Source organism: Paenibacillus pasadenensis DSM 19293 (assembly GCF_000422485.1).
GTDB lineage: Bacteria > Bacillota > Bacilli > Paenibacillales > Paenibacillaceae > Paenibacillus_O > Paenibacillus_O pasadenensis.
On sequence record NZ_KE383856.1, the window covers coordinates 18,568 to 76,238 of the forward strand.

Genomic DNA, 57,671 nt, shown 5'->3' on the forward strand with positions numbered 1-57,671 from the left:
GCAGGTATGTAACCATCCTCTTTTCCTACTTCAATCAACTTAAAAAGTATGACCACATTCTTGACGGAATCAAGAAAGTATGATTTTAGGTTCGATTCGACAAATTTCGAGGTGCGAATCCCCCGGGGTTTTCATGGGAGCTTGGCATTCGCACCAAGCATCCGCTCTACTTTCAATCATACTTGATCTTCATTACGCTGCCAATGTCTTCCTTATCGGGCCGGAAGTGCCGTGCTTCCATCGCCTCCAACCTGCCTCCACGCGAAGCCGTCTGAAAGCCAAGCAGGGCTGCCCCCGCGCCGTGAGACGGCGTCGGGAACAGCCCTGCGTTCATTCCATAGATCCTACTCCATCTTCTCCTGGTTGTTGATGTCGATCTGGCCTTCGAACACGTAGGCGTTGTTCAGCATCATGACGTCGCGGAAGAACTGCAGCGGCACGTACGTCTTGCCGTCGACGAGCGCCGGAGCGGCGCCGAGCTCGATTGGAGCCATCTTGTTGTAGACGTAGTAGTCCTTGCCGATCGTCAGCGTCGTGGCGAGGCCGATGCGGCTCGACTTGGTGGACGCGTCCCATGTCAGCTTCTGGCCGAGCGCCTCGACGACGGCGCGCAGCGGCACCATGACCGTGCCGTCCTTGCTCGTATACGGCGATGGACCGGCCAGCTTCTTGCCTTCGACGACGATCGGGAAGCCCGATACGTCAGGCGTGTCGGCTATCGGCTCCTCCAGCGTACCCGGCTGCTCAGGCAGCGTGCCGATCGGCGGCACGGCTTCCTCGAACAGCACGACGATCTGCTCCGGCGACGTCTGCGGCGGCAAGCTGCGCGTCGTCACGCTGTATTTGACCGCCAGGGCGCGGCCCTTCAGGTCGCCGGTGAACGCCGTGCCGTCCTCAAGCACGAGCGGGGTCTGCTCGGAAACGTTGAGCACGAGCTGGCCGTCCTCGCTGATCAGCTGTCCGGCGTCGCCTTCCGCAGCCTTGAAGCGGTCGACTTTCCACGAAGCAGTTTCTTCGACCGGCACGAGCACCTCGGCCTCGAACTGCGGCGGGTAGATCATGAGCATCGGCTTCTTGGCGTCGTAGTAGGCGTTCCACTTCGTGCCCGCCTGCAGCTTGTCCGGGGCGGCGACGTAGGTGTCGCCGGAGACGGTCACGTTGGCGATGATCTCGCCTTTGTCATCCTGGAGGGAGACGGTCTTGGCGCCTTCCTTCGTCTTGCTGTCGGAGATTTCCTTCACCGTTCCGGTGACGCTCATATAGTTCGGCACGGCCGGCTGCTGCTGCTCGTTCTGGACGCTCGAGTCCGGCAGCGGCGCGGAGATCGGCACGATCGCTCCCGCCGGGCTGGCGGCGATGACGGAAGATGCGGCAAGGGACAGGGCTGCGACGGACAGCAGGGCTGGAATCGTCTTGGTCGGTTTTTTCATTGCTTTAGTCACTCCTGTTCGGTTATGGGGGTCTGGATACGAGTTATTACCCGTCTTCCTTCTCCCAAACGCGCCGCTGCGTCGGAAGGTTGCATGCCCAAGGCGGAAAAAAACCTGATTTTACCGCAACCTTTCGGGTTGCTGCTGCGTCAGGCGATGCTATTCTCTTCCAGTTGCGACGCGTTCGCCTGTCGACAATCAACACAAATTCGATTATAATCTAATTAGATTGTAATCGAAGGAGTGATGGCATGACGGGGCTTTCGAAGCGGCCGCCTAAGCTGATTCCCGCCTGTTGGAGCACGGAGCGCCTGACGGTTCGGGAGGTGTCGCCGGAGGACGAGACGGCGGCGAGCCGTCTGTTCGTCGAGGCGGGTCCGCTGCCGGAATGGACCGGCCGTTCGGCCGAAGAAGGCTATGTCGGTCGGGTGCTGAAAGGGAATCCCGATGTGCCCCCTGGCGGCAGCGCGGATCGGGTCCGCCTGCAGCTCGCCTGGCTGCGGGAGGAGGACGGCGCCGCGCGGCCGGCCGCCATCCTGGAGCTGTACCACGGTTATCCGGGCGAGGAGGATTTGTACATCGGTTATTTTGGCGTCGACGCTTCGTTGCGGGGGACTGGCATCGGGCGCGAGCTCGTCGAGGGCATCGCCGCGCAGGCCGAAGCTCTCGGCTTTCGCAGGATAAGGGCGGCGGTTGATTTGAAAAATTGGACCGGACTCCGCTTTTGGGTTACGCTGGGATTCGCCGAGGCGGTCAAGGTGGTCGGCGACGCCGTGCTCAGCGCTTCGACGTTCGGGCAGATCGAGCTGGCGCGCCGGCTCGGCTAGCGCAGCCGGTTTCGGGCGAAACAACGACCAAGGCCCCCGTCCCGATCAGGGACGAGGGCCTTGGCAGACCGCCGGAGGACGCTGCTCAGCCGAGCTTGGCCAGCTCGCGCCGCACGATCGGGGCGACCTTCGTACCGAGCAGCTCGATCGAGCGCAGCACGTCGCGATGCGGCACGGCGCTGACGTCGACATGATGGAAGAAGCGCGTCACGCCGAGGTTCTTGTGAAGCAGCAGGATCTTTTCCGCGACGTACTCCGGATCGCCGACGTACAGCGCGCCGCGCGGATCGCAGGCGGCGTCGAACGCCCGGCGGTCGAAGCTCGCCTGCCAGCCGCGCTCGGCGCCGATCTTGTTCATCTGCGCGCGGTACGGCTCATACAGCAGGTCGGCCGCAGCCTGCTTCGTGTCGGCGAGGAAGCCGTGGGAGTGCGTCGCGATCTGCAGCTTGGACACGTCATGTCCGGCTTGGGCGGCGGCGCGCTTGTACAGGTCGACGAGCGGCGCGAAGCTCTCCGGCATGCCGCCGATGATCGCATAGGCGACAGGCAGGCCGAGCAGGCCGGCGCGGATCGTCGACTGAGAGTTGCCGCCGGTGGCGATCCAGACCGGCAGCGGATCCTGCACCGCGCGCGGATAGACGCCGCGGTCCTCGATCGCCGGGCGCAGGCCGCCGCGCCAGCTTACCTTTTCCGACTTGGCGATGTCGAGCAGCAGCTCGAGCTTCTCGTCGAACAGCTCGTTGTAATCGTCGAGGCTATAGCCGAACAAAGGGAACGACTCGATGAACGAGCCCCGTCCCGCCATGATCTCGGCGCGTCCGTTCGAGATGCCGTCGAGCGTCGCGAACTGCTGGTACACGCGCACGGGATCGTCGGACGACAGCACCGTCACGGCGCTCGTCAGGCGGATATGCTTGGTCTGCGCGGCCGCGGCCGCCAAAATGACCGCCGGCGCGGAGCCGGCGTAGTCCGGGCGGTGATGCTCGCCGATGCCGTAGACGTCGAGCCCGACCTGATCGGCGAGCACGATCTCCTCGACCGCCTCGCGCAGCCGCTCGGCGTGATTTTTCGGCTGGCCCGTCCCCGGATGCGGCGCCGCCTCTAGGAACGTGCTGATGCCGATTTCCATCGATGCCATATCGTTCATCTCCAATCTGGATGCTTCATGGCTTCATAATACTATAAAATATAATGTTTCTCAACTATAGTAAGTTAAAAGGGGGAGCTGGAATGCGGAAGACCGATGTCCGTCCGTGGACGCCGCAATGGCGGGAGCGGGCGGAGACGGAGATGGCTTGGCTCGAGGCGATGCTTGGCGGCGAGCTGCTGGAGCTTCATCACATCGGCAGCACGTCGGTCGAGGCGATCGGCTGGGCCAAGCCGGTCGTCGACCTGCTCGCCGTCGTGCGCAGCGTGCAGGCGCTGGACGCGCTGGAGGACGCCTTTGCGCAGCTCGGGTACGAGGCGAAGGGAGAGAACGGAATTCCCGGACGTCGCTTTTATGCTCAGGGAGGCGACCGGCGAACCGCGCATCTGCATGCGTTCGAGGCGGGAGCGCCGCAGATCGGCGTCCACCTGCGGTTCCGCGACTATCTGGAGGCGCATCCGGAGCGCGCGCGAGCGTACGGCGAGCATAAGCGCGAGCTGGCGGAGCGGTTCCCGGACGATACGCATGCATACCAGGAGGCCAAGCAGCCGTTCGTGCAGCGGCTCGTGCAGGAGGCGGAGGCATGGGCGGAGGCGGCGGAAAGGATGGCGGCTGAAGATGCCGAGGCGCGGAAGCTGGAAAGCGAGTCCGGAGAAGGCTCCGCTCGCCCGCCGCGCCGTTCCGAGGACGAGATGATGGCGCTCATCCTCGGCGTCGCCCGGGCGGACGAGCGCGTCCGCGCCGTCTGCCTGAACGGCTCGCGCGTCAACCCGCTGGCGCCGCGAGACAAGCTCCAGGACTTCGACGTCGTCTACCTCGTGACGGAGCTGGACGCATACCTCGCCGACGACAGCTGGATCGACGTGTACGGCGAGCGCGTCATCCTGCAGATGCCGGAGCGCATGGGGCTGATCCCCCTGGACGGCGGCGGGCGCTTCGCCTATCTGATGCAGCTCGCGGACGGCAACCGGATCGACCTGCGGCTCATCCCGCTGGAGCAGACGGACGCATACTTGGCCGAGGACCGGCTGACCCGCATCCTGCTCGACAAGGACGGCAGGCTGCCGGAGCTGCCGGAGCCGAGCGACGCGGACTTCCATGTCCGGCCGCCGCGCGGAAGCGAGTTCGCCGACTGCGCCAACGAGTTCTGGTGGGTGTCGACCTACGTCGCCAAGGGGCTGTGGCGCGACGAGCCGCTGTACGCGCTCGACCATCTGAACGGCCCGGTGCGGGCGATGCTGCTGCAGATGCTGGACTGGCAGGCTGGAGCTCGGCACGGCTTCGCCGTCAGCACGGGCAAAAGCGGCAAGTACCTGGACCGCTGGCTGCCGGCCGAATCGTGGCAGGCGCTGCTCGCGACCTACCCGTCCGCGGACCGCGAGTCGGTCTGGACGGCGCTGCTGCGCATGGCCGAGCTGTTCGGCTCGTCGGCGCGCGATGTCGCCGCCCGGCTGGGCCTGGCGTATGACGAGGAGGAGGAGCGCCGCGTGCGCCGCTATCTGCTCGAGGTGAAAAGCGATACGGGACAGCGCTAGCGCCCCGGCCGGCCGGCTTCAAGGCTCCGCCCGGCACCGCGGCGGCCGCGCTCCAGCCCGCGCCCGAGGCGCGTCCGAGGCGTGTCTGCCGCATGGCCGACGCGCCTCTCTTTGCGAGACGGGAACCTTTTCTCCATGCAGCGCGTCCGTAGGAAGGAAGAGGAGGGAAAGTCATGAAACGAATGCTGCACCCGAAAGCGCTGGTCGCGCTGCTGCTCGCCGGCCTGCTGGCGGGCGGCTGCTCGTCCGGGCCGGAGCTGCCGTCCGGCAGCGGAGCTCAGGCCTCGTCCGGGAGCCCCGCTCCGGCTGAGTCGCAGGCAGAAGCCGGAGCGCTGCCCGAGCAAGGACGGGCGGCCGTCGTCAGCCGTTCGCTCGGCTTCGGCGAGGTCAACCCGGCTCCGCTCGCGCTGTTCGAGGAGAGCGCGGAGATCGAGCCTTTCGAGGAAGCGATCCGCTCCAGCGAGCGGATCGAGGGCATCCTGGACGTGGCCGAGCCCGACCTCGACCTCGTGCTGCAGAGCGAGAGCGGCGCGAGGAAGGCGTATCATCTGTGGCTTCCGCTCGGCGGTCCCCGGACGGAAGGGATGAAGGGCATGGCGATGGAGGTCGCAAATACCCATACCGGGTACACGATCTCTGCGGCGGCGGCGAAGCAGCTGGCGGAGCTTGTCTTGAGCAAGGGCTACACGTCCGAGCAAGCTGTCAAGAACGGCGACGTCGTTTTCGGCCTCCGAGGGCAGTTCAACGCGGACGTCTGGCAGGCGTTCGCCGAGAAGGTCGGGCGGGGCGAGGAGGCGGCCGTCCAGATCACGTCGTATACGATCGAGGGGGCTCCGATCTTCGAGAACCTGTCGCTTGAAGACGGCACGATCCGCTACCGGAGAGACGACCGCTTCGACGGCTATGCCGCCAAGGAGCATCCCCGGATCTACTTCTGCAAGCGGCTGGAGGAAGGGGAGGCCGGCGAGGACACGGTCTATTCGCTGGCGGAGTGCGGGGAGGAAGCCTCGCCGTTCCTGCTGCGGCTGAGCGGCACGGGCGGCGGGAGCTAGATGAAAAAGGAGGAGAAGCCCATGATGGAGCATCTCGTATCGTTCAAATTCAACCGGCCGCTGGAGGCGGCCGAGCAGGAGGAGCTGCTCGCGCTGCTGCGCGGGCTGCGGGGGCAGGTGCCGGGCATCATCGAGCTGACCTGCGGCTTCAATGAGACGGAGGAGACGGACAACATCCACGGCTTCACGCTCGGCCTGCGCGTCACGTTCACGGATCGGGAGGCGTTGCGCGACTACGGTCCGCATCCGGCGCATCAGGCGTTCGTCGCGCGGCTGGACGGGCTCGTGGAGCAGGTCGTCGTCGTCGACTACCCGTTCGGATGAGCCCGGCCGAGGACAAGACGATCTACCTGATCCGCCACGCCCGCGCGTCCGGCCAGGAACCGCAGGCCGAGCTGACGGCGGAGGGAGCGGTCCAGGCGGAGCGCCTGGCGGAGTTTCTCGCCGGCCGCGGCATCGAGCGCATCGTCTCGAGCCCGTACTTGCGGGCGCTGGATACGATCGCGCCGTTCGCGGCGGCGGCGGGACTGCCGGTCGAGGAGGACGCGCGGCTGGCCGAGCGCGTGCTGTCCGCCGCGCCGCTGCCGGATTGGGAGGAGCGGCTGCGCGCCTCCTTCCTCGATCCGGAGCTGCGGCTGGAGGGCGGCGAAAGCGGGCGCGAGGCGCTGGAGCGAGGCCAGGCCGCGATCGCGGAGCTGGAGCGGAGCGTGGGCGCTGGCAAGGCCGGGGCGGCGGTATCGCACGGCAACCTGCTGGCGCTGCTCGTCGGGGCGTTCGACCCGTCGTTCGGCTATGACGGGTGGCGCGCGATGCGTAATCCCGATGTGTTCGAGCTCGCGATCGGCGAGGGCGGAGCCCGGATCAGGCCGATCCGGGACGGCAAGTAACGATGGACCGGCAGCGGGGCTGCCGGTTTTTTTCGCCTCCGGCGGGCATGCGTGTGACGGAATTCACGGTATCATCCGCCCGGATCGGGTAAGGAAGGAGAGGACGGCGCCGAATGGAGGGAACGCGCATGAGCACGAGCCAGGCATGGCGCCGGCAGCGTGCATGACGGCGCAGCTGCCCCATGCTGCAGGATCTAACGACGAATCAGCTCGCTAGAGCCTCTTTTTCACGTCTCCCCGGAATCTAACGACGCGCCAGACGCTAAGAAAGCCAAATTCCTCTGAAAACGAGGAATTTCAGCCGTTTTTCAGCGGTTAAGCGTCTCACGCGTCGTTAGCTTCGCCAACAGGCGGTTTTCTGCTGTCTAACGAGCTCAGGCGTCGTAAGCCTCGAAGCAAGCATGCGCATCGGACTGCCCCGCAACGAATCGGTCCCATGGCGCGTCTAACCGATGTTCATATCGATATCTGGATTGTGAAAGGAGAGGCGCCCATGACGATATCCCCCTGGCTCTGGCCCTTGCCCGTGCTGGCTGTGCTGGCGCTGGCCTTCATCTATAGCCGCCGCAAGGAGCAGGAGCGCCATCTGCTCTGGAAGCTGCTCGGCTATCTGCTGCTCGGCGCCTTCATGCTGCGTCTGAACGGCTTCCCGCTGCCGCTCGGCTATGCGCTGTTCCTGCTGCTGCTCCAGGCGAAGCCCAAGCCGAACCGCGCCGCCAAGCACAGCGCCGCGTTCGCGGGCTTGCTGCTGTTTTTCCTGACGCTTGCCTTGCCGGCAGCCGAGCAGGGCTGGCTCGAACGCGAGCGCAGCTATCCGGTGGAGGCGGCCCAGATCTCGCAGCTGTCCCTGCAGGATGATTGGGAGCGGTTCAAGGGAGAAGACGCCGCGAGCTCCGAGGATCGGCTGGAGCGCTTCGAGTTCGTCTATGACCGGAGCGGGGCGGTGATCCAGTTGAACTATGCGGTCAACGTCTGGAGCGGGAACGGCTCGTATCGCTACCAGGTCGAGTACGCGCCGGAGAAAGGCCATGCGGTCGTGCAGCGGCTCGGCCGAGATGGCGGAGGCTCGCCTCCCGATGGGTTAAGCGCCGAACTGGTGCTGGAGCGCCTGCGGCCGGAAGTTCTGGCCGAGCTTGCTCCCGCGCCGGAGAGGGCGGATGCGGACCGGCTGCGGCTGGAGGTGCCGACGATGTGGTTCGCCAACGGTACGGCGTCATTGGATCCGAAGGGCTTCCAGCCCGCCTTCCGGATCGGCCACGACGGCGAGGTAGAGCCGCTGCCGAACGTAGCGGAGCCGTACGAGACAACCGCTGCGGTCGTCGTGTACGGCTGCCGCGATCCGGAGCTGTTCGAGGGCTGCTCCGCGCCCGCATACTACTTGTTCTAAAGCGGCCGGCCACGACAGGCGAGCGCGTGATTCCAAGCATCGGCCGCTGCGTCCGCGGCAGGCGGATGCCGGCCTTCACCGGATTTTTCGGCCATCTGGCGTTCGCCCGTCCTCGCCGATTCCGCTCCTCGCGCGCCCGGCCTCCCGCTCGCCTCTCCGCCTCACCCCTTGCGCCCTGAACCTCCGGCTCGCCCGCTCCGCCGAATTCCGCTCCTCGCGCGCCCAGCCTCCCGCTCGCCCCTCCGACTCGCCCCTTGGGCCCAGAACCTCCGGCTCGCCCGCTCCGCCTTTCCGCTCCGCCGTCCCGCCCCGCCGTCCCGTTCCGCCGTCCCGTTCCGCCCTCCGGCCCTCCCCCTGGACGGGCCTCGGCCCGTCCTTTTTGTCCGCGGCGACATGGGAGCGCTTCACCGGCCATAAGCTGGAGGAAGGCGTCTCAGGCAACTCCACCCGAGGAGGCGAGGCTCATGCTCGGTTCGGTGCTTATGCTGTTCTGGCTGCTGGTGGCGATCGTCATTCTGGCTTCCTTGTATGCCCAGCGGGAGCGCGAGGAGGAATGGCTCTTCCTCAAGCTGATCGGCTGCTACCTGCTCGGAGGCTTCGTGCTGTTCCTCTCCGTGCTGCCGGTGCCGCTCGGATTCATCCTCTACTGGCTGCTGCTTCACGGCAAGATGCGATCCAACCGGGCCGTCAAGGAAAGCGCGGCGTTCTGGGGCCTCGGCGTGCTTCTCATTCGGCTGGTGGTCGGACTGATCTTCTGACGTCCGAGGCCCGATGAGTCCGGTATGGAAGCAGATTCCTTCTTCCCGTCCTCCGGCTTTTTCTCTATGATGGAAAAAGTAGAAAGGAGTGGGATTGTTGGTTCCAGCTTGGGTGGAATGGGTTCCGACGCTGCTGGCAGCGGCGGGGCTCGTCTGGCTGTACCGGAAGAGCAGCCCCGACGAGCCGCACCGAGGGTGGAAGCTCATCGGCTATGCGGCGCTCGGGGCGTTCTCCTTCCGCTTCCCTGAGTTCTCGTTCCCGCTCGGCTTTTTGATCTGCCTGATGCTCCTTGCTCGGGCCAAGCCTAACGTCCGGGCCAAAAGAGGCGCGGCGATCGCCGGGCTGGCGATTTTCGCCGCCGGAATCGCCATTCCGTCGCTCGATCAGCGCCTGTTCGAGCGGGAGCGCAGCTTCGCCGTCCAGTCCGGACAGGCGGAGCGGCTCGATCTGGCCGGCGACTGGCGGCGCATCGCGGGAGGCGGCGAGTCGACGGACGAGCGGCTCGACCGGTTCCAGCTCGTGCAGGAGCCGGACGGCCGTATCCGCAGCCTGCAGTACCAAGTCACGGCCCGCGACAGCAAGGGAGACTATACGATCGAGGTGCGCTATGAGCCGGAGAGCGGCCAAGCCATCGTCGAGCGGACGAGGCTCGGTTCTCTGAACGAAGAAGCCGCGTTTTCGTTCGCCAGCGGCTCCTCCGGCGTGTACCGGATCGATCCGGAGCGATTCCTGCAGCTTTTGTCGCCGGACAATCTGGAGAGGATGACGATGGAGGCGGCGAGCGGCCCGGCCAAGCTGCGTGAGCTCGAGCTCCTCTTGTTCAACGGCCCGGCGGGGCCGGTCGAGCCTTCTCCGATCCGGCGCCTGCTGCAGGCGGACGGCATCAAGCCGGCCGGCGAGGAGCCGGTTCACGGCTACATCCTGCAGGCGCGCGGCAAGACGGATTCCGAGCAGGGCAAGGAGGACAAGTTCGTCTGGCATGTCATTCCGACGCAGGACGTCCAGCCGGGCTGACTTGTCCCCGTCCGGTCCGGCTGCCTGCTCTTTTATTTGCTGCCGCGGCTCTGCTTCAGGAGCCGACTCTTGACGCTTGGAGGTTCATGACCATGCTGTTCCTGCTGATCTACCGCCGTGCCGGTCATCATCGCGCTCGTGCTGCTGAACGGCCGCCAGGAGGACGAGAACTTCCTCTTCCTCAAGCTGTTCGGCTATCTGTTTCTGGCGACCCTCGGCCTGCGGCTGATCTTTCTTCCGATTCCGCTCGGCTTCCTGCTGTTCTATTTCCTGCTTCGTCCGAAGTCCAAGCTCAACGAGGACCAGAAGCATGCCGCCGCCTGGTGGGGGCTCGGGCTGTACGTCGTCAGCCTGCTGATCTCCATCATGCCGTGAACAGCTTCCGCTTGAACGGCCGGGTCGTCCATGGCGCCGCGATTGGCGCCTTTTTCATGCCCAATTCCGAAAATATTCTCCAGAAAATAAAAATAATATGGAGAAAAATACTTCCCAATGCTGGAAACCGCTGTTATACTAGCGGTGACTTAACGAAATCTCCATAGCCTCATCCTTCCTTTGCGACCGCATGGATTGGCCGGCATCATCGATTCGCTCCGTGGCTTCTGCAGAACTTGTCCAAACAAGTCTCAAGAAATCAAGAGAGGGTGGCTCATGACATGGTGAAACCGTTCCGCAGCTCCGCAACATCCGGCTTGGCCCCTGCTTCCTCCGACCCGACGAACCGCAGTAATTCGAGCGCTTCAACCGCCCATCGCTCCACGATTCCGCCGACAGCCGTCCTTCGCGCCTCCCGAAGCTCCCGTCCGCTCCATCCGATCCGTCTCGCCTCGACCGGCGCGCTCGCGGCGCTGATGCTGCTGGCAGCCGCCTGCGGCAACGGCGGCTCGAACGGCCCCGGCTCCGCGCCGACGGCCAGCCCGGGCGCCAGTCCCGGCGACAGCGCCAGCCCCGCTCCTTCCGTGCAGGAAGCGAAGCTGGAGTTCTGGACGATCTCGCTTCAGCCGACGTTCAACGACTACATCAACGGACTCATCGACGAGTATCAAAAAGCCCATCCCGGCGTGACGGTCGATTGGAAGGACTATCCGTACGACGCGATCACGACCAAGCTGCTTGCCACGGCCGGCGGCAAAAACGCGCCGGATGTCGTCAACCTCAACACCGAGTTCGCGAGCCAGCTCGCGACGAAGGGGGCGCTGGCCGATCTCGGCGCACTCATCTCGGACGAGACGAAGAGCAGCTTTTTCCCCGGCATCTTCGATTCCACCGTGTTCGACGGCAAGCCGTACGCGCTGCCCTGGTATACCGGCACCCAGGTGCTCTACATGAACAAGGAGCTCGTCGAAAAGGCCGGGCTCGATCCGGCCAACCCGCCGAAGACGAAGGAGGAGCTGTACGAGTGGTCGCGCCAGGTCAAGGAAAAGACCGGCGCCGCCGGCTACGCGACGCAGTTCGGGGCGAACCTGCTGCCGAGCGACGGCGTGCCGATCCTCGATGACGAGCGCAAGAGCGCCGCGTTCAACACGGACGCCGGCATCGCGGTCGTCGAGCAGCTGAAAAAGCTCGTCGACGAGGGCGTCATCGTCAAGGACGACGCCAACTTCCAGAAGCAGGTCGAATACTACTCCAGCGAGCAGGTCGCCTTCGAGCTGTCGGGACCGACATTCATCAACAAGCTCAAGTCGGCGGCGCCCGACGTGTACGCCAAGACGATCGCCGTGCCGCTGCCGACCGGCAAGGCCGACCTGATCTATTCCAACTCGATGAACCTCGTCGTGCCGAAAAACGCCAAGAACCCGCAGGCCGCCGCCGACTTCGCCGTCTTCGTCACCAACGCGGCCAACCAGACGGCCTTCGCCAAGTTCGCGAACACGCTGCCGTCGACCAAGGCGTCGATCGAGGATCCGTTCTTCACGGAATCCGACAATACGCTCGAGTCGCAGGCGAAGATCGCGTCGGTGAAAAGCCTCGACAAGGCGCAGGAGTACTACCTCGGCATCCCGGCCGCCGGCGACATCAACTCGGCGATCGCCCGCCAGCTGCAGGAGATCATCCTGAACGGCGGCGACGTCAAGGCGGGCGTCGAGGCTGCCGCCGCCAAGGTGAACGAGGCGATCGCTCCGAAATAACGTCAAGGACGGTGAGATTCCGATGCGCAGAAGAACGCTTGCTTCCGACGCGCTGCCGGCCTGGAGCTTCATGGCTCCGGGCCTTCTCGTCATCGGCGTGTTCGTGCTTTTCCCGATCGTGTACAGCATCCCGCTCGCCCTGACCGACTACTCGGTGCTGGGGGAGACGAAGTTCATCGGACTGGACAACTTCCGCCGGGCGTTCGCCGACGACAGCTTCCTCGTCTCGCTCTGGAACTCCGTGCTCTACATCATCGTCGTGCCGGTGCTGCAGATCCTGTCCATCCTGATCGCGATCCTCGTCAACAGCCGCATCCCGGGCATCCAGGCGTTCCGGGCGGCCTACTACATCCCGGTCGTGACGTCGATGGTCGCCGTCGCCCTCATGTGGAACTGGCTGCTCAGCCAGAACGGCGTCGTCAACTACATCCTCATCACCCTCGGCATCACCGACCAGAAGATCGGCTGGCTGTCGACCAGCTCGACGGCGCTGTACGTGCTCATGTTCATCACCTTGTGGAAAGGGCTCGGCTACTACATGATGCTGTATCTCGCCGGCCTGCAGTCGATCCCGGCCGACCTCTACGAGGCGGCGATCGTCGACGGGGCTTCGCGCGCGCAGCGCGTCCGCCTGATCACGATCCCGCTGCTGCGGCCGTACATCTTCTTCTGCAGCCTCATCTCGCTCATGGGCGCGATCCGCGTCTTCGACGAGATGTTCGTGCTGACGCAGGGCGGCCCCGGCACGTCGACGCTGACGAGCAGCCTGTACATCTACGAGCAGGGCCTGGAGCAGCTGAACTTCGGCTACGCCTCCGCGCTCGGCCTCATCGTCAGCGTCATCGTCGGCGTGCTGAGCGTCATCGTGTTCCGGTTCAACCGGCAGGGAGGGGTGAATCCTTACGGATGATGAACTTATCTGAAGGCGGCGGCCCGGCGGTAGCGGGAAGCAAGGCGGACGCTCCGGGCGGCACGCCAGGAGCGGATCCGCTTCGCGGCGGCCTGACGGCAGGCGCCGGTCCGGGCCGCCGCGGCACGGAGCCGGCGGGCTCAGGCCGAAGCCGGGGCTGGCGGCTCGTCCGCCGCATCCCGGGGCTGCTGGTCGGCTACGCGCTGCTGCTGGCGCTCGCGCTGTTCATGATGGGGCCGTTCCTGTGGCTGCTCAGCGTCTCGCTCATGCCGGGCACCAACGTGTTCAAGTTTCCCCCGGCGATCTTCCCGACGTTCATCAAGCTCGACAACTATACGCAGGTGTGGAGCTTCATCGACTTTCCCAAGTACATCGGCAACACGCTCATCATCACCGGCCTCGGCCTCGTGCTGAACATCCTGCTCTCGCTGTCGACGGCGTATCCGCTCGCCAAGATGCGCTTCAAGGGACGCTCGCTCGTGTTCGGCGTGCTCGTCGCGACGATGATCATCCCTTCTGCGACGGCGCTTGTCGTGCATTATCTGACGATCACCTGGTTCGGGCTGCTCGGCTCGTTTTTCGGCGTCGTGCTTCCTTCGGCGGTATCGGTGTTCAACATCTTCCTCATGCGGCAGACGTTCCTCGGCGTGCCCGACGACATCCGCGACTCCGGCAAGGTCGACGGCGCGTCGGAGCTGCGCATCTGGTGGCGGCTGATGGTCCCGATGGTCAAGCCGGGCATCGCGGTGATCGCGCTGCTGGAGTTCATGTCGTACTGGAACAGCTTCCTCTGGCCGATCGTCGTGCTGGACGACCCGGCCCAGTATCCGCTCGCGTCGGCGCTGACCTACCTGAACGGCCAGTTCGCGTACAACTTCGGCTGGATCGCCGCGGGCACGATCCTGTCGGTGCTGCCGATCATCGTGGTGTTCCTGTTTACGCAGCGCTATTACATGGAGGGCATTTCCGGGGCGGTGAAAGGGTAGCTTTCGGCGGGGTTCGCGACGAATGAGTTGGAGTCCGCTGAGCCGAAGCCTTTGCTGGGTGAGCCGTGGTGGAGGCTCGCGGAGCCGAAGCCGGTTTCTGGCGAGCCGTGCGGGAAGCTTGCCGAGCTCGCTGTGCGCGCCGAACCGTGCTGGAGTCCGCCAACCCCGCTGCGCGCTGAATCGTGCTGGAATCCGCCAAACCTGCTACGCGCGCTGAACCGTGCTGGAGTCCGCCAAACCCGCTGCGCGCTCTCCATTGTCCTTCCGATCCGCTCTTGTCGTCGGATTCCTTGATTTCCCTGCCTCTGACGAGGAGGGAATCCGCCGACAAATGCGACCGCTGCCGCTTCTACAGGACAACGGAGGCGCTCCGCTCTGGCGGGAACGCAGCAAGCGGGGCGAGCCCGGCCGCAGTCGCAGCCGAAAGGCTTTTGCCAACCGCCGGCTGCGCCCGCTCTGGCGAAGCTCCAGGCTTCTATATTTAATAGAAGTTGCTGCGTCGAGCTCGCGTTAACTGTTCGCTCTGCTGAACGTTAACGACGCAGACCTTCTACTCGCTGAAGAAGATACGGGCACAACCTTAAAGCAACACGCACGAAGATCGGTGTTACGCGGAAAAACCGAGTAACTCGGGTACGAGAAGGCCCCAACGGTCGGAGTAACGCGGAAAAACCGAGTAACTCGGGGGCAAGAAGGCTCGGACGGTCGGAGTTGCGCGGAAAAACCGAGTAACTCGGGTATGAGAAGGCCCAAACGGGCAGAGATGCGCGGAAAAACCGAGTAACTCGGGGGCAAGAAGGCCCAAATGGTCGGAGTTGCGCGGTAAAACCGAGTAACTCGGGTGCGAGAAGGCCCCAACGGTCGGAGTAACGCGGAAAAACCGAGTAACTCGGGTGCGAGAAGGCGCCAACGGTCGGAGTAACGCGGAAAAACCGAGTAACTCGGGTGCGATCCACGAGGCCAATCGGGTTACTAGGGTTCGAGGTAGGCGTCCGGCGAGCAATAGCTCGAAAAAATCGAGTTACTGGGGTTCGAGGAGAGCGCCCTGCAGGCAATAACCCGAAAAAGTCCGGTTACAGGTGTCCAGAAAAGCGATTCGAGAGGTGTAGCCCGAAAAAGTCCGGTTACAGGTGTCCAGAAAAGCGATTCGAGAGGTATAGCCCGAAAAAGTCCGGTTACAGGTGTCCGGAAGCGCGGTCCGGGTGATGCAACCCGAAAAAGTCCGGCTACAGGTATCCAGAAGCGCGGTCGGTGAGATGCAACCCGAAAAAAACTGGTTGCAGGTGAACAAACCTTGAGTTACTCGGGGTTCGAGGTGCGCGTTCAGATGGTGATTCGAGAGCAGGAGCGGAGGGGACGGAAACCTCTTGGAGAAGCGGCAGCGGTTCCCTTGAAGGCCGGATTCCTTCCGTTTCGGAAGGGGAGATCAGAGGAATCTGGGCTTCAGCGGAATCGGAAAGAGGTTCCGTCCGCGGAGCGGCGTCAGAGGCCAGTCGAACCCGAGGTTCCGTCCCCGGAGCGGCGCCAGCGGCCAGTCGAACCGGAGGCTCCGGTCCCGGAGCGGCGTCAGAGGCCAGTCGAACCAGAGGTTCCGTCCCCGGAGCGGCGTCAGCGGAAAGGGCGAACCAGAGGTTCCGTCCCAGGAGCGGCGCCAGCGGCCAGTCGAACCCGAGGTTCCGTCCCCGGAGCGGCGACAGCGGCCAGTCGAACCGGAGGCTCCGGTCCCGGAGCGGCTTCGACCGCCGCCCGGCCGCCAAGCGACGAAAGGAGGCAAGGAGGAGCATGGACAATCCGAAGCGGGGCAAGGTGGTGTATCTGCCGCTGGACGAGCGGCCCTGCAACTATGACTTTCCCTGGCTGCTCGCCAGGGACACTGAGCTCGAGCTGGTCCGGCCGCCGCTTGAGTGGATGGGGCGCAAGAAGCGCCTCGGCCGCATCGCCGAGCTCGGCGACTGGCTGGAGCGCGAGGCCGAGGACGCCGAGGCGGCGATCGTGTCGATCGACACGCTGCTGTACGGCGGCATCGTCCCGTCGCGGCTGCATCGGCTCGGCGAGCATGAGGCGGCGCGTCCGCTCGAGCGGCTGCGCCGCATCCGCGAGCGCAGGCCGGACATCCGGCTGTACGCGTTCCACCTCATCATGCGCTGTCCGCAATATTCGAGCAGCGACGAGGAGCCGGACTATTACGCCGACTGGGGGCGGGAGCTGTTCCGGCTCGGCTACCTCGGCCACCGCGAGCAGCTCGGCCTCGCCATCGCCGAGGAGCAGCATGAGCTGAGCCGCATCCGCATGCGGCTGCCGGAGGACGTGCGCGACGATTACTTAGAAAGACGGGCCGTCAACGCCTCCGCCAATCGCGCCTCGCTCGAGCTGGCGGCCGACGGCACGATCGACTTCCTCGCGCTGCCGCAGGACGACGCGGCGCCGTACGGCTGGACCGCGCTCGACCAGCAGGCCGTCCGCCAGCGCATCCGCGAGCTCGGCGCCGAGACGCGCACGCTCATGTATCCCGGCGCGGACGAGGCCGGCTGCACGCTGCTCGCCCGGCTCGCGGTCGAGCGGACCAACCAATCGCGCCCGCTCGTCTACGCCCGCTACGCCAGCACGCTCGGGCCGCAAGTCGTGCCGCTCTACGAGGACCGTCCGCTCGGCGAAAGCGTCAAGGCGCAGCTGCTGGCGGCAGGAGCGCTGCTCGCCGAGAGCGCGGCCGACGCGCAGCTCGTGCTGCTCGTCAATTCGCCAGGCGGCCCGATGGCGGAGTCGAACGACCAGCTGCGGCCCAATGCCGCCTACGACGTGCAGCGCAGCGTGCAGGAGCTGGCGGAATACGCCGAGCATGCGGTCCGCACGCTCGGCAAGCCCGCGGCGCTCGCCGACGTCGCTTATGCGAACGGCGGCGACCTGCAGCTGCTGAGGCTGCTCCAGGCCAGGGGCCTGCTCCCCGAGCTGGCCGGCATCGCCGGCTGGAACACGAGCGGCAATACGCTCGGCACGGCGATCGCGCAGCTGCTGCTGCATGCGCGCTGCGGCCGCACGCCGGCGCAGCTCGACTTCCTCGGGCTGCGCATCGCCGAGGACTACGGCTACTGCGCCGCCGTCCGCCGGCCGCTGGCGGACGGCGCCATCCGGGAGCGGGGCATGGACTATTTCAACGTCGACGGCGAGCGCGGCGAAGCGGCGCGGCTCGTGCGGGAGGCGCTGGAGCTTTTTCTGGAACGGGAGGGGTTCAAGGACGGGCCGCTTCGCATCCGCATCGAGGACTGCCGCCTGCCGTGGAGCCGCATGTTCGAGGTCGGACTGCGGGTGGAGGCGACGGCAGGCGAGGCGGGAACGCCGACGATCAGCGAAGACAGGGAGTGAAGACATGGCGACCCTATGGGAGCAAGTGAGAGGGGGACTGATCGTCTCCTGCCAGGCGCTGCCGGAGGAGCCGCTCCACGGAGCGGACATCATGGCGCGCATGGCGCTCGCCGCGAAGCAGGGCGGGGCGGCGGCGATCCGGGCCAACGGAGCGGCGGACGTGCGCAGCATCAAGGAGGCGACGGGGCTGCCGGTCATCGGCATCGTCAAGCGGGACTATCCGGGCAGCCCGGTCTACATCACGCCGACTTTGCGGGAGGTGGAGGAGCTGCTGGACGCCGGAGCGGACATGATCGCCTTTGACGCGACGCTGCGCGCGCGGCCGGGCGGCTGCTCTGCGGCGGAGCTCGTCCGGCGGATGCACGGCAGCGGAGCGCTGGCGATGGCCGATGTGAGCACGCTGGAGGAGGCGATCGAGGCGCAGCGGATCGGAGCGGACTGCGTGTCCACGACGCTGTCGGGCTACACGCCGTACTCGGTCAGCCGCACCGGCCCCGACTATGCGCTCGTCGAGCGCGCGGCGCAGCGGCTGGACGTGCCGGTGTTCGCCGAAGGCCGGGTCACCGAGCCGTCGCAGATTCCGGCGCTGCTGGCGAGAGGGGCGCATGCGGTCGTCGTCGGTTCGGCGATTACGCGGCCGCAGCTCATTACGGAACGTTTTGCCGCGGCAGCGGCGGGGGGGAAGGGAGCGATTCGATGGATCTGAAGTTGAAAGTCAGCTCGTACTATCCGTCGCTCACGAAGTCCGAGCAGAAGGTCGCCGACTACGTGCTCGGCGCTCCGGAGTCGATCATGTACCGCTCCGTCACGGAGCTGGCGGATCTGTCGGGCGTGGGCGAGACGACGGTGATGCGCTTCTGCCGGGCGATCGGGTTCAAAGGATACCAGGACTTCAAGCTGGCGCTGGCCCAGGACTACAGCACGCGCCGCCAGCGGGGGGAAGGCTCGCCCGAGGCGGGCGAGGAGGACGGCGACTACCCGTCGCTCGTTCACCGCGAGCTGGCTTCGATTCTCGCCGACACGATGAACCTGCTCGACCGGACCAAGCTGGAAGAGGCGGTGCGGCGCATCCATGAGGCGGGGTACGTGCAGCTGTTCGGCGTCGGCACGTCCGGGCTGACGGCGCTCGACGCCAAAAACCGCCTGCTCCGCATCGGCCTCCGGGCCGAAGCGGCGACCGACGCCCATATCCAGGCGATGATGGCGGTGACGATGGGGCCGGGCGACGTCGCCGTCGGCATCAGCCTGAGCGGCAGCACGCTCGACACGGTCGACCTGCTGTCCAAGGCGCGCCAGCAAGGCGCGTACATCATCGCGATCACGAACTATGCCAAGTCGCCGATCACGGCGGAGGCCGATCTCGTGCTGCTGACCGCAGGCAAGGAGTCCCCGCTCGAGGGCGGGTCCATCGGCGCCAAGATGTCGCAGCTGCTCGTCATCGACCTCATCTGCGAGGGTCTGGCCCGTCACGACCTGCCACGCACTCGCGAGATGCGCGAGCGCATGGCCAAGGCGGTCATCGAGCGGATCTATTGAGACGGGAGGGGGGAGCGGGCATGAGCCGGGAAAAAGAAGCTGTCGGCCCTGCTGGCGGCGGCATCGCCAGGGAAGGCTCGGCGGAAGGCCGCCGTGAAACCGGCGTCGCCAGGGAAGGCTCGGCGGACGAACGCCGCAGAATCGGCATCGCCGGCGAGGGCCCGGCGGACGGCCGCCGCAGAGCCGGCAGCGCCGTGGACGAACGCCGCAGAATCGGCATCGCCGTGGACGGACCCGTGGACGAACGCCGCAGAGCCGGCGTCGTCCGGGAAGGCCCGGCGGACGGCCGCCAACCCGGCGTCGCCCGAGACAAGCCGGTCCTCGGCATCGACATCGGCGGCACCGGCATCAAGGGAGCCGTGCTCTCGCCGAGCGGGCGGCTGCTCGCGCAGGCTTCTCTCCCGACCGAGGCGGCGCGCGGCCGGGAGGCGGTGCTGCGGACCGCGGAGGCGCTCGTCCTCGAGCTGCTGGAGCGCTGCCCGGACGCGGCCGCGCTCGGCATCGCCAGCGCCGGGCGCATCGACGCGGAGCGCGGCGCGGTCGTGTACGCGACCGCCAATCTGCCCGGCTGGACCGGGCTGCGCCTGGCCGATTGGGCCGAGCGCAGCTTCGGCTTGCCGGCCTGCGCCGACAACGACGCCAACGCCGCGCTGCTCGGCGAGGCGCGGCTCGGGGCCGCGCGCGGCCTGAGCGACGCCGTCCTGCTGACGCTCGGCACCGGCGTCGGCGGCGCCAATCTCGTCGGCGGCCGGATTGTCCGCGGCGCCGGTTGGAGCGGCGGCGAATGGGGCCACGCCGTGCTCGTGCCGGGCGGGCGGCCCTGCAACTGCGGCCGCCGCGGCTGCGCGGAGACGTATCTGTCCGGCTCCGCTCTGATGCACGGCGCGGCGCGTCGCTTGGGCCGGCCGGGCCTGTCGCCTGCGGAGCTGGAGCGGCTGCTGTTCGAGCGCGACGGCGCGGCGCAGGATGCGATGCGGGAGTACGCGGCTCGGCTGGCGCTTTTTCTCGCCAACCTGCAGGCGGGGCTCGATCCTGCGGCCGTCGTGCTCGGCGGCGGCGGAGCCGAGTCGCTGGCCGCCTGGCGGCCGCTGCTGGACGAGGCGCTGGCGGCGGAGGGCGCGGCCAGGCTGACCGTCGTCCCGGCGCAGCTCGGTCCGCTCGCCGGCTGCATCGGCGCGGCGCTGATGGCGGCCGAGCGGCTGGACGGCGGCCTGGCCCGCTCCGGCGCCGACGAAGGCGGCATCGACAGCAGCAACGAAGCCGGCCTTGAGCCCGGCATCACGAAGGAGGAATCGTCATGAACGAACCGACAAGCCAGAGGGGCGGCAAGCGTCCGGACGAGCGTCTGGAGGCGGACATCGTCATCATCGGAGGCGGCCTTGGCGGCACGGCGGCCGCGCTGGCCGCGGCGCGCGCCGGCAAAAGCGTCATCCTGACGGAGGAGACCGACTGGATCGGCGGTCAGCTCACCTCGCAGGCGGTGCCGCCCGACGAGCACCGCTGGATCGAGACGGAGGGCTGCACGGCGTCATTCCGCGAGCTGCGCGAGCGCATCCGCGACTACTACCGCGACAGCTATCCGCTCACCGAGCAGGCGCGGGCCAACCCGATCCTCAACCCCGGCAGCGGCTGGGTGAGCCGTCTCGCGCATGAGCCGCGCGTCGCGCTCGCCGTGCTGCAGGCGATGCTCGCGCCGTATGTGAACAGCGGACGGCTGCGCGTGCTCTATCATGCCTCTCCCGCCTCGGCGCAGGTCGAAGGGGACGAGGTGCGCTCGGTGACGGTGAGCGTGCGCGGCGGCAGCCGCCGGATCGAGCTCGCCGGAGCCTATGTGCTCGATGCGACGGAGACCGGCGAGCTGCTGCCGCTGACCGGCACGGAATACCGGATCGGAGCGGAGTCGCGCGCCGAGACCGGGGAGCCGCATGCGCCGGAGGAGGCTTTGCCGGACGACGTGCAGGCGTTCACCCATGTCGGCGCGATGGAGTACGTGCCGGGAGCCGATTTCACGATGGAGCGGCCGCCGGAGATGTACGGCTACTGGAGCCGGCTCGTGCCGCCTTTCAGCCCGTATCCGCTGCTGAGCTGGTTCGCCACCGACGCGAACGATACGACCAAGAAGAAGGAGTTCACGCTGCTGCCGAACGGCCAGGGCGTCACCTCGCTGTGGGACTACCGCCGCATCATCGACCCGCGCCATCTGGCCGTCCCGCTCTACCCCGGCGAGCAGTCGCTGCTCAACTGGGCGCAGAACGACTATTATCTCGGCTCCATCATGGACGTGCCGGACGACGTGCGCCGCGACCGGCTGTACGCCGCGCGCCAGCTGACGCTGTCCGTCGTGTACTGGCTGCAGACGGACGCGCCGCGGCTGGACGGGGGCAAGGGCTGGCCCGGCCTGCGGCTGCGCGGCGACATCGTCGGCACGGAGGACGGCCTCGCCAAGTCGGTCTATATCCGCGAGTCGCGGCGCATCCGCGCGCTGCAGACGGTGACCGAGGCGGACGTGAGCCAGGAGCTGCGCGGCGCGGAGGGCATCCGGCGGTACGAGGACAGCGTCGGCGTCGGCAGCTACCATCTGGACCTGCATCATACGACCGTCACGCATCGCAGCTTCTACATCCCGAGCTATCCGTACGAAATTCCGCTCGGCGCGCTCATCCCGGTCCGCACGGCCAATCTGCTGCCCGCATGCAAGAACATCGGCGTCACCCAGATCTCCAACGGCTGCTACCGGCTCCATCCGACCGAGTGGAACGTCGGCGAGGCGGCCGGGCTGCTCGCGGCGTACTGCCTCGACGTCTCGCGCCGTCCGCGCGAGGTGCACGGCGACGCGGCGCTGAGGACGGGCTACCAGGAGCGGCTGAGCGCGCATGGCGTGCAGCTGCACTGGTCGGATCGGGTCGCGCAGGAGGTCGTGGAAGCGCCGAAGTAAGCCAGCCGCAACTCTCGAAGGAGGTGGTGGCCGCTCCGAAGCGAAGCGGAAGGACGGCATGCTTCAGGCATGCCGGGACGCCGGGTCGGGAATGATCATTTTGGAGGAGGGATAGGTTGAGAAGAAGATGGAACGGGAAAAAGCTGCTGCCGGCCGTACTGGCCGCAGCGCTGCTGGCAAGCGGATCGGCGATGGCCTCGCCGCAGGCGGGGCTCGGTCCGGCGGAGCCGGAGGGCGGCAGCGCCGCCGCGCTGCGCGCCGCGGACGGGACGCCGCTGCCGGAACGGGACGCCTCCGCGGCCGCCGGGCTCGGAGGCGGGAGCGCGTCCGGCTCGGCCTCGCTGCAGGCGGCGGCGCTGGCCACGCCGAACCTCATCGTGCCGATCGAGACGCTGAAGCCGGCCGTCGCCTTGAGCAAGCCGGCGCTCTCGCCTGCCGGCGGACCGCTCATCCTGAGCGATTCGCCGGAGTCGCCGACGACTCCGGGAGGCTTTTACCGGGATACGGTCAGCGGCTCGTTCCGGGTGTTCTACCACCACTACAACAAGACCGGCGCGGAGCTGCAGGTCGCCGTCGCCGTCACGAACACGAGCGGCTACAAGGTCAAGCTCTACGAGGAAGGAGCCGGGGCCGGGGTCGATTACTACCCGGACATCGCCGGCCAGCTCGGCCTCGAGGCGTTCCTGGCCGACCGCGGCTCGCGCCGTCCGGTCGCCGTGCTGCTGCCGGGGCAGAGCTACTGGGTGTCGCATGCGGTGCCGGTCACGTACACGGCGAGCGGCTTCCTGCAGCTGCGCGCCGAAGCGCCCGGCGGCGGCAGCGCGCCGGTCACGGTGACGACGCTCGGCTACGCCGGCGCGCGTCCCGATCCGCTGGCGGAGCCGATCCTGCCGCGCGACAAGCATGTGCGGGGCACGTTCCCCCATTATGACCGCACGGGCACGCTCGTCTACGACACCTCGCTGGGCAATGCGCTCATCCGCGTCTCGTCCGCGCCGTCGGGCCAGTGGGCCGACTTCATGCCAGGCGAGTACGAGCCTGGCGTCGACGCGACGACCGGCGAGAGCGTCGTCAACAGCGGCAACTACGGCGTCATCTACGATTTCAACGTGCAGATCGACAACAAGAGCGAGGGCAAGCGCACGGTCGACGTCTACCTCAACCCGTCCGGCGGCTCGGGCCACTATACGCTCGGCTGGGCGAACAAGCGGCTCAGCTCGGGCTACCTGAACTACACCCAGGCATGGCAGTTCGCCGAGCTCAAGGTCGGCAAGAAGGGCAAGACGGTGCCGTCGCGGCTCAGCCTGACCGGCGGCTCGTCCGGGCCGCAGGTGCTGTACTTTACGAACAAGTAGGCCGATTCCGGCGTCGGGCCGGCTCGGCACGCGCAGCAAGGGGAAGAAATGCCCTTGTTCGCAGGCGCGGCAAGAGATCGGCGCGCAGCAAGGGAACCAGTTCCCTTGTCCGCCTTGCTCGCAGGCGCTTTGCCTTGCATGCGCCTAGGCCGCATGAACGCCAAAAACCAGGAAGAAGCGGAGCCGGCTCCGCTTCTTCCTGGTTTTTCTTGTTGCCCGCCTATTCCTCCTCTTCCGTAATCGTCACCTGCGCCCGGTTGGACACGGCGCGCGTCGTAATCGCGCGGCCCGACGGCGAGCGCACGCCGAACGTGACGACAGCCTGGTTGAAGAGGGTGCCGCTCGCCGCGTCTCCGGCGGCGGCGTCGGCTGAGACGCCCGACAGCGGCGCCGATGCCGTCAGCCGATTTTCTAGGATGGACGCCGGGGGCGGCGACGGGATGACATAGCTTAGCTCGCGGGTGATGGAGGCGCCGGGCGCGAGGCTCTCGATCGTCTCGTTCAGCAGCGCCGCTCCCGGCGGATCGAGCGCGTCCAGCACCTGGATCTGGCTGAGCAGCGTGTTGCCGATATTCGTGACGCGCAGCTGGAAGAACACTGTATCTCCCGGCATCGCCGTCACTGATTCGAGGCCGGTGACCGTTTTTTTCGCCAGGATCGCGGGAGTGCGATTGAACTTCGGCACGTCGACGATGCCGATGGACTGGTCGCCGACCGGCACGGACGCGACGATCCGGTTCGACTGGCGGTCGATGACCGAGACGACGTTCGTGCGCGTGCTCACATACAGGTAGTGGGTGCTGGCGTCGATCAAAACGATGGTGCGCAACATGCTCCGGCACTTGCTATCCAGAAACTTCCTCGTCTTTTCGGTCATAAGCATACAGGCCAAGGAGTTTCCCCGCTCGCCCGCTTCAAGAATCAGCTAATCGTCAAGGCTGAGCGAACGAGAAAGTGAAGGCAATCGACAATAGGGATGTTGATTCGACTGCTCTTCCATAATGCCACAGAAATGAAGAAGAAGATGATTCTAGTCGAGATCATCTTCTTTGTTTTGGTGAATATAGGTATTAAAAAAATTGCTAATATGAACTAAAGAATTTAGTAACCAACATGCGAACTAAATGTGACACTAGCAAAATATTGCGGATAGTTAAACAACATGTTACGAGCATTCTCTTGATGTTGACATGCAACTCTACTTAAATTTAAATTATGGCCTGTGGCATAACCTGCACTAGTAAAATCTCTGAAAACGTCAATTGCAGCAATTACAGTTAATGTTATGGCCACCCAACCAGCTGGCCCACCTGCAATTCCAGACACAAGAGAGACAAGACCCGCGATTGAAAAGAACCACGTGAAAATATCTTCCCATACATTATATTTCATTTGTTCAATCATGACATCTTCAAAACTATCAATGTACCCTTGAAATTTCTGTAGTGAAGTTGAATTTTTTGTGCTATTCAAGGTGCTTCCAGATAAGCGGATGTAGTTATGGGGTACAGCCGATAACGCTTGAACAGTAAAGTTACCCGTTGTGTAATAATAATTATACCAATTGTCATAAGCGCCAGCACAAGAATACGTGCCACAACTCCCTAACGTTGTAATCCCGTCTTTAGGGATAATTTTAATTTTTTGTCCTGAAGGAGCAGAAGGATCCACTTCCAAAGTATACTTCTCTTTTATATCCTCAATATCTCTTTTAATCTCGTCAATATCCTCTTTTTTAAATCCATTAACTTTTACAATCGGATTCTTGGAAATCTCATTAGTTAAAATGTCAACATTATTTTTAATAACAGACTCATTATATTCTTGTTCTTTCTCTGTCAATCTCAATTTATCTTCACTTTCAAAACTCACAGTTTTCTTAACACTAAATCTCTCTTCCGATTTAGTCTGATTCGCCTCTCCAGTATCATAGTCGTTCTGAAATTCCTGTTCTGAAACAAGGGAGTACTGAAAAGCGCCGTTCAAATCGTAATAATCCTCAACAGTTTGAAGTTTAGTATGAGTAACACTATCAACTTTATAAAAGCTAGTTACAGAATTAACATTTTTATGTCCTGTTTCGACATAGAAGCCATCTTTGTTTTTTGTATCAGAGAGCGTTTCAATTGAATAGCTTTCAATATTAGTTTGAATGAGGGGAGGTTGTGCTTCTGCTTTGGCAACTGGAATAGAAGAGTTCAGAACAAGCATAGCGCCAATAAAAATTGAAACCATTTTTTTCTTATGATATAATTTAATCAATAAATTTCACATCCTTTTATTTTTGATATTTTAAATATGTCATATTAATGAAGGGATGTAAATAGGAGGAATCAAATTTGAGAAAAATAAGTAAAAAGACTTGGTCTATTGTAATGATAATTAGTTCTTCCCTCATGTTTATATTTGCCTTTTTAAGTCTAATGACCCAATTGTATGTTCCGGAAACAGGTGTAATTGGAGAGTTGCCACCTAAAACTCAAATTTTCAAGGAATTTTTATGGCGATGCATTCTCTCTTCAGTACTGTTAGCGATAGGTATTTTTAGATATAGGAAGAACAGAGACAAATAGTCCATCCTATAGATAGACTGAAGAGAACTCTTTCGGCATCCCTATAGCATTTAAAAAAATTCACTATTATATTCAACACCAATCGCAAGAAGGGGCTGTTTCGGTCGTAACGAGCGGGAGCAGCCCCTTCTTCATTTGAGACACAGCCTACTTTACGAACAAGTAGGCCGATTCCGGCGTCGGGCCGGCTCGGCACTCGCAGCAAGGGAACCAGTTCCCTTGTCCGCCTTGCTCGCAGGCGCTTTGCCTTGCATGCGCCTAGGCCGCATGAACGCCAAAAACCAGGAAGAAGCGGAGCCGGCTCCGCTTCTTCCTGGTTTTTCTTGTTGCCCGCCTATTCCTCCTCTTCCGTAATCGTCACCTGCGCCCGGTTGGACACGGCGCGCGTCGTAATCGCGCGGCCCGACGGCGAGCGCACGCCGAACGTGACGACAGCCTGGTTGAAGAGGGTGCCGCTCGCCGCATCTCCGGCGGCGGCGTCGCTCCGCGGAATCGAGAGCACGCGCGATGCGAATTCGACGACGACCCGCTGTCCCGGCGCGATCGTGCCGAGCGGCACGCCGCCGGACAGCGCCCGTCCCGGCTGCGGGACGCCGCCGACGACGAGGCTGCCGGGCACGAAGGCCAGCGACGGCGGCAGCGCGTCCGTCAGGACGGCGTTCGTTGCCGTAAAGGCGCTGTCGTTCGCGACATGGACGGAGAAGCGGAGGACGGCGCCGATGTAGCTGTCGCGAGCGTCCGCCTTTTTGGTCACGTCGAGCACGCGCAGCACCTGCACCGACGCTGAGGCGGAGGTCCCGATGCCGGGCGGCACGCTTTCGGCCCGCACGGTGTTCGTGATGATCGTGCCGTTCGCCGTCTCGACCGGAATCGCATACGGCTGCGAGATCAGCACCCGTCCTCGGTAGAGCATCGTGCCGGGACCGACGGTGATGCCGAGCAGAGGATCCGTCAGGATGCCGTTCAAAGTCGTATTGCCGACATTCTCGCCGAGGATGCGGAACCGGATCGTCTCTCCGGCGATCGCCTGCGGCGTGCTGACGCTCTTTTCCAGCCGGAGCGCCGGGACGGCCAGGACGATGATGAGGATCGGCGCGGTTTGGATCGGCGTCTGATCCGTCTCAAGGGTGGCGACGCTCGGGAATTCCGTCCCGGCCCGCGTCCCGGGCGGAATCGCGACGAGGCGCTCCAGCGTGATGACGCCTCCGGGCAGGAGCCTCGGGAAGACGCTGTTCGTGCCGGTGAGCTCGTTGATGACGACGAGATTCGTCAGCGTCGTCTCCGAGCGGTTCGTGACGACGATCGTCACGGGCACGCTCTGGCCGGGACGCGCGTAGGCGGGCAGCGGAGAAGCGACGATCTCTACGTCCGGAGGCGGGAGGACGACCACGCCGGCGCTGTCCTGCGCGGGCGGCAGCTGGTCCGTCTGCACGGTGACGGTGTTGGTCAGCGTCGTTCCCGGCTCGACGCCGAGCGGCAGCTTCAGCGAGAAGAGCTGGCTCTGGGACTCGCCCGGCAGCAAATACTGGATGACGACCGTCGCCGACAACACCGAGTCGGTCAGCACGAGATTCGTCAGCGTCGTATTGCCCGTGTTGACCAGCGTCACCTCGTAGGTCACCAGGCTGCCGGCCGGGGCGCTCTCGACGCTCGGCGTCTTGACGACCGAGAGAGCCGGCGCCGCCGCGACCGTCACGCTCGCCTCGGCGCTGAAGGTCAGCGCCCCCGGCACGGAGACGGTGGAGACGTTGCTGATGACCGACCCGGCCGGCGCGTCTGCCGGCACGACGTAGACGGCCTGGAACGTCGCCTGGCCGCCGGGGGGCAGGCTCGCGATCGTCTCGGAGAAGCCGAGCAGGTCGTCGGCGACGGTCGCGCCGGCGACGGTCCCCGTCGTCGGATTGGAGACGACGATCGTATAGGCGATCGTCTCGCCGGGCGCCGCGATCGCCCGGTCGGCCGTCTTGGCGATGTTCAGCACCGGAGCGGGCGTAACGATGACCGAGGCGCCGCTCTGCGCCGGAGGCGTCAGGGAGGACGTCGCCGTCGACGTGTTCCCGACGATCGTGCCTCCCGGAGTGCCGGGCGGGATCGTATAGGTGCCGGTCAGCGTCAGGCTCTCGCCGATCGCGAGCGGAGCCGGAGGTGTGGCGATGCCGAGCAGCGGATCGGAGACCGCTACGTCCGGCAGCGGCACGTTGCCGGTGTTGGTCGCGACGATCGTATAGGCGACGACGTCGCCTGGAGCGACGGCCGTTTCGGACGCCGTCTTGCGCAGCGCCAGCCCCGGCACTGCGGCGATGACGACGGCGGCGGAGGCTTCGGCCGAGACGAACGCGTTGGAGACGACGGACGTATTGGCGACGACCGTGCCGCCCGGCTCGTAGGGCGCGATGTAGGAGAGCGTGAACAGCAGCGACTGTCCGATCTCCAGCTCGAGGATGTCGACGGTGAAGCCGAGCTCCTCGTCGGTCAGCACGAGATTGCTCAGCGCGGCATTGCCGGTATTCTCCACCGCGAGCGTGTAGTTGATCCGGTCGCCCGGCCTCGCCTCGGCGCGATCGGCGATCTTGCTCAGCGCGATCGCCTCGCGGATGACGAACAGGTCGGCCTCGTCCTCGTCGCTGACGGTCGCCGTGGAGCTTTTTCCCTCGGCGATCGCGACGTTGACGATCGTCTCCGGCGCGTCCTCGGGGACGACGTAGAGCACCGTTCCCGTTTGGCTCTCGCCCGGATCGAGATCGGGCAGGTTTTGCGTCAGCCGCGCCTGCGGATCCTCCATCAGCGCTGACGTCAGGACGGTGTTGCCCGTATTCGTGACGACGAGCGTGTAGGCGACCGTCTCTCCCGGCCGCGCGCTTTCCGGCGAGACGGTCTTGACGAGAAGGATGTCGGGCACCTCCGTCACGGTCACGGTGGCGCCTTGCTCGATGAGCGGCGTCTGGTCGGTGACGACGGAGGCGGTATTGGGGATGACGGTGCCGGCGAGCGCGCCCTCCGGAATCGTATACGTTTCCGTGAACGAGACGCGCGCTCCCGGCACGAGGCTGTCGACGACCTGATCGAGGCCGAGGAAGGGATCCCGGACCCGTACGTTCGTCAGCACGGCGGTTCCGGCGTTGATGACCGTAATCGTGTAGACGACCGTCTCTCCCGGCGCCGCCTGCGTCGGAGAGGCCGACTTGTTGAGGATGATGCGGGCGGTAGGCGCGATCTCGACCGAGTCGGAGGCGCTCGCCTGCACGCCTTCCCGGCTCGTCGCCGTCGCCGTGTTGACGAACAGGCCGGGCCGCGTCCCCTCGGGCAGGACGAAGTCGGCTTCCCGCACGGCGGCGGCACCGACCTGGAGGCTGTCGATCGTGAAGGAGACGCCGATGCCGGGGTCGGAGATGACGAGTCCCGTCAGCGGCACGTTGCCGGTGTTGACGACGCGGAACGTGTAGTGGATGCTCTCTCCCGCGACGGCGGTGGCGGGATCGGCTTCCTTGGCGAATGCGAGCGCAGGGACGGCGGCGACGACGACGGAGAAGCTGTCCTCGGCGCTCGTGCCGTCCGATGCCGATGCCGTCGCCGTGTTGACCAGCTCGAGACCGGCCTCCGTCCCTGGCGGCACGACGAAGCCGTACTGCAGCTGCAAGCTCTCGCCGGCGGGAAGCAGGCTGATCGTCTGGTCGAAGCCGACCAGCGGATCGGCGATGAGGATGTCCGTCAGGTCCGTCGTGCCGGTATTGGTCACGGTGACCGTATAGATGACGGTGTCGCCGGGAGCCGCTTCCGTCCGGTCGCCGGCCTTGACGACGGACAAGCCGGGCTGCTGCGTCTCGACGAGGATGGAGGCGGCGGCTTCGGCCGAGACGCCCGACAGCGGCGCCGATGCCGTCAGCCGATTTTCCAGGATGGACGCCGGGGGCGGCGTCGGGATGACATAGCTCAGCTCGCGGGTGATGGAGGCGCCGGGCGCGAGGCTCTCGATCGTCTCGTTCAGCAGCGCCGCTCCCGGCGGATCGAGCGCGTCCAGCACCTGGATCTGGCTGAGCAGCGTGTTGCCGATATTCGTGACGCGCAGCTGGAAGAACACTGTATCTCCCGGCATCGCCGTCACCGATTCGAGGCCGGTGACCGTTTTTTCCGCCAGGATCGCGGGAGTGCGATTGAACTTCGGCACGACGACGATGCCGATGGACTGGTCGCCGACCGGCACGGACGCGACGATCCGGTTCGACTGGCGGTCGATGACCGAGACGACGTTCGTGCGCGTGCTCACATACAGGTAGCGGGTGCTGGCGTCGATGGCGATGTACTGCGGAAAGGCGTTCGTCGCGATCGTCGAGACGAGCTGGTTGGAGATCGGATTGATGACCGAGACCGAGCCGGACACCTCGTTCGCCACGAACACCTGGACGCCGTCTGTCGCCACGCCGATCGGCGCGATGCCCGTCGGCAGCGTGCCGACGACCGTATTGCTCGTCACGGAGATGATGTCGACGACGCCGAGCGCCCGGGTCGTCACATAGACGTAGGCGCCGCCCGGAGCGACGCGCACGCCGATCGGCGTCACGTCCACCGGGATCGTGGCGACGATCGCGTAGTCCGACGTGCGGATGACGGACACCGTGTTCGAGATCTGGTTGGCGACGTAGACGAACTGATTGTTCGGCGTGACGTCGACGCCGACCGGATTGATGCCGACGCGAACGGTCGCGATCACCGTGTCGGACGTCAGGTCCAGCACCGAGACAGTGCCGTCGGTCGAGTTGGTCACATAGCCCCGCGCGCCGGTCCGATCGATGACGATGCCGTTCGGCCCGCCTCCGACCGCGATCGTGCCGACGATGGCGTTGGCGGCGGTATCGATGACGGATACCGTCCCGTTCGCCAGGTTGGCGACATAGACGCGGGTTCCGTCGGGGGTGGCGTCCAGCTGCTGGGGGGTGAAAAAGCCGGGAATCGTCGCGACGACGCTGTTCGTCGTCTGGTCGATGGCCGACACGGTGTTGGAGCCGCTGTTGGCGACATAAACGCTCATGCTATGGACTGGCCTCCTTCTTCGCCATAGGCGCGCTAGGCTTACCCTATGACGGGAAGGAATGTCCGTATGCGGGAACTCTCTTGCGGGACGCCGGACGGCTCAGCCGAGCGACGGCTCCGCCGTCCGAGGGTCAGCCGCGCCCTTGGCCGTCCGCCGCAGCGCGCGGCCGGCGTCCCGCGCCTCTGCCCGTCATCGTCCGCTTCGGCGCGGGGCTTTGACGATCAGCCCGATGCTGAAGCCGACGACGGTCTGCACGATCAGCGCCAGCCGCAGCGCTTCCGCGGGCGAGCGGGGAAGATCGTCGGCCTGGATGCTTTTGAGCGAGAAGACGAGCAGGTTGCTGAACAGCAAGCACCAGAGCACGTTCCGGCCCAGCGCTTCGAGCGGCGCGAACGGGCGCGGACAGCGCTCCATCAGCCGGGAGAGCAGATAATAGCCGTACAGCGCCAGCGCCGGCCCGGCGATCCACCCGATGGACGGCGGGAACCGCTCGGGCAGTCCGCCTGCATCGAGGACGAGCCAGACGAACAGGCCGGAGGCCGCGAGCGAGCCCGCTAGCACGCCGGGATGCCAGCCGATGCGCCAGCGGGCGAACAGCATGCCGAGCAAGTAGTACGGGAAATACTGCAGCACCGGGAACGAGGCGAACTGCCGCGTGCCGAGGAGCGGTCCGAGCGGCGTCGATGTCACCGCCTCGTAGGGCAGGAACGTCGTCAGCAGCAGCAGGGCGGCGGCCGGGAAGGCGAGCCGCGGCTTTTCCGCCAGCCTTTGCAGAGGGACGAACAGGATCAGGCCGGCCAGCGTCAAGTAGGTGAACGACAGCAGGAACTCCGACCAGCCCGGCATGTCCTGCAGCAGCAGGATCGGCTTCAGCGTCTCCCAATCCGGCGGCCGCCGGTCGATGAAGAGGCGGAACGCCAGCCCGGAGATGTAGAAGGCGAGCAGCGTCTTGAGCGCGGCCAGCAGCATCCGCGGAGCGGCTCTCCGCAGCGGCTTGGCGTAATAGGCCAGCCGCGACACGTAGCCGAAGCTGAAGACGAAGCCGGAAAACGTGATCAGGTTGACGGCGTCGATGATCCGGCCGGCCGCGGGAAAGATCGCCGGATCGCTGAAGAACTGCAGGACATGGCCATAGACCATGCCGATGACGAGGAGGCCCTTGAACCGGTCGATCGCCCGCTCGCGGGGCGGCTGCAGGGAGGCGCTCATCCTTTGATGCCCGACAGGCTGACCCCTTTGATGATCTGCTTCTCGAAGACGAGGAACAGCAGGAAGATCGGCAGCGAGGAGATCGTGTTGATGACCATCGGCTTGACGTAGTCGACCGTGTACTGGCTCATCAGCGTCGGGATGCCCATCGGCAGCGTGAACAGATTGTCGTCGGTGACGGACATGAACGGCCAGAGGAAGTTGTTCCACGAGCCGATGAACGTCAGGATCGCCATCGAGGCGACGGCCGGCCGGGTGAGCGGCAGCATGATGCTGAAGAAGATCCGCCAGTTGCCGCCGCCGTCGATCTGCACGCTTTCGAGCAGGTCGTTCGGGACGCCGTCGAAGAAGCTCTTGAGCACGATGATGGCGATCGGCGAGGCCAGCGAAGGCAGGATGAGTCCGAGGTAGGTGTTCAGCAGGCCCATGTCCTTGGCCACCTGGTAGAGCGGGATGAGGATCGCCTCGCCGGGAATGAGCAGGCCGGCCAGCACGGCGAAAAAGACGGCCGCCTTCATCCGGAACTTGATCTTGGACAGCGCGAAGCCGGCCATCGCCGCGATCACGATCGTCAGCGCGGTGACGCAGACGGCGATGAAGAAGCTGTTCCAAACCCACAGCGGCAGCTTCGTCGCCTGCAGCACCTCGCCGTAGACGGCGAGCGAGTAGGGAGGCTTCACCCAGTCCAGCACGGTGACGATCGGCATGCCCTCCTCTTTGACCGAGACGGTCAGCATCCAGAGGATCGGCAGCAGGAACACGGCCGCGACCAGCAGCGACACGATGCGATAGATCCATTTCATGCGGCTAGTCCGCCTCCTTCCGTCGATTGAAGCCGTATTGCAGCGCCGACAGCGCGAGCAGGATGAAAAACAGCACGTACGACATCGCCGAAGCGTAGCCGAGGTCGTTCTGGCGGAATCCGGTCTGCCAGATGTACTGGATGACCGGCCTCGTCTTGTCGAGCGGGCCGCCGCCCGTCATGATGTAGATCTGCAGGAACACCTTGAACGAGGCGATGATCTGCAGCATCATGATCATGCGGGTGATCGGGGCGAGCAGCGGCAGCGTGATGCGGCGGAAGATCTGGCCGTTCGTCGCGCCGTCGAGCCGCGCCGCCTCGTACAGCTCCTCCGGCATCTCCTGCAGCGCCGAGAGGTACAGCACGAAGTTGAAGCCGACCGTCCACCAGAGCGTCAGCGCCGTGATCGCGATCCACGACAGCGACACCTCCGACAGCCAGAAGATCTCCTGCTCGGCCGGCAGCAGCCGGACCAGATGCAGGAGCGAGTTCAGCAGGCCCGTATAGGGCTGGAAGATGAACAGGCCGAGGAAGGAGGCGACGGCCACCGACATGACGCTCGGCATGAAAAAGGAAATGCGGTACAGCTTGCGCAGCCGCGAATGGCGGTTCGCGATCAGCGCGAGCCCGAGCGACAGCGCCAGCATGAGCGGCGTCGTGAGCAGCACGAAGATCGTCGAATGCCAGACCGACGCCCAGAACTCCGCATCCTGCATCAGCTTGCTGAAGTTGCCGAGGCCTACATATTCCATCTTGCGGATCAGCGTCCATTTGAAAAAGCTGATCTGCACGCCCTTGAGCATCGGCCATATCGTGAACAGCACATAAACGGCGAAAAAGGGCGCGAGGAACACGAACGCCTGCGCGCCCGCCCAGCGTCTTTTGCGCTTGGCGCCGGCAGGCGCCAGCTCCGCCTTCGCCCCTGGACCGATTGCCACTCTTCATCCCCTCCTTGTGTGCGCGCATCCGGCGGGCGAGCCGGCCGAATGCCTGGACTCGCCCGCCGGATGCGGCCTTGAAACGCAGCTTCGCTTGCCGGCTGAGCCCGGACGGACCGGATCGCCCGCCGGCAGGCGGCTATTGCTTCAGCACCTTGTCGATTTCGGCCTGGATCTTCACGGCCGCGTCGGCAGGGCTCATCTTGTTCGCCCACACCTCGTTCAGGAACTTGAACATCGCCAGGTCGCGGATCTGCCAGTTTTTCTCCGACGGCTTGTTGAAGGCGACGGTGCTCGCCACGGAGACGTAGTCGCTCCGGTACGGCAGCGCCTTGAACTCCGCGCTGTCAAAGATGGCCGGCTTCGCCGGGATATGGCCCGCCTTCGCCCACAGGGCGCCTTTTTGCGCCAGGTAGTCGGCGAAGATCGCGGCCGCCTTGCGCTTCTCGGGATCCTCCTTTTTCGTGACCGGGAGGATGACGGTGTGGGAGTCGCCCCAGGTCGCTTCCTTGTCGAAGATTTTCGGAATCGGCATCGCGCCGAATTCCAGGCCCTTGGTCGATTCCCAGACGCCGGTCGTCCAGACGCCCGTCATGATGATCGCCGCCGTGCCGCTCTGGAAGCTCTTCACGAAGTCCGGGTCGTTCAGGCGGATGACCTTGTGCTTGTGGAACAGGTCCTGCACGTACTGCATCGCCTGGACCGCCTTGCCGCTGTCCAGGGCGGCCGACTTCAGGTCGTCGCTGATGACGTCGTTGCCGCCGAGCTGATGGTACAGCGCCCACCAGAGGCGGAACACGTCGTCGTTGGCGCTCGGCAGCGCGAGCGGCATGGCGTTTTTCGGCAGCTTCTCCTTCAGCGCCGTCAGCAGCTGCACGAAGCCGTCGGCCGTATTGTCGAACACCGGCTTGCCGTCCTCGCCGAGGAGCCCGGCTTCCTTCAGCAGCTTCTTGTTGTAGTACATGACGAACGGATGCGTGTCGATCGGCACGGCATAATGCTTGCCGTCCACAACCGTCGCGCCGAGGATGTTCGGGTTGAACGTCGACCAGTCGATGCCGGCCGCCTCGGCCGCGTCGTCCATGCTGGACACGACGCCCTGGTTGATCAGATCGGGCAGCCGGGACGTGTGGGAGATGCCGATGTCGGGACCGTTGCCGTTGCCGACCGCCGTAATCAGCTTCGTGTAATACTCGCCCCACTCGAGCACCGTGTTCTCGACCTTGATGTCGGGATGCTCGCTGTTGAACGCGTCGATCATCGCCTGCATGTTGTCGCCGTCGCCGCCGCTGAACAGCGTCCACGACGACAGCGTCACCTTGCCGCCTTTTCCGTCGCCGCTGCCGCCCCCGTCGTCGCCGGTTCCTTGGCCGCCTTCATTGCCTCCGCTGCAGGCGCTCGCCGCCAGCGCGAGCGAGAGCAGCAGAGCGGTCGTCCATCTACGTCTTGAGTTCATGTCGAGCCTCCCTTTTCATCGTTCTTCCTCAAAGGCACAAGGACAACAATTATGTTTTATTACACGAAATATGTACCTTTAAGCCGAATATAAAGCTGAAAACGGGCTTTGTCAACGCTTTCATGCGGAAATACGAAAATAAATAAAATAAAGAGGCCTATGCTACAGATATCTTGTAGCAAACGCCTCTTTATCATTACAGCCGATTCATGGAAGGAGATGAACCGGCGGTTTTGGTGTTTTGGAGCGAACGTATGTGCTATAATATCAAAAAAACATCCAGGAGGTGTGTGGCATGTTGGTGCATAAGGCGTACAAGTACCGGATCTACCCGTCAGAGTCGCAACAACAGCTCATCGGGCAGATGTTCGGCTGTTGCCGGTTTGTCTTCAATTATTTCCTGAGCCTGTGGAACGCACGGTATGAGGAAACCGGCAACGGGCTGTCCTACAATGCCTGTGCCACACAGCTGCCTGCCTTGAAAGGCGAGCATGAATGGCTCAAAGCGGTCGACAGCATTGCCTTGCAATCGGCCGTTCGACACGTGGCGGACAGCTTTGACCGCTTTTTCAACCGTCAGAATCGACAGCCACGGTTCAAGAGCCGCAAAAATCCGGTGCAGAGCTATACCACTCGGCAGACGAATGGCAACATTGCGGTGAACGGCAATCAGCTCAAACTGCCCAAGCTCGGCTGGATCCGCTTTGCGGCATCCAGACCGCTGGAAGGCCGCATCCTGTCGGCCACGGTCCGTCGGAATGCGGCAGGCAAATTCTTTGTCGCCATCGTCTGTGAGGTCGACGTCCAGCCCTTGCCGCAGGCGAATAAGACCGTCGGCATCGACCTGGGGCTGAAGGAATTTGCCGTCTGCTCGGACGGCTTCCGTGTCGAGAACCCCAGGGCGTTCCGCCGCTACGAGCGCAAGCTGGCCATGTGGCAACGCCGCATGGCTCGCCGCACGAAGGACGGAGCCAACTGGAAGAAGGCCAAGCGCCAGGTGGCGCTCATCTACGAAAAGATGGCCCACGTTCGCCATGACTTCCTGCACAAGCTGACGACGAAGCTGGTTCGTGAAAACCAAACGATCCACATCGAAGGCTTGCGGGTGGAGAACATGCTGCAGAGCCCTCGTCTGGCCAAGTCGATCGCCGATGCGTCCTGGAGCGAGTTTCGGCGACAGATAACCTACAAGTCGGAGTGGTATGGTCGCCAGCTGAAGGTGGCCGACTCCTTTGCGCCGACGAGTCAGACGTGCCACGTGTGCGGCCACGTTCACCCGGAGGTCAAGAACCTGTCCGTTCGGAAGTGGACCTGTCCCGTCTGCCAGACGCTGCATGATCGGGACGAGAACGCCGCACACAACATCGAACAGATGGCTGTCTAACGGCCTTGCCCTATGAACTGCGGGAACCGCAGGGATCGCTTGGTGAACTCTGCTTCGATAGAAGCAACTACCCAAGAATCCCCCGCCTCTTTAGGTGGAGGAGTGTTCAATCCGGATCGGCAAGAACGTAATGCACTTTCATGACGATATCCTGCGGATAGTCGCCGAATTGACGCCCGAACAGGTTGATGCCGCCCTTGTGCAGCGCGTCGGACTTGATGCCGATCCGCAGCTTCAGATGGTGGCGGCCCTCCAGCGCCAGATCGGCGAGCGAGACGTCGGACACCTTGTCCATGTCGATCGTCGTCCGTTCCTTGTCGACGCGCCAGGTTTTGAGCAGGCCGTACTGCGTCGCCCAGTCGATCCACCAGTCGGGGTTCAGCTTGCCGCGCCGGTCGCCGAAATCTCCGGGACTCGTCCACGTGCCGATCTCGACGTCGTTGATCCAGAGCGTGATGTCCGAGGGCCAGTCGTTGTCGAAGTTCGGCGCCTCCGAGCACAGCTCCATGGAGAACTCGATCGCCTCGGGGCGGGCGCTTTTCGGCAGCTCGAGCGGCAGCAGGTAGTCCAGGTAGCCTTTGCGGAACCAGATGAGCTGCGCGCCGACATGGTTCGGGTGATAAAAGCTGGCCGGCTCGTCCTCGCGGATGAGCATGCCCTCGGCGCTGGCCTGGCCGCAGGTCGGATGCACCTCGCAGTTGCTGTACTGGCCGATCGGCAGCTCGACCTCGTAGACGGACACGTCGTCCTTGGACCAGTGGACCGATGTATTGAGCGTGATCAGGATGTCGTCGTAGCTGCGGCTGCATACCTTCATCGCGCCTCGCGTCGCCGGCAGCAGCTCGGTGTGGATGAGCTTGGCGGCTTCCAGCAGCTTCACGTGGTTGGCCACGGTCGATACCGGCAGCTGCAGCGCCTCCGAGATCTCGATGACGTTCAGGCTCTTCGCGTTCAGCAGCCGGAGGATGTCGACCCTGGCCCGGGTCGACAACGCATGCGCGATCTGCACCAGCCGATCGGGCTCATTGATGGTGATGTCCAGCATAGGGGCTCGGCTCCTCCGCTTCCGTCTTCATTCGGGATGATTCTTCCAAGCCCATTCATTTTACTATTCCGGCGTGAATCAAATCAAGATTCTTGGAATGAAAGCTCGAAGGGCATGAAATCACTCGAACAGCAGTCGAAGCGCGTCTTCGCCGAGACCTAGCGCCTGCAGCTCGTCGGCGAGCAGCGCCGCGAGGGCGGGGGAAAGTCCGTGATGCTGGAGCAGGCGGATCGCCGCCAGCCTGGCATGACGCGGCGCTTGGCGCAGCCACGGCTCCAGCTCGCTTTCATCCGGGGATGTGTCGCGGCCGAGCGGAGGGAGCGTCCCGTTCCAGCCCGGCTCGGCAGGCTCGATGACGCCCAGGCTGTCGGTGGTCGGGATGGAGCGCCGCTCCGCCCGCTCCAGACGGACGGCCTGCAGGTTCGTCCAGCCGTCGGCCATCGCGCTGAGGCCGGCCTCCGCCAGGAATTGCTTGCGGAGCGCGCCGAGCCGGCTTTCCTCCTCGTCGCTCCTTCGCCATTGCGATTCGGCCTGCTCTCGGGCGGACTTCTCCTGGAAGCTTCTCCATTGCCGCTCATCGGCAAAAACGTTGTAGAACAGCGCCCAATCCTGCTCCCCGTAGGAGAGGAACTCCCTTAGATTGCGCGCGATGACGGTGCTCGGATCGTCGAATTCCATGGGCGACACACAGATGACCGGCGCTTGCTCCAGATCGGCCGAGCGGCCGAAGTCCGTCAGCAGCGCGAAGTGAATGCCGTCCATGCCCGTCGAGCCGAATACGACCGCATCGCAGGGCGTATTCGCATATCTGAAGCCGCCGGTCTGCAAGTAAAATCCGAAAAGGCCGTAAAAGGTCTCGGAGTCGCCGAGCGATTCGTTCCACCGCTGCAGCAGGCGCAGCGTCGGAGGCAGCGCGAGCGAGCCGAAGTTGATCGTAAGAGGCCGATAAAGCTCGGCTTCTTCCGGGCGGCCCGCAGCTGGCTCGGTGCTTGGAGGCGAGCCTGCTCCGCCTCGAGACAGCATGTTGCCTGCTCCGTCATGGAGGACAACGTTTGCGGACCGGAGTTTTGAGCTTATCCGGCGAGCCTTTGCTTTCATCGGCCTGGTTCCTCCTTGCGGTCATTTGTTTTTGGTTGATCGCCCGCCGTCGCTTTCAATAAATGCCGTCCTCCGCCCACTCCTGCGGAAGAGGGATGTCCGGCAGGCTCGGCAGGCGGAGCGCCCGCACCGCCTCCTGCAGATAGGACGGCCGGAACGCCGGCGGAGACGCCGCCTCCTGCATGGCTCTGCGCAGCGCCTCGCCGCGGTCCGGCGCGTCTGCGCCGGCCGCGCGGGCCGCCGGCTCGAGCCGGTCGAGCGTCGCGAGGTCGCGGCTCGACACGCTGGCATCCCAGCGGATGGAGCCGAGGACGGAGGCGACGACCTCGAGCGGAAAGCCGCTTTCCTCCCCGATCAGCACGGCGGCGGCTCCGGGATCGCGGCGCATGAGCGCATGGGCCCGCAGATGCGCCTTGAGATAGGCGACCGCAGCGGACTGCTGGGCCTCGGCCCAGCCGGCATCCGCCATGATGCCGGTCAGGTAGTCGCCGCCGCCGCTCTCTCCCTCCAAGGCGACGCCCGCTCCGATCCTCCGCACCCACGTCAGATACGGCTCCCACAGCATCGCCGCCTCGGTCCGTCCGTCCAGCAGTCCGCCGAGGCAATCGGCCATCCGTCCGTGATGCAGCACCGGCGTGCCGTCGAGGCGGCCGCGCCGCAGCACTTCCTGCAGCCGGCGAGAGGCGCTGGAGCGCCCGACCGTCGAGATGAGCGAGGAGCCGAGCTGCTCCTCCCGGCGCATGCCGCTGCCGGCGCGGACGACGAGCGAGATGCCGGAGCCGCCCTCGCTCTTGCCGTCGAAGGCGAGCATCTGCGGCCGGAAGCGCGGCAGCAGCCGCCCGAGCTCGCGGCTCGCGGCGATCGGGTAGTCGCCGACGGAGGCGATCTGCACGCGTCCGGCGATCAGCTCCTCCACCAGCTCCATGCCGCTGTCGGCATGCCGCCAGGAGACGCGCCACCGCGCATGCGGCTCGAGCAGAGCCAGCTCCTCCTCGAACCAGCCGAGGCGCTTGACGACGAGCGCGCTCCAGAGCAGGGCGGCGCCGCTCTGATAGCCGACCGTGATGAAGCGCTCTGTCCGCGCGGCAGCCGCGAACCCGGCAAAGCTCGGAAAAGTGCCGGCTGCCGGGGGCAGCTCCGCTCGGAGCGGACTTGAGGCCCCGTCGACGTCCGGGGACGGTACCGCCCCGGCAAACCGGCCGGCGTCCGGCGGCGGCCCCATCCCGGCAAACCGGCCGGCGTCCGGCGGCGGCCCCATCCCGGCAATCCGGTCGGCGTCCGGCGACGGCTCCGCCCCGGCAAACCGGCCGGCGTCCGTCCCGGCGAGCCCGCCGCGCGCGCGCACCCACTGCTCCAGCTGCGAGCGGTCGACCCACACCTCCTTGCCGAGCTTGACGACAGGCAGCTGCCGCTCCTTGCGCCAGCGGTCGATCGTAGCCCGGCTGACGCCGAGCAGCTGCATCGCTTCCTGAAGCGGAATCAGATTGAACGCTTGCATGGGCAGGTCTCCTCCTTGGGCAGCACATCGGCAGATGGTCGAGCGATCCATTTATCCAAGTTCACAGGTGGGAATTATATAAGATTCACTTTAGCGGACGGAGGTGCAAAGATCAATCCCCGCCGTGCCGCGGCATTCTCGTTGTTCCTCGTTTCTCCTCATTCGTCCTCGCAGCTCCTCTATTTCCCTCCTTTTATTGACATCTTCTTATAGCGGTGATAATTTTCGATTATTCAAAGTTGATTAGTTGGAATTGACATCGGATGGAGTGGATGAAGATGAGAGAACGATCATGGCGCCAAGCCGCCGGCCTGCTGCTGAGCGGGGCGCTTCTGCTGGCTGCCGCGGCATGCGGCAGCGCCGATGAGCCGGCGAGCGGTGGAAGCTCCGACCCGACCTCAAAAGGCGGCGTCATCCATATCGGCTACCAGAAGTACGGCAGCGTCAACCTGCTCAAGGGCAAGGGCGGGCTCGACGAGAAGCTGGCGGAGATCGGCTACAAGGCCGAATGGACGCTGTTCCCCGGCGGCCCGCAGCTGCTCGAGGCGATGAACGTCGGCAGCGTGGACATCGGCCACACCGGCGAGGCGCCGCCGATTTTCGCGCAGGCGGCCGGCACGCCGCTCGTCTACCTGGCCCGCTCGCCCGCAAGTCCCAAGGCGGAGGCGATCCTCGTGCCGGAGAACTCCGAGGTCCAGTCCGTCGCCGACCTGAAGGGCAAGAAGGTCGCGCTCAACAAAGGCTCGAACGTGCATTACCTGCTCGTGAAGGCGCTGGAGCAGGCCGGCGTCCCGTACGGCGACATCGAGACGGTGTTCCTGCCGCCGGCAGACGCGAGGGCCGCGTTCGAGAGCGGCAGCGTCGACGCCTGGGTCATCTGGGAGCCGTTCTACTCGGCGGCGCAGCTCGCGACCAAGGCGAGGGTGCTCGCCGACGGGGAGGGCCTCGTCAAGAACTATGAGTTCGTGCTCGCCTCGCGCTCGTTCGCGGATAAGCATGCCGAGGCGGTAGAGGTCGTGCTGGACGCCTTGAAGGAAGCCGACGTGTGGGCGGAGGAGGATCCGAAGCGCGCGGCGGAGCTGCTGTCGCCGGAGCTCGGCATCGACGTGCCGTCCCTGGAGCAGGCGATGGGCCATCGCGCCTTCGGCATCGAGGAGATCGACGACGGGACGCTTGCCGAGCAGCAGCGCATCGCCGACGCGTTCCTGGAGCTGAAGCTCATCCCCGAGAAGCTCGACGTGAAGGAAGCCGCCTGGAAGAAGCCCTGAGGAGGAGAAAACAATGGAATTGTTCTGGTTCATCCCGCTGCATGGAGACGGCCGCTATCTCGGCACGAGCGACGGCGCCCGCGCCGTCGACTACGACTATATGAAGCAGATCGCCGTGGCGGCCGACCGGCTCGGCTACGGCGGCGTGCTGCTGCCGACGGGCCGCTCCTGCGAGGACGCCTGGGTCGCCGCCTCGGCGCTCATCCCGGCGACGCAGCGGCTCAAGTATCTGGTGGCGATCCGCCCCGGCATGATGGCGCCGGCGACGGCGGCGCGCATGGCGTCCACGTTCGACCGGCTGTCCGGCGGGCGGCTGCTCGTGAACATCGTGACGGGCGGCGATCCGGAGGAGCTCGCCGGAGACGGCCTGTTCCTGCCGCATGGCGAGCGCTATGAGCTGACCGATGAGTTCCTGAGCATCTATCGGCAGTTCCTGTCCGGCGAAAAGGTGCATTTCCAAGGCAAGCATCTGCGAAGCGACGGCGGGCAGCTGCTCTATCCGCCGCTGCAGCAGCCGTATCCGCCGCTTTACTTCGGCGGCTCGTCGCCGGCGGGCCAGGAGGTCGCCGCGGGCCATGCCGACGTCTACCTGACCTGGGGCGAGCCTCCGGCCGACGTCGCCGCCAAGCTCGACCAGGCGCGCGGGGCGGCCGCCGCCCGCGGGCGCAAGCTGCGCTTCGGCATCCGGCTGCATGTCATCGTGCGCGAGACGAACGAGCAGGCGTGGCAGGCGGCCGACGAGCTCATCCGCCATGTGGACGACCGCACGATCGCCGAGGCGCAAAAGGTGTTCGCCCGCTACGACTCGGTCGGCCAGCAGCGGATGGCCCGGCTGCACGGCGGCGACCGCTCCAAGCTGGAGATCTCGCCGAACCTGTGGGCCGGCGTCGGCCTCGTGCGCGGCGGAGCCGGCACGGCGCTCGTCGGCGATCCGCAGACGGTCGCCGAGCGCATCCGCGAATACGAGTCGCTCGGCATCGACACGTTCATCCTGTCCGGCTATCCGCATCTGGAGGAAGCCTACCGCACCGCCGAGCTGCTGTTCCCGCTGCTCGACCTGAAGCCGCAGGCCGAGCCGATCCGCACGCGCCTGCGGGCGTCCGGCGAGATCGTCGCTAACGACCTGCTGCCGGACGCGGTCGCCTCCGGCGGACGCTAGGCCCGTCATTCGAGGGCAGAAGGAGGAGGTACCCATCGAAAGGTCCGCATCCAAACGTTCCTGGACGGACAGCCGCCTGACCCCGTTCCTGGTGCCGGCGGCCATCCTGGTCGCCTGGCAGCTGCTCGGGCATTACGGCGCCGTGTCCTCGCGCACGCTTCCTACGCCGCTCAAGGTGGCGGAAGCGGGCATCCAGCTCGCCCGCACCGGCGAGCTGCTGCGCTACATCTGGAGCAGCACCCAGCGGGCGCTGCTCGGCTTCCTCATCGGCGGCGGCATCGGCTTCGCGCTGGGACTGCTGAACGGCCTGTCCCACAGCGCCAACCGGCTGCTCGACAGCACGATCCAGATGGTGCGCAACGTGCCCCATCTGGCGCTGATCCCGCTCGTCATCCTCTGGTTCGGCATCGGCGAGACGGCCAAGGTGTTTCTCGTCGTGCTGGGCGTGTTCTTCCCGATCTACCTCAACACGCTGCACGGCATCCGCTCGATCGATCCCGGCCTGCTGGAGATGGCGCGCGTGTACAAGATCCGCGGCGCGGCGCTGTACCGGCATGTCGTCCTGCCGGGAGCGCTCGCCTCGATCCTCGTCGGCGTGCGCTACGCGCTCGGTCTCATGTGGCTGACGCTGATCGTCTCCGAGACGATCAGCGCCAACAGCGGCATCGGCTACATGGCGATGAACGCCCGCGAGTTCATGCGGCTCGACATCGTCGTGCTGGCGATCCTGCTTTATGCGGCGCTCGGCAAGCTGTCCGACCTCGCGGCCAAGGCGCTGGAGGAGCGGCTGCTGCAATGGAATCCCAACTATGCGGTCGACAGGAAAGGAGGCGGGCGGCGTGGGCGCAGAGCAGAGGCGGGCGGCATCCGGAGCGAGGCTGCAGATCCGGCAGGCGGCAAAGTGGTTCGGGGATAAGCAGGTGCTGCATGAAGTGGAGCTCGACGTGCCGGCGGGCCAGTTCGTCGCCATCGTCGGACGCAGCGGCTGCGGCAAGAGCACGCTGCTGCGGCTGATCGCGGGGCTGGACGCCCCGAGCTCGGGCAGCGTCAGCCTCGACGGCGAGCCGGTAGCGGGCATCGGCGACCGGACGCGGATGCTGTTCCAGGACGCGCGGCTGCTGCCGTGGAAAAGCGCCCTCGACAACGTGCGCGTCGCCAGCGGCGGGACCGACCGCGCCCAGGCGCAACGCGCGCTGGAGCAGGTCGGCCTCGGCGACCGGGCGGACGAGTGGCCGGGCGTGCTGTCCGGCGGACAGCGGCAGCGGGTCGCGCTTGCCCGCGCGCTCGGCGGGCAGCCCGGCCTGCTGCTGCTCGACGAGCCGCTCGGCGCGCTGGACGCGCTGACGCGCATCGAGATGCAGCAGCTGATCGAGCGGCTGTGGCGCGAGCAGGGCTTCACCGCCGTGCTCGTCACGCATGATGTGAGCGAGGCGGTGGCGCTGGCCGACCGGGTCATCCTGATCGAGGAGGGGCGCATCGGGCTCGACCTCGACATCCGGCTCGACCGCCCGCGAGAGCATGACAGCTCGTTCGCGCATTACGAGCGGACGATTCTCGACCGCATCCTCGAACGGGATGCGGAGGCGGATCGGCGGCGAGAGCAGGTGTATACGATTTAACGGCATCGGCTTCCTTCGGAGGCTGCATATATACACGCTAGCCTTCCGTCCCTCCCGCGCCATAGGCGCTGGGAGGGACGCCTTTGCTTTTCTTGAACGCCTTGCTGAAGGAATAGACGTCCTCGAAGCCGACGAGGCGGCCGATCTCGCCGACGCGAAGCGTCGTCGTCCGCAGCAGCTCGCAGGCGCGGTCGATGCGCACCTTGTTGGCGTACTGCGCGATCGGCATGCCGGCGAGCTGGCGGAACGAGCGGTTCAGGGCGTCGAAGCTGCAGCCGAGCTCGCGCTCGATCCGTTCGCCCGTCCATTTGCCGGCATCGTCCTGGTGGATGCGGTCGAGCAGCTCATGCGCGGCCAGGTCGAGTCGGGACGTCCGCTTGCGGCTGCGCTGCAGCTGCGCCAGCATATGCTCGCGCGACAGCCAGACGAACAGCTCCGCCAGCTTCAGCGAGGCTAGGACGCGGTTGTACTGCTTGCGCCGCTGCAGCTGGATGAGCTCGCTCAGGACGCCGGCGGCCGGAGAGCGGGAGAACAGGGCGGGGATGTGGAACTGCTTCGGGAAGCGGCAGCGGCTGTCCGCCTCCTCCTCTTCTTCACGGAAGAAGGAGGAGACGAGCGGCTCCGTCTCGCCGGACGGCAGGCGGATCAGCTCCGGGTGCCTGAAGTGGATGTAGTAATAGTCGCAGGCATGGGCGGCCGTTCCTTCATGCTCCAGTCCGTCCTCGAGCAGGAGGGCGTCGCCGCTGCGCAGGACATGCGGCTGCCCGTCCTCGAGCAGATGCAGCTCGCCGCTTTTGACGAGGTAGAGGATGGGCTCGTCGGAGACGCGCCTGAAATGCATCCAGGGGCTGCCGTAGGAGATGAAGCCGACCAGAGCCACCTGCGGAGCGAATTCCAGATTGATCGAGATCACGAGGAAGCGTGCTCCCCTTTCAGCATAAAAGTCGGAATTGGATAAATGATGCCCGAAACGGCCATGTTCATCCCGTCCATCCTATCCTATGCTGGGAGTGGAGTTCAATCCCAATGGACAACAGAGGTGAGATGAAATGGCGGCCTTGAAAATCGGATTCATTGGAGTCGGAGGAATAGCCTCCTTTTATGCGGACGGACTGAAGAAGATTCCCGATGCGGAAATCTGGTCGATCTGCGACAGCAGCCCGGAGCCGCTCGAGCGGCGCAGGGTCGAGTGGGGGCTGCCGGCAGCGCGCGTGTACGAGGAGCCCGAGGCGATGCTGCGCGATCCCGAGCTGGACGCGGTCATGATCGGCACGCCGAACGAGAGCCACTGCGGGCTGGCCAAGCTGGCGATCGCGAGCGGCAAGGCGTTTGCGCTGGAGAAGCCGGTGGCGATGGACGCGGCGGAAGCGGCGGAGCTGGCGCAGCTTTTGAAAGCGTCTCCCGTTCCGCATCTGATCTGTTTTTCCTACCGCTACAAAAAAGCCGCCCGGTACGCGAGGCAGCTCATCAACGAGGGGCGGCTGGGCAGGATCCTGCATGTCCACAGCCAGTACATGCAGGGCTGGGCGATGGACGAGCGCATTCCGCTCGTCTGGAGGTTCCGCAAGGAGAAGACGGGATCGGGCGCGATCGGCGATCTGGGCAGCCACATTCTGGACCTGACCCGCTTCCTGATCGGCGGCACCGAGCGCGTCGTCGCCGATGCCGGCACGATCGTGCCGCAGCGCGACCTGCTGGACGGCTCCGGGCAAGGCGAGGTCGACGTCGACGACTTTTGCCATGTGCTCTCCCGCCTCGAGGGCGGCATCTCGTCAACGATGGCGATCTCCCGCTTCGCGAGCGGTCGCGGCAATTACCAGCGGATCGAGATTTACGGCACGAAGGGCGCGCTCGTCTACCGGCTGGAGGAGGACGATACGCTCCGCATCCGACTGGACGGCGACGAGGCGTTCCGCTCGGTCGACATCCCGGAGGCGTTCCATGCTGATCAAATGCGATCCTTCATCGAGCTGCTGCAGGGCGGCGGAGACGGGCTCGACGCGACAATCGAGGATGGGCTGGCGAATCAGCGGGCGGTGGACGCCATCGTAGAGTCGTTCGAGCAGCGGCGATGGGTAACGATTGAATAGGAGGAGATCAGCATGGCAGCGATCCGAGTCACCGTATGGAATGAATATCGGCATGAGAAGACCAATCCCCGGGTAGCGGAAATCTACCCGGAAGGCATCCACGGCGCGATCGCCGCCCATCTGCGTAGGGCAGGTTCGTTCGAGGTACGGACCGCGACGCTGGACGAACCGGAGCATGGCTTGACCGAAGAGGTGCTGGAGCAGACCGACGTGCTGCTCTGGTGGGGCCATCTGGCCCATGACGAGGTGAGCGACCAGATCGCGAGCCGCGTGCAGGACCGCGTGCTGCAGGGCATGGGCCTGATCGTGCTCCACTCCGGACATGGCTCCAAAGTGTTCGGTCGCCTGCTCGGAACGCGCACAGGCGCGCTGAAGTGGCGGGATGACGGCGAGCGGGAGCGCCTCTGGGTGATCGAGCACGGCCATCCGATTGCCGACGGGCTTGGAGAATTTATCGAGATTCCCAAGGAGGAGATGTACGGCGAGCGGTTCGAGATTCCGGCGCCGGACGAGCTCGTGTTCATCTCCTGGTTCGAGGGCGGCGAGGTGTTCCGCAGCGGCTGCTGCTACCGGCGCGGCAAGGGCAGGCTGTTCTATTTCCGTCCGGGACATGAGACGTTCCCCGTCTACCATCATCCGGACGTGCTGCAGGTCATCGGCAACGCCGTGCGCTGGGCGGCGCCGACTCCGGGAGCTCCGGCCGTCTACGGACGGATGGCGCCGATCGAGCCGATCGGCCGGTGATTGACGGACTGGCGGCCGGCTCCTATACTTGACGTAACCGGTTACGTTACGGGCAACAACCTATAGGAGGCGGCGAATGCTTACGATCCGCGATGTAGCCCGCGAGGCCGGGGTGTCGGTGGCGACGGTGTCCCGCGTGCTGAACGGCCTCGCCGGCTACTCGGACAAGACGAAGCGAAAGGTGCTCCAGACGATTGAAGAGCTGGGCTACCACCCGAACGCGGTCGCCCGCTCGCTGACGAACAAGCGGACGCGGACGATCGGCGTGCTGTTCCCGATGCTCTCCAGCGAGTTCGCCGCAGGCCTGCTGCAGGGCATCGAGAGCTATGCCCATGCGTGCGGCTACAGCGTGCTCGTCTGCAATACGGACGAGGACGGCAAGCGCACGCTCGACTACCTGCAGACGCTGCGCGAGAAGCAGGCCGACGGCATCCTGTTCGTCAGCGAGGCGCTGACGGAGCCGTATCTCGCGGCGCTCCGCCGAATGGACGTGCCTGTCGTGCTCATCAACTCGGAGACGGCCGACCCCCGATTCCCCCATGTCAAGGTGGATGACGCCCAAGCCGCTTACGATGCCGCATCCTACTTGATCGCGCAGGGCCATCGCGACATCGCGATGATCGCCGGCACCGAGAAGGATCCGGTCGCCGGCGCGCCGAGAGTGCAGGGCTGCCGGCAAGCTCTCCTCGATCACGGCCTGCCATGGGTACCGGAGCGGGTCGTCTACGGCGACTTCTTCTATGAGAGCGGCGCCGTCGCCATGCGGCGGCTGCTGGAGAGAGGCCTCCCTTTCACGGCGGTATTCGCCGCCAGCGACGAGATGGCGGCCGGCGCGATGCATCATGCGCTCGCGGCGGGCATCCGGGTGCCGGAGGAGCTGTCGGTCATCGGCTACGACGACATCCGCCTGGCGCGGATGGTGCATCCGCCGCTCACGACCGTGCATCAGCCGCTGGCGGAGCTGGGGCGGACGGCCGTCGAGAAGCTTATCGCCATGGCCGAGACGGGGCAGCCGGGAGAGTCCGTCCGGATCGCCCATCGGATTGTCGAGCGGCAGAGCGTTCGGAGCCTTTCCACATGAGCATGAACGACGAAAGGAAGAGGACAAATGGCAGACAAGTGGTGGAAAGACAGCGTCGTATACCAGATCTACCCGCGCAGCTTCATGGACAGCGACGGAGACGGAATCGGAGACATCCCCGGCATCCTCTCGAAGCTCGACTATCTGAAGCGGCTCGGCGTCGACGTCATCTGGCTCTGTCCGGTCTATGAATCGCCCAACGACGACAACGGCTACGACATCAGCGACTACCGGTCGATCCTGAGCGAGTTCGGCACGATCGCGGACTGGGAGGAGCTGCTGGCCCAGATCCACGCGCGCGGCATGAAGCTCATCATGGACCTGGTCGTCAACCACAGCTCCGACGAGCATGCCTGGTTCGTCGAGTCGCGCAAGTCCAAGGACAATCCGTACCGCGACTACTATATTTGGCGTCCGGGGGCGGACGGCGGCGAGCCGAACGACTGGGGCTCCTTCTTCAGCGGCTCCGCCTGGCAGTACGACGAGCGGACGGAAGAATATTTCCTGCATCTCTTCTCCAAGAAGCAGCCGGACCTCAACTGGGAAAATCCGAAGCTGCGGCAGGACGTGTACGACATGATGGCCTGGTGGCTTGACAAGGGCATCGACGGCTTCCGGATGGACGTCATCAACCTCATCTCCAAGAACCCCGCTCTCCCGCGGGTCGAGCAAGGCGAAGGCTGGCGCTTTGGCGGCGAGCATTTCATGAACGGCCCCCGCGTGCATGAATACCTGCAGGAGATGAACCGAGAGGTGCTGTCCAAGTACGACATCATGACGGTGGGGGAGACGATCGGCGTGACGCCGGAGGATGCCGCGCTGTACGTCGGCGAGGAGCGGAACGAGCTGAACATGGTGTTCCACTTCGAGCTCATGGACGTCGACTCCGGCCCGCACGGCAAATGGGATCTCAAGCCCTGGGACCTGCGCGACATCAAGCGGATCATCGCCAAGTGGCAGACCGGGCTCGAGGGCAAGGGCTGGAACAGCCTCTACCTCAACAACCACGACCAGCCGCGCATGCTGTCGCGCTTCGGCGACGACCGGACTTACCGCAAGGAATCCGGCAAGATGCTGGCGACGCTGCTGCATACGCTGCAGGGCACGCCGTACATCTATCAGGGCGAGGAGCTCGGCATGACGAACGTTAGGTTCGCCTCGATCGAGAGCTACAAGGACATCGAGACGCTCAACATGTTCGCGGAGCAGCTTGCGGCGGGACGCGACGAGGCGGACATCATGAACGCCATCTACGCCAAAGGCCGGGACAACGGGCGGACGCCGATGCAGTGGGACGGATCGGAGCATGCGGGATTCACAACCGGCACGCCTTGGATCGCCGTCAATCCGAACTATCCCGACATCAACGCCGAGCAGGCAGTGAACGACCCGGATTCGATCTTCCACTACTATCGGCAGCTGATCGCGCTTCGCCGCGAGCATGACGTAACCGGTTACTCCGGGTTCCGCCTGATCGGGGAGGAGGATGAGCGCGTCTTCGCCTACGTCCGCTCCCGAGGGGAAGAGTCGCTGCTCGTCGTACTCAATTTCTTCGGAGATCAGGCCGAGTTCCGGCTCCCCGAGGAGATCGGGTTCAGCCGCGCAGAACGGCTGATCGGCAACTATGACCCGCCCGCGAATCTGCGCCGCGCCCTCTTGCGGCCGTACGAAGCTCAAGTCTACCGGCTGTTCGCCTGATCGGCCGAACCGGCGCGGGCCGATCTGCCGCAAGGCAGGTCTGCCCGCGTTTTTTCCCATTTTCTTCCCCGGAGGCGCTTCCTCATGATCCACAAGACCCGGACGAAAAGGCTCGGCACGCGCTTCATCGCGCTGTTTCTCGCCGCTACGCTGCCCTTGCTGCTTTTGCTGCTGGCGGCGGGCCACTACGCACAGTCGGTCGTGCTCGCGCAGGTTGCCAGCTCCTACCGGAATCTGGTCGACTCCAACCTGCAGATGATCGAGAGGAGCCTCGGCGACATTACGACCAACATGGTCTTCATCGCCGAGCATGACGAGAACTTCCGCAAGTTCGGCGCGGCAGGACTGTCGGATTCGGACGCTTTTTTCGCAGAGATGGAGCTGCTCCAGCGGAACACGGCCTATCGCTCCTACTATCATACCGTCGACATGTTCTACATCTACTCCCGAGCCAGCGGCCGGCTCGCCGCGACCAACGTCATTCCCGGCTCCGACCATGACCAGGTGGGAAGCTGGATCACCGGCTCCTTGAACGACCCGGAGAGGAGCAAGGCGCTCCTGTACAAGTGGTCGACGGTGCGTATCGGCAGCCAGTCCTTCCTCCATCGCGCCGTCAGCGACGAGATGGGCGCGGGTACGTTCATCGGCGCTCTGATCAACGTCAATACGCTCCGCATCCCGCTGTCGGGGCTGGACCTGAGCCAGGGCGGCGACCTGCTGCTCGCCTCGCCCGACGGGACCGTCCTGACCGACCGGTCCGCCGAGCTGAGTCCGGCGTTCCGCCTCCCGCCGGAGCGGCTGGCGCAGGACGCTTCCTTTTCCTATGCCGATGGCGGGCGCAAGCTGTTCGTCGTGACGAGCCGCTCGGAGACGGCCGGCCTCAGCATGGCGGTCGTGCTGCCCTCGTCCGAGCTGCTGCGAGGATTAAAGGGATTCCAGACGCTTGTCAGCCTGCTGCCGCTGTTCGTCCTCGTCATCCTGCTCGCCTATCTCGTCATGCTGCGCCGGATCATCTACCGCCCGATCCTGCAGCTGCTCGGCGCGATCCGGCGGACGAAGGACGGGGACATGGAGATGAAGCTGCCGGGCTCGCCGATCGCCGAGTTCGACATCATCTACCGCACCTTCAACGGCATGGTGAAGGAGATCAAGGAGCTCAAGATCGACGTCTACGAGGAGCGGCTCCAGGCGCAGAAGGCGGAGCTCAAGCATCTGCAGCTGCAGATCAATCCCCATTTTTTCCTCAATACGATGAACATCATCTACCAGCTGGCCAACACCGGACGCGACGAGCTCGTCAAGAAGACGGTCCGGCACATGGTCCGGTACTTCCGCTTCATGCTCGGCTCGAGCCGCGAGACGATTCCGATGGCGGAGGAGCTGGAGCATATCCGCAACTACCTGGAGATCCAGAAGCTGCGCTACCAGGAAAGCTTCGCGTTCCGGATCGACATCGATCCGGAGCTGCTGGAGGCGCGCGTGCCGTCGCTGATCGTGCAGCCGTTCGTCGAGAACGCGATGCTGCACGGCATGAGCGTGCGGAAGGGAGAACCGTTCGAGCTGGCAATCTTCGTCTCGAAGGAGGACGGGGGGGAGAGGATGGCGGTCGAAGTGCGGGATAACGGCAAGGGAATGTCCCCGGAGCAGCGGCAGCTCCTCTCCTCGGACGGCCACGGACCGGGGGCGGACGACGCCCATATCGGCATCTGGAACGTCCGCAGGCGGCTGTCGATCCGCTACGGAGAGCGGGCTTCGCTGACTTTCCGGGCAGCGGAGCCGAGAGGACTGCGGGCCTGCCTGGCGCTGCCGCTGGAGACGGAGGCGGCTGACGGGGGAGCGGACATGATTCAAAAAAGGAGCGTGAGGCCTCATGACGGAGCTGCTGATCGTTGATGACGAGCGGTTCGCGGTGGAGGGGATTCTGGCATGCGTCGACTGGCAGGCGCTCGGCATCGAGCGCGTGCACGCGGCCCTGCATGCGGACGAGGCGAAATCGCTGCTGAGCGAGCGCCGCGTCGGCATTCTCATCTGCGATATTGAGATGCCGGACGAGGACGGGCTGTCGCTCGTGCGCTGGACTAAGGAGCATTCCCCGCATACGCAAACGCTGTTCCTGACCTGCCACTCGGAGTTCTCGTTCGCCAAGCAGGCGATGCAGCTGGGCAGCTCCGACTACCTGCTCAAGCCGGTTGACAGCGAGGAGCTCGAGCAGGTCGTAGGCCGGATGCTGGGGACGATCCGGGAACGGGAGGAGGCGCTTCTGCGGGACGAGCAGTACCGGAACGACAGGGAGTGGTGGAGAAAGCAGCGTCCGCTGCTGGCCGAACGCTTCTGGCAGGATCTGCTGTCGCGTCGCATTCTCTCGTTCGGCGATTTTCTGGAGCGCTCGCTGAAGGACGCGCAGCTGGAGCTCGCGCCCTCCTCCCGCGCAATGCCGATTCTCGTCAGCATCGAGGAGTGGCTGAAGCCGCTCGAGGGCCGCGACGAGGACATCATGGAATACGCCGTGCGCAAGGCGGCCGGGGAGATCCTGCTGGACGGGCTGGACGGCCACGTCGCCCAGGATCGCAGCGGCGTGCTGATCGCCATCGCCTGCTCCGGCGAGGAGCTCGCGGCGGAGCGCTGGCGAAACGCGGCGTACAAGCTGATCGCCGTATGCGAAGCTCATTTCTACTGCAGGGCATCCTGCTACATCGGGCGGTTCGTGCCGCTGCCGGAGCTTCCGCGATGCGCCGAGCAGCTGCGCGGACTGGAGCGCACCCGTCTCGGACCGAAAGGATCGGTCGTCGTCTATGAGCCGCAGCCATCCCGCCTTCCGGGCGGGGATCATTCCGACAGCCTCGACGCGCCGCTGCTAGCGTCGCTCTTGCTGGCGGGGGACGGCGCGGGAGCTTCGGAGCTGATCCTGCGAAGCGTCGAGCCGCTAGGGGCGAGTCCCGCGCTCCAGCTGCGGCAGATCGAGCGGTACTGCCAGGACACGCTGCACGCTGTCTACAGCTTCCTGCAGGCCAAGGGCATCCCGGCCGCGGCGGTGCCGCAGTTCTCGCTCTGGGAATCGGCACGGATCCGCAGCCTGACGCAGTACCGGAGCTGGGCGGAAAATATCGTCTTCGCCGTTCTGGAAGCCGCCTTCTCGCCCAAGGAGGAGGACGGAGCCGTGCGCAAGGCGGTCCAGTTCATACACGAGAACGTCGAGGAGGATATTTCACGGGACGACGTAGCGGCGCATGTGCATCTGAACCCGGCTTATCTGTCCCGGCTGTTCAAGAAGCAAACGGGCTCGAGCCTGATCGACTGCCTGATTGCAGCCAAGTTGGACCGGGCCCGGCAGCTGCTCGGCGATCCGTCGATCACGGTAGCGGCCGCCGCCCAGCAGGTCGGATACAGCAACTTTTCCCATTTCACCAAAATGTTCAAGAAGCAGTTCGGCGTCAATCCGCAGGAATACCGGATGTCACGAAACGACTAGGGAGAGGTATCAAAAACGGCGGAGCGCCGTTGTCTGCCTCTCTATACTAAGGTCATGGAAACCAAACCGACAAGAAGGTGGACGAAGTGGCTGCAGTAGATTTCGCGCAACAAACTCAAGAAGAGCTGCCCGAGCCAAGGGCGAAGGCGCGTCCGAGGCGGGGGCTGAAGCAGGCCTGGCAGTACCGGGCGCTCATCGTCCTGGCTCTGCCGGCGATCCTCATGCTCTTCATCAACAACTATTTGCCGATGTTCGGCATTTTCCTCGCCTTCAAGGATCTGAACTATACCGAGGGCATCTGGGGCAGCGCCTGGGTCGGGCTCAAGAACTTCGAGTTCCTGTTCGCCTCCAACGACGTGTGGCGCATCATCAAGCATACGCTGCTGTACAACCTCGCCTTCCTCGTCTTGGGCACCGTTCTGGCCGTGCTGCTGGCGATCGTGCTCAACGAGGTGCGAAGCCGCATCCTGTCCAGGTTTTTCCAGAGCGCGGCAATCCTGCCGAACTTCGTTTCGATGGTCATCGTCGGCTACCTCGTATTCGGCTTCCTCAATCCGGATCTCGGCTTCGTGAACAAGTCGATCCTGGAGCCGATGGGCAAAGATCCGGTCGCCTGGTACGCCTCGCCGGAATACTGGCCTTACATCCTCCTCCTCGTCAATACGTGGAAGACGGTCGGCTACTCGGCCATCGTCTATCTGGCGGCGATCGTCGGACTCGACCAGGAATACTACGAGGCGGCGCGCATCGACGGAGCGAGCCGCTGGCAGCAGATGACCAAGATTACCGTGCCGCTCATCACGCCGGTCATCATCATCCTGACGCTGCTCGCGATCGGACGCATCTTCAATGCCGACTTCGGCCTGTTCTACCAGGCGACGATGGCGTCCTCGATGCTCAAGGAAACGACCGAGGTCATCGATACCTACGTCTACAACGCCCTGCTCGTCACGGGCGATACCGGTCTGGCCTCGTCCGCAGGCCTGATGCAGTCGATCGTCGGCTTCGTGCTCGTCCTCACCGTCAACTACGTCGTGCGCAAAATCAGCAAAGAGAACGCGCTGTTCTAAGGAGGATGCGGCATCTTGGACAATAAACGAACGAATCCCTTCATCATCATCGGGCTGAGCCTGTTCAGCCTCGCCTGCATCCTGCCATTCTGGCTCGTGTTCACGATCTCGATCTCCAATGAAACGGACGTGACGAAGCACGGATACAGCTTCTGGCCGAAGCAGATCGACCTGGTCGCCTACCGCTATCTGCTGCAGGACTCCGCGTCGATCCTGCGGGCGTACGGCGTGACGATCCTCGTCACGATCATCGGCGTCGCGGTCAGCCTGTTCATTACCTCGGCGCTCGCCTACACGCTGTCCCGCAAGGATTTTCCTTACCGGGGCGCGCTCAGTTTCTATGTTTTCTTCACGATGCTGTTCTCGGGCGGCCTGCTTCCCTGGTATCTGGTGTACACCCGCTTCCTCGGCGTCCAGGATACGCTGCTGGCGCTCATTCTGCCCGGCCTGATCGGCGGCTTCAACGTGCTGATCATGCGGACGTTCTTCACGAACAGCATCCCCCCGTCCCTCATCGACTCCGCACAGATCGACGGGGCGAGCGAGTACCGCACCTATTTCAGCATCATCCTGCCGCTGTCGCTGCCGGTCATGGCGACGATCGGGCTGTTCACCATCGTCGCGTACTGGAACGACTGGTTCACCAGCCTTGTGTTCATCAACAACGAGAAGCTGTACTCGCTGCAGTACCTGCTCAACAAGACGCTGATGAACGCGGCGTTCCTGCAGGCGATCGCCGACAAGGCGTACAGCAATACCGCGACCGTCGCGCAGCCGCTGGAATCGATCCGGATGGCAATGGCGATGGTGGCGATCGGGCCGCTCGTGCTCGTGTTCCCCTTCCTGCAGAAATACTTCGTCAAAGGCTTGACGGTAGGGGCAGTCAAAGGCTGATTCCGGCTCCGGCCGGTTGAGCACATAGAAGAAAACAGGCATTCAAGGGGAGGCAATATTCATGAAACGATGGAAGAAACGCTCCACGATGCTGACCGCGCTGCTGCTTACGGCGGCGCTCGGTGCGGCAGGCTGCTCCGGCGGCAACGGCGGCGAAGGCCAGAACGGCGCGGCCGGCATCTCGCCGGCTCCTTCGTCCGACGGAACGAAAGCGCTTGCGCCATACGAGGTCGTCATGGTGTATCCGGACGGACCGCAGAACGATCTCGGCACGGTCCAAAGCGCGATGAACGATTACCTGAAGCAGACCTATCCCGAGATGAACGTGTCGGTCAAGCTGAATCCGATCGACTGGGGCGCCTGGAGCGACAAGACGAACCTGATGATGGCGTCCAGCGAGAAGTTCGACCTGATCTTTACGGCAGACTGGCTTGGCTTCAACCAGCAGGTGACCAAGGGCGGCCTGCTGCCGCTGGACGATCTGCTCGCCAAGTACGGACCGGACATCGAGGCGGTCGAGAAGGACTTCCATGACCCGGCCAAGCGCGGCGGCAAGCTGTACGGCATCCATACGCATCAGGAGCTCGGCGGCACGCAGGGCGTCTATGTCGACAAGGCGCTGGCGGAGAAGCATGGCTTCGATCTCAGCGTGTTCAAGGAAGGCAAAGTCGAAGCGCTGGAGCCGATGCTCGCGGCGATCAAGGACAAGGAGCCGGGCGTCACGCCGCTCGTCGCGCCGAGCTTCCCGCTCGAGGCCTACTACGGCTCGGGCACGACGGATGCGATCGCCAGCGTCGCCGTCCTGAACGTGCTGAATACGGACCCGGACGACTTCACGGTCGTCAATACGTTCACGACGCCGCGCTACATGGAGCTGGCCAAGCTGACCCACAAGTGGTTCAAGGCGGGCTACATCAACAAGGACGCGCTGACGCCGGGACTGGACGTGTGGAAGAAGTTCCAGGCCGGCAAGGCGTTCGCGTTCGTCGGCGACATGGACATCATCGCCGACATGTCGATCGGCTCCGTGGCGACATCGCCGAACGGCACGCTCAAGGCGGGACGGGAAGTGCTGCAGATTCCGCTCAACATCGACCGCCTCCAGACCGGCAAGATGACGGCGACGATGCAGGCGATCTCCAAGACGAGCAAGGACCCGGCCCGCGCCATGATGCTGCTGAACCTGTTCTACAAGGACAAAGAACTGCTCACGCTGTTCAACTTCGGCGTCGAGGGCAAGCACTATGTGCTGCAGGACGGCCAGATCGCGCTGCCGGAAGGCAAGACGAGCAGCGATGTCGGCTACAGCCACGACATCATGTGGCAGATCGGCAACCAGATGCTCAACTACACCCGCGTCGGCGAAGATCCGAACAAATACGAGAACTACAAGAAGTTCAACGAGGCGATCTCGCAAAATCCTTCCCGCATCTTCGGCTTCATCTTTGATCCGGAGCCGGTCAAGAACGAGATGATCGCGATCGACACGGCCATCAAGCCTTATGTCGACGGCATCAAGTCCGGCCAGCTCGATCCGGAGGAGAACGTCCCGAAAATGCTGGACAAGATGAAGGCGGCTGGCTCCGATAAAGTGATCGCCGAAGCGCAGAAGCAGCTGGACGCCTGGAGACAGGCCAACGGCAAGTAGGAAGAGAGACAGCAGGTTTGAGCAAGGGCATGCCGGTTCGCGGGATGCCCTTGCTTTGCATCCATAGCCTCACCCCTATCCATGCTTGATCAAGGAGGAACATGATGAGACCTATCGTCAAACATGCCGCTCGCGCCATGGCGGCCGCGCTTGCCCTGCAAGCGGTCCTGCCGGGAGCGATTTCCTGGAACGCGGCACGAGCCGCTGCGGCGGCGCAGATTGCCGGTCCCGCAGCATCCGTTCCGGCGTCGCCGATCGAATCGCTGGCTGTAGGCAAAGCCCGCTATGCTCCGGGCGAGGCGGCGCAGCTGACGCTGCGCTTCCGCGACGAGCAGCCTTGGCAAGGCCAGCTGCATGTCGAGATCCACCATCTGAACCGGCTGATTGCCCAAGGAACGAAAACAATCCAGGCGCAGCCGGGACAAGGAGAGCTGTCCTTCAGCTGGAACCCGCCGGACAGGGACTTCACCGGTTATCTGGTCAAGGCTTGGCTGAAAGGCAGGGAAGAGGAGGCAGTTACGGCGGCCATTGACGTTTCGAGCGATTGGAAGCGCTTCCCCCGATATGGCTATGTGAGCGAGTTCCCGAGAGAGACGGCGGCCGAAAGCGACGCCAAGCTGAAACAGCTCTCGCAGGAGTATTACTTGAAC

46 protein-coding genes and 1 pseudogene (1 of these 47 running past the window's edge) are annotated in these 57,671 nt (G+C 64.5%); 34 read left to right on the top strand and 13 right to left on the bottom strand.

What is annotated here, in order from left to right; translation table 11 throughout:
* Window positions 1-344: 344 nt before the first annotated feature.
* Window positions 345-1,430: a copper amine oxidase N-terminal domain-containing protein gene (locus tag H582_RS0121810; RefSeq protein ID WP_052333534.1), complete on the bottom strand. Its 1,086-nt coding sequence runs from the start codon at window positions 1,428-1,430 to the stop codon at window positions 345-347.
* A gap of 251 nt (window positions 1,431-1,681) precedes the next feature.
* Here H582_RS0121810 and H582_RS30475 point away from each other — a divergent pair, with 251 nt between their 5' ends.
* Window positions 1,682-2,257 carry a GNAT family N-acetyltransferase gene (locus H582_RS30475; protein ID WP_052333535.1) on the top strand — a complete coding sequence of 192 codons (576 nt, stop codon included), beginning with the start codon at window positions 1,682-1,684 and terminating at the stop codon, window positions 2,255-2,257.
* Window positions 2,258-2,342: 85 nt separating this feature from the next.
* On the opposite strand, the gene H582_RS0121820 is transcribed toward H582_RS30475, so the two are convergent.
* Complete coding sequence (locus H582_RS0121820) at window positions 2,343-3,386, bottom strand: LLM class flavin-dependent oxidoreductase (RefSeq protein WP_373864132.1); 1,044 nt, start codon at window positions 3,384-3,386, stop codon at window positions 2,343-2,345.
* A 101-nt stretch (window positions 3,387-3,487) separates the two neighbouring features.
* On the opposite strand from H582_RS0121820, the gene H582_RS33275 reads away from it, so the two are divergent.
* The 17 genes from H582_RS33275 to H582_RS0121910 all read left to right on the top strand — a co-directional run bounded on the left by H582_RS33275 (window position 3,488) and on the right by H582_RS0121910 (window position 23,249).
* Complete coding sequence (locus tag H582_RS33275; RefSeq protein ID WP_164820177.1) at window positions 3,488-4,939, top strand: aminoglycoside 6-adenylyltransferase; 1,452 nt, start codon at window positions 3,488-3,490, stop codon at window positions 4,937-4,939.
* Window positions 4,940-5,112: 173 nt separating this feature from the next.
* Window positions 5,113-5,991, top strand: coding sequence for a DUF4362 domain-containing protein (locus H582_RS0121830; protein ID WP_084137526.1), 879 nt, complete (start codon window positions 5,113-5,115; stop codon window positions 5,989-5,991).
* Between the two features lie 21 nt (window positions 5,992-6,012).
* Entirely contained in the window at window positions 6,013-6,315 is a 303-nt protein-coding gene (locus H582_RS0121835; RefSeq protein WP_028600235.1) for a Dabb family protein, read from the top strand.
* The gene (locus tag H582_RS28995; protein ID WP_043111753.1) at window positions 6,312-6,878 is read left to right on the top strand and encodes a histidine phosphatase family protein; all 567 of its coding nucleotides are present in this window, start codon (window positions 6,312-6,314) and stop codon (window positions 6,876-6,878) included. Before H582_RS0121835 ends, H582_RS28995 begins: the two co-directional genes overlap by 4 nt.
* A gap of 493 nt (window positions 6,879-7,371) precedes the next feature.
* Complete coding sequence (locus tag H582_RS0121845; protein WP_028600236.1) at window positions 7,372-8,265, top strand: hypothetical protein; 894 nt, start codon at window positions 7,372-7,374, stop codon at window positions 8,263-8,265.
* Window positions 8,266-8,729: 464 nt separating this feature from the next.
* Window positions 8,730-9,023 carry a hypothetical protein gene (locus H582_RS30485; protein ID WP_028600238.1) on the top strand — a complete coding sequence of 98 codons (294 nt, stop codon included), beginning with the start codon at window positions 8,730-8,732 and terminating at the stop codon, window positions 9,021-9,023.
* Between the two features lie 97 nt (window positions 9,024-9,120).
* Complete coding sequence (locus tag H582_RS0121860) at window positions 9,121-10,038, top strand: hypothetical protein (protein WP_127464558.1); 918 nt, start codon at window positions 9,121-9,123, stop codon at window positions 10,036-10,038.
* A gap of 117 nt (window positions 10,039-10,155) precedes the next feature.
* A complete protein-coding gene (locus tag H582_RS0121865) occupies window positions 10,156-10,413 on the top strand; it encodes a hypothetical protein (protein WP_028600240.1) in 258 nt (85 codons plus the stop codon).
* A 281-nt stretch (window positions 10,414-10,694) separates the two neighbouring features.
* Window positions 10,695-12,167, top strand: coding sequence for an extracellular solute-binding protein (locus H582_RS0121870; RefSeq protein WP_240479056.1), 1,473 nt, complete (start codon window positions 10,695-10,697; stop codon window positions 12,165-12,167).
* Window positions 12,168-12,189: 22 nt separating this feature from the next.
* The gene (locus H582_RS0121875) at window positions 12,190-13,077 is read left to right on the top strand and encodes a carbohydrate ABC transporter permease (protein ID WP_043111755.1); all 888 of its coding nucleotides are present in this window, start codon (window positions 12,190-12,192) and stop codon (window positions 13,075-13,077) included.
* Window positions 13,074-14,063 carry a carbohydrate ABC transporter permease gene (locus tag H582_RS0121880; protein ID WP_240479057.1) on the top strand — a complete coding sequence of 330 codons (990 nt, stop codon included), beginning with the start codon at window positions 13,074-13,076 and terminating at the stop codon, window positions 14,061-14,063. The genes H582_RS0121875 and H582_RS0121880 overlap by 4 nt, the downstream gene beginning before the upstream one ends.
* A gap of 1,782 nt (window positions 14,064-15,845) precedes the next feature.
* Entirely contained in the window at window positions 15,846-17,423 is a 1,578-nt protein-coding gene (locus H582_RS29005) for a DUF4127 family protein (RefSeq protein ID WP_052333536.1), read from the top strand.
* Between the two features lie 4 nt (window positions 17,424-17,427).
* A complete protein-coding gene (locus H582_RS0121890; RefSeq protein ID WP_028600244.1) occupies window positions 17,428-18,129 on the top strand; it encodes an N-acetylmannosamine-6-phosphate 2-epimerase in 702 nt (233 codons plus the stop codon).
* Window positions 18,120-18,959 carry a MurR/RpiR family transcriptional regulator gene (locus H582_RS0121895; protein WP_028600245.1) on the top strand — a complete coding sequence of 280 codons (840 nt, stop codon included), beginning with the start codon at window positions 18,120-18,122 and terminating at the stop codon, window positions 18,957-18,959. The genes H582_RS0121890 and H582_RS0121895 overlap by 10 nt, the downstream gene beginning before the upstream one ends.
* A gap of 20 nt (window positions 18,960-18,979) precedes the next feature.
* Window positions 18,980-20,260, top strand: coding sequence for an ROK family protein (locus H582_RS29010; protein ID WP_052333537.1), 1,281 nt, complete (start codon window positions 18,980-18,982; stop codon window positions 20,258-20,260).
* Window positions 20,257-21,894: an FAD-dependent oxidoreductase gene (locus H582_RS0121905; RefSeq protein ID WP_052333538.1), complete on the top strand. Its 1,638-nt coding sequence runs from the start codon at window positions 20,257-20,259 to the stop codon at window positions 21,892-21,894. The genes H582_RS29010 and H582_RS0121905 overlap by 4 nt, the downstream gene beginning before the upstream one ends.
* A 116-nt stretch (window positions 21,895-22,010) precedes the next feature.
* Complete coding sequence (locus tag H582_RS0121910) at window positions 22,011-23,249, top strand: hypothetical protein (protein ID WP_028600247.1); 1,239 nt, start codon at window positions 22,011-22,013, stop codon at window positions 23,247-23,249.
* A 220-nt stretch (window positions 23,250-23,469) separates the two neighbouring features.
* Here H582_RS0121910 and H582_RS0121915 read toward each other — a convergent pair whose 3' ends face one another.
* The 7 genes from H582_RS0121915 to H582_RS0121945 all read right to left on the bottom strand — a co-directional run bounded on the left by H582_RS0121915 (window position 23,470) and on the right by H582_RS0121945 (window position 35,256).
* Entirely contained in the window at window positions 23,470-24,081 is a 612-nt protein-coding gene (locus H582_RS0121915; RefSeq protein ID WP_028600248.1) for a DUF7507 domain-containing protein, read from the bottom strand.
* A 269-nt stretch (window positions 24,082-24,350) separates the two neighbouring features.
* Entirely contained in the window at window positions 24,351-25,511 is a 1,161-nt protein-coding gene (locus tag H582_RS32205) for an SH2 domain-containing protein (protein ID WP_127464461.1), read from the bottom strand.
* Between the two features lie 645 nt (window positions 25,512-26,156).
* Entirely contained in the window at window positions 26,157-30,848 is a 4,692-nt protein-coding gene (locus H582_RS0121925) for a DUF7507 domain-containing protein (RefSeq protein WP_028600249.1), read from the bottom strand.
* Between the two features lie 192 nt (window positions 30,849-31,040).
* Complete coding sequence (locus tag H582_RS0121930) at window positions 31,041-32,060, bottom strand: acyltransferase family protein (RefSeq protein ID WP_028600250.1); 1,020 nt, start codon at window positions 32,058-32,060, stop codon at window positions 31,041-31,043.
* Window positions 32,057-32,863 (bottom strand): carbohydrate ABC transporter permease, encoded by an 807-nt coding sequence (locus H582_RS0121935; protein ID WP_028600251.1) that lies wholly within the window; start codon window positions 32,861-32,863, stop codon window positions 32,057-32,059. Before H582_RS0121935 ends, H582_RS0121930 begins: the two co-directional genes overlap by 4 nt.
* 4 nt (window positions 32,864-32,867) lie before the next feature.
* Window positions 32,868-33,800 (bottom strand): carbohydrate ABC transporter permease, encoded by a 933-nt coding sequence (locus tag H582_RS0121940; RefSeq protein ID WP_228551261.1) that lies wholly within the window; start codon window positions 33,798-33,800, stop codon window positions 32,868-32,870.
* A 139-nt stretch (window positions 33,801-33,939) separates the two neighbouring features.
* Entirely contained in the window at window positions 33,940-35,256 is a 1,317-nt protein-coding gene (locus tag H582_RS0121945; RefSeq protein ID WP_028600253.1) for an ABC transporter substrate-binding protein, read from the bottom strand.
* A gap of 295 nt (window positions 35,257-35,551) precedes the next feature.
* Here H582_RS0121945 and tnpB point away from each other — a divergent pair, with 295 nt between their 5' ends.
* Window positions 35,552-36,640, top strand: a complete 1,089-nt coding sequence (tnpB, locus tag H582_RS0121950; protein ID WP_028600254.1) for an IS200/IS605 family element RNA-guided endonuclease TnpB — start codon at window positions 35,552-35,554, stop codon at window positions 36,638-36,640.
* Between the two features lie 106 nt (window positions 36,641-36,746).
* On the opposite strand, the gene H582_RS0121955 is transcribed toward tnpB, so the two are convergent.
* The 3 genes from H582_RS0121955 to H582_RS0121965 form a co-directional block, all read right to left on the bottom strand.
* Window positions 36,747-37,685, bottom strand: a complete 939-nt coding sequence (locus H582_RS0121955; protein WP_028600255.1) for an ArsR/SmtB family transcription factor — start codon at window positions 37,683-37,685, stop codon at window positions 36,747-36,749.
* 120 nt (window positions 37,686-37,805) lie between these two features.
* Window positions 37,806-38,708, bottom strand: a complete 903-nt coding sequence (locus H582_RS0121960) for a hypothetical protein (protein WP_028600256.1) — start codon at window positions 38,706-38,708, stop codon at window positions 37,806-37,808.
* 130 nt (window positions 38,709-38,838) lie between these two features.
* Window positions 38,839-40,281: a helix-turn-helix domain-containing protein gene (locus H582_RS0121965; protein ID WP_028600257.1), complete on the bottom strand. Its 1,443-nt coding sequence runs from the start codon at window positions 40,279-40,281 to the stop codon at window positions 38,839-38,841.
* A gap of 278 nt (window positions 40,282-40,559) precedes the next feature.
* Here H582_RS0121965 and H582_RS0121970 point away from each other — a divergent pair, with 278 nt between their 5' ends.
* From H582_RS0121970 to H582_RS0121985, 4 genes are all read left to right on the top strand, one after another.
* The gene (locus H582_RS0121970; protein ID WP_028600258.1) at window positions 40,560-41,549 is read left to right on the top strand and encodes a sulfonate ABC transporter substrate-binding protein; all 990 of its coding nucleotides are present in this window, start codon (window positions 40,560-40,562) and stop codon (window positions 41,547-41,549) included.
* Between the two features lie 13 nt (window positions 41,550-41,562).
* Window positions 41,563-42,708, top strand: a complete 1,146-nt coding sequence (gene ssuD / locus H582_RS0121975) for an FMNH2-dependent alkanesulfonate monooxygenase (protein WP_028600259.1) — start codon at window positions 41,563-41,565, stop codon at window positions 42,706-42,708.
* A 91-nt stretch (window positions 42,709-42,799) separates the two neighbouring features.
* Complete coding sequence (locus H582_RS29015; protein WP_240479058.1) at window positions 42,800-43,624, top strand: ABC transporter permease subunit; 825 nt, start codon at window positions 42,800-42,802, stop codon at window positions 43,622-43,624.
* Window positions 43,548-44,327, top strand: a complete 780-nt coding sequence (locus tag H582_RS0121985) for an ATP-binding cassette domain-containing protein (protein ID WP_240479059.1) — start codon at window positions 43,548-43,550, stop codon at window positions 44,325-44,327. The genes H582_RS29015 and H582_RS0121985 overlap by 77 nt, the downstream gene beginning before the upstream one ends.
* Window positions 44,328-44,364: 37 nt before the next feature.
* Here H582_RS0121985 and H582_RS0121990 read toward each other — a convergent pair whose 3' ends face one another.
* Window positions 44,365-45,240 carry a helix-turn-helix transcriptional regulator gene (locus tag H582_RS0121990; RefSeq protein WP_028600261.1) on the bottom strand — a complete coding sequence of 292 codons (876 nt, stop codon included), beginning with the start codon at window positions 45,238-45,240 and terminating at the stop codon, window positions 44,365-44,367.
* A gap of 136 nt (window positions 45,241-45,376) precedes the next feature.
* On the opposite strand from H582_RS0121990, the gene H582_RS0121995 reads away from it, so the two are divergent.
* The 11 genes and pseudogenes from H582_RS0121995 to H582_RS29025 all read left to right on the top strand — a co-directional run.
* Window positions 45,377-46,417 carry a Gfo/Idh/MocA family protein gene (locus H582_RS0121995; RefSeq protein ID WP_028600262.1) on the top strand — a complete coding sequence of 347 codons (1,041 nt, stop codon included), beginning with the start codon at window positions 45,377-45,379 and terminating at the stop codon, window positions 46,415-46,417.
* 12 nt (window positions 46,418-46,429) lie between these two features.
* Window positions 46,430-47,161 (top strand): ThuA domain-containing protein, encoded by a 732-nt coding sequence (locus H582_RS0122000; RefSeq protein ID WP_028600263.1) that lies wholly within the window; start codon window positions 46,430-46,432, stop codon window positions 47,159-47,161.
* Window positions 47,162-47,234: 73 nt separating this feature from the next.
* Window positions 47,235-47,369, top strand: a pseudogene (locus H582_RS33280) (LacI family DNA-binding transcriptional regulator); the annotation flags it as partial.
* A 57-nt stretch (window positions 47,370-47,426) separates the two neighbouring features.
* Entirely contained in the window at window positions 47,427-48,242 is an 816-nt protein-coding gene (locus H582_RS0122005; RefSeq protein WP_307719984.1) for a substrate-binding domain-containing protein, read from the top strand.
* Window positions 48,243-48,269: 27 nt separating this feature from the next.
* Window positions 48,270-49,940 (top strand): alpha-glucosidase, encoded by a 1,671-nt coding sequence (locus tag H582_RS0122010; RefSeq protein WP_028600265.1) that lies wholly within the window; start codon window positions 48,270-48,272, stop codon window positions 49,938-49,940.
* Window positions 49,941-50,024: 84 nt separating this feature from the next.
* Complete coding sequence (locus H582_RS29020) at window positions 50,025-51,833, top strand: cache domain-containing sensor histidine kinase (protein WP_052333539.1); 1,809 nt, start codon at window positions 50,025-50,027, stop codon at window positions 51,831-51,833.
* Window positions 51,811-53,409, top strand: a complete 1,599-nt coding sequence (locus H582_RS0122020; RefSeq protein ID WP_028600266.1) for a response regulator transcription factor — start codon at window positions 51,811-51,813, stop codon at window positions 53,407-53,409. The genes H582_RS29020 and H582_RS0122020 overlap by 23 nt, the downstream gene beginning before the upstream one ends.
* Window positions 53,410-53,495: 86 nt before the next feature.
* Complete coding sequence (locus H582_RS0122025; RefSeq protein WP_373864119.1) at window positions 53,496-54,479, top strand: ABC transporter permease; 984 nt, start codon at window positions 53,496-53,498, stop codon at window positions 54,477-54,479.
* Window positions 54,480-54,494: 15 nt separating this feature from the next.
* Window positions 54,495-55,373 (top strand): carbohydrate ABC transporter permease, encoded by an 879-nt coding sequence (locus H582_RS0122030; protein WP_028600268.1) that lies wholly within the window; start codon window positions 54,495-54,497, stop codon window positions 55,371-55,373.
* Between the two features lie 61 nt (window positions 55,374-55,434).
* On the top strand, window positions 55,435-57,021 hold the full coding sequence (locus H582_RS0122035; protein ID WP_028600269.1) for an ABC transporter substrate-binding protein: 1,587 nt from the start codon (window positions 55,435-55,437) through the stop codon (window positions 57,019-57,021).
* A gap of 101 nt (window positions 57,022-57,122) precedes the next feature.
* Window positions 57,123-57,671, top strand: partial view of a glycoside hydrolase family 66 protein gene (locus H582_RS29025; RefSeq protein ID WP_240479060.1) — the 5' portion only. It continues 4,566 nt past the right edge of the window; the window shows 549 of its 5,115 coding nt (coding positions 1-549); its start codon is at window positions 57,123-57,125; its stop codon lies beyond the right edge, outside the window.

Excerpts from the sequence above, each read along its gene's own strand:
- H582_RS0121935 (WP_028600251.1), bottom strand. The coding sequence starts at position 32,863 with ATGAAATGGATCTATCGCATCGTGTCGCTGCTGGTCGCGGCCGTGTTC.
- H582_RS0121845 (WP_028600236.1), top strand. The coding sequence starts at position 7,372 with ATGACGATATCCCCCTGGCTCTGGCCCTTGCCCGTGCTGGCTGTGCTG.
- H582_RS0122010 (WP_028600265.1), top strand. The coding sequence starts at position 48,270 with ATGGCAGACAAGTGGTGGAAAGACAGCGTCGTATACCAGATCTACCCG.
- H582_RS0121915 (WP_028600248.1), bottom strand. The coding sequence starts at position 24,081 with ATGTTGCGCACCATCGTTTTGATCGACGCCAGCACCCACTACCTGTAT.
- H582_RS0121955 (WP_028600255.1), bottom strand. The coding sequence starts at position 37,685 with ATGCTGGACATCACCATCAATGAGCCCGATCGGCTGGTGCAGATCGCG.
- H582_RS0121870 (WP_240479056.1), top strand. The coding sequence starts at position 10,695 with ATGGTGAAACCGTTCCGCAGCTCCGCAACATCCGGCTTGGCCCCTGCT.
- H582_RS0121890 (WP_028600244.1), top strand. The coding sequence starts at position 17,428 with ATGGCGACCCTATGGGAGCAAGTGAGAGGGGGACTGATCGTCTCCTGC.
- H582_RS33275 (WP_164820177.1), top strand. The coding sequence starts at position 3,488 with ATGCGGAAGACCGATGTCCGTCCGTGGACGCCGCAATGGCGGGAGCGG.
- H582_RS29010 (WP_052333537.1), top strand. The coding sequence starts at position 18,980 with ATGAGCCGGGAAAAAGAAGCTGTCGGCCCTGCTGGCGGCGGCATCGCC.
- tnpB (WP_028600254.1), top strand. The coding sequence starts at position 35,552 with ATGTTGGTGCATAAGGCGTACAAGTACCGGATCTACCCGTCAGAGTCG.
- H582_RS0122035 (WP_028600269.1), top strand. The coding sequence starts at position 55,435 with ATGAAACGATGGAAGAAACGCTCCACGATGCTGACCGCGCTGCTGCTT.
- H582_RS0121945 (WP_028600253.1), bottom strand. The coding sequence starts at position 35,256 with ATGAACTCAAGACGTAGATGGACGACCGCTCTGCTGCTCTCGCTCGCG.
- H582_RS0121965 (WP_028600257.1), bottom strand. The coding sequence starts at position 40,281 with ATGCAAGCGTTCAATCTGATTCCGCTTCAGGAAGCGATGCAGCTGCTC.
- H582_RS0121810 (WP_052333534.1), bottom strand. The coding sequence starts at position 1,430 with ATGAAAAAACCGACCAAGACGATTCCAGCCCTGCTGTCCGTCGCAGCC.
- H582_RS0121905 (WP_052333538.1), top strand. The coding sequence starts at position 20,257 with ATGAACGAACCGACAAGCCAGAGGGGCGGCAAGCGTCCGGACGAGCGT.
- H582_RS0121875 (WP_043111755.1), top strand. The coding sequence starts at position 12,190 with ATGCGCAGAAGAACGCTTGCTTCCGACGCGCTGCCGGCCTGGAGCTTC.
- H582_RS0121995 (WP_028600262.1), top strand. The coding sequence starts at position 45,377 with ATGGCGGCCTTGAAAATCGGATTCATTGGAGTCGGAGGAATAGCCTCC.
- H582_RS0121835 (WP_028600235.1), top strand. The coding sequence starts at position 6,013 with ATGATGGAGCATCTCGTATCGTTCAAATTCAACCGGCCGCTGGAGGCG.
- H582_RS29020 (WP_052333539.1), top strand. The coding sequence starts at position 50,025 with ATGATCCACAAGACCCGGACGAAAAGGCTCGGCACGCGCTTCATCGCG.
- H582_RS30475 (WP_052333535.1), top strand. The coding sequence starts at position 1,682 with ATGACGGGGCTTTCGAAGCGGCCGCCTAAGCTGATTCCCGCCTGTTGG.
- H582_RS0122000 (WP_028600263.1), top strand. The coding sequence starts at position 46,430 with ATGGCAGCGATCCGAGTCACCGTATGGAATGAATATCGGCATGAGAAG.
- H582_RS28995 (WP_043111753.1), top strand. The coding sequence starts at position 6,312 with ATGAGCCCGGCCGAGGACAAGACGATCTACCTGATCCGCCACGCCCGC.
- ssuD (WP_028600259.1), top strand. The coding sequence starts at position 41,563 with ATGGAATTGTTCTGGTTCATCCCGCTGCATGGAGACGGCCGCTATCTC.
- H582_RS0121820 (WP_373864132.1), bottom strand. The coding sequence starts at position 3,386 with ATGGAAATCGGCATCAGCACGTTCCTAGAGGCGGCGCCGCATCCGGGG.
- H582_RS0121830 (WP_084137526.1), top strand. The coding sequence starts at position 5,113 with ATGAAACGAATGCTGCACCCGAAAGCGCTGGTCGCGCTGCTGCTCGCC.
- H582_RS0122020 (WP_028600266.1), top strand. The coding sequence starts at position 51,811 with ATGACGGAGCTGCTGATCGTTGATGACGAGCGGTTCGCGGTGGAGGGG.
- H582_RS0121925 (WP_028600249.1), bottom strand. The coding sequence starts at position 30,848 with ATGAGCGTTTATGTCGCCAACAGCGGCTCCAACACCGTGTCGGCCATC.
- H582_RS0121970 (WP_028600258.1), top strand. The coding sequence starts at position 40,560 with ATGAGAGAACGATCATGGCGCCAAGCCGCCGGCCTGCTGCTGAGCGGG.
- H582_RS0121960 (WP_028600256.1), bottom strand. The coding sequence starts at position 38,708 with ATGCTGTCTCGAGGCGGAGCAGGCTCGCCTCCAAGCACCGAGCCAGCT.
- H582_RS30485 (WP_028600238.1), top strand. The coding sequence starts at position 8,730 with ATGCTCGGTTCGGTGCTTATGCTGTTCTGGCTGCTGGTGGCGATCGTC.
- H582_RS0121930 (WP_028600250.1), bottom strand. The coding sequence starts at position 32,060 with ATGAGCGCCTCCCTGCAGCCGCCCCGCGAGCGGGCGATCGACCGGTTC.
- H582_RS0121895 (WP_028600245.1), top strand. The coding sequence starts at position 18,120 with ATGGATCTGAAGTTGAAAGTCAGCTCGTACTATCCGTCGCTCACGAAG.
- H582_RS0121880 (WP_240479057.1), top strand. The coding sequence starts at position 13,074 with ATGATGAACTTATCTGAAGGCGGCGGCCCGGCGGTAGCGGGAAGCAAG.
- H582_RS29005 (WP_052333536.1), top strand. The coding sequence starts at position 15,846 with ATGGACAATCCGAAGCGGGGCAAGGTGGTGTATCTGCCGCTGGACGAG.